This is a genomic window from Flavobacterium aquaticum, from assembly GCF_003259835.1.
In the GTDB taxonomy this organism is placed as follows: domain Bacteria; phylum Bacteroidota; class Bacteroidia; order Flavobacteriales; family Flavobacteriaceae; genus Flavobacterium; species Flavobacterium aquaticum.
Window position 1 is genome coordinate 173,015 of record NZ_QLMI01000002.1, and the last position, 57,671, is coordinate 230,685.

Here is a 57,671-nt window from a genome sequence, read left to right on the forward strand (position 1 = left end):
ATGGAAATTTGGGAAAAAGATGCCGAATTTGAAATTGAAGAAGATCACTTTCATTAATATAGAAACCGATGTATAACGCATCGGTTTTTTTATTCATTCAATTTTCGAATCACTTTAGCCGGATTTCCAACAGCTAATGAATTGGCCGGGATGTCTTTAGTCACGACTGAACCAGCGCCAATTGTACAACCATCACCAATTGTAACACCTGGACAAATAACGGTGTTTCCTCCAATCCAACAATCGTTACCTATAAAAACTGGTTTTGAAAATTCAACAGTTCTTCTTTCAATAGCGTCAAGTGGATGCGTTGCCGTATAAATATGAACATTCGGCCCAAAGAAAACATTGTTGCCAATTTCAATTTTCATTGTATCCAAAACCACACAATTCACATTGAAAAATACATTCTCACCTGAATAAATGTTATACCCATAATCACAATGAAATGGCGGCTCAATGTATAATTTTTTATGTGCGTTAGGTAAAAGTTCACGAAGAATATTCCTTGAATTTCCATTCACAACATATTCGGTTACATTCAATCTGTGAAGAAACTTTTTTGCTCGTAATCGCTCTGCCATTAAAACTTTGTCGTTAGCAAAATAAATTTCGCCATCGAGCATTTTTTCCTTTTCAGTTTTCATTTTTTAAATATAAATGATCAATACAAAAATATCTTTTTTGGAACACAGATTTGGAGAAATTATAGAAATTTTAATAATCCGTCAAATTTCTTAAATGTGTAATCCAAAATAACTAGTTAAAAATTGTAAATTTGAACTTATGCAATCCATTCTTCAAAATATAGCCAAGCACATTTCTTTAACTCCAGAAGAAGAAACCTTATTTTTATCTAAAACAGAAACCAAACAATTCAAAGCCAAAACTATTTTATTAAGCGCTGGCGAAGTGGCAACTTGCACTTATTTTGTGAATTCTGGTATTTTGAGAAGTTTCAATATTAATGACAATATTATTGAACACGTATTGCATTTTGCTTGCGAAGGTTGGTGGATTGGCGACATGTACAGTTATATTTCTGAAAAACCTGGCAATCTTTTTATAGAAGTTTTAGAAGATGCTGAAGTTGTAATCATCACTAAAGAAAACCAACAACAACTCTTTCAAGAAATCCCAAAATTAGAACGCTTTTTCAGAATTTTAGCCGAGAACTCCTTAGTTGCACATCAAGAACGATTAATGGACAATTTAAGTCTAACTGCCGAAGAACGTTTTGAAAAATTTTGTTCTAAATACCCAACATTAATTCAGAAAGTTCCTCAAAAACATATTGCTTCTTACATTGGCGTTACACCTGAATTTTTCAGTAAGATGAAAGCGAGATTGTTGAAAAAATAATTTCTTAATCTAGGTTAAGTGCTCTTCCTTGTTCATCAATGTAAATTTGTATCATAATAATTACTAAATTTATACATTATGAAAAATACAGTTTTACACAAAGCAGATTCAAGAGGACACGCAGATCATGGTTGGTTAAATGCTTACCACAGTTTTAGCTTTGCTAATTGGTACAATCCAGAAAGAGTTCAATTTGGTATGTTGCGCGTTTTAAATGACGATACTGTTGCAGCTGGAATGGGTTTTGGAACACATCCACATGATAATATGGAAATTATCACGATTCCATTAGAAGGCGATTTGGCTCACAAAGACAGTATGGGAAATGCCGCAACCATCAAAACAGGAGATGTACAAGTAATGAGCGCAGGAACCGGAATACAACACAGTGAGTTTAATCCAAATCATGACCAACACACAAAATTGTTTCAAATTTGGTTGTTTCCAAAATATAGAAATGTAGAACCTCGTTATCAACAAATTACTTTAGACCAATCCTTACAAAAAAATGATTTTGCGCAGATTTTATCTCCAAATCCAGATGATGCTGGTGTTTGGATTCATCAAGATGCTTGGTTTTATTTGAGTGATTTTGACAACGGTTTTTCAAAAAAATTAAATTTGAAAAAAGAAGGAAACGGATTTTACATCATGAACATTGAAGGTGAAATTGAAGTAAATGGAGAAAAATTAGAAAAAAGAGACGCAATCGGAATTTGGGCAACCAATGAAATTGAAATCAAAGCGAATTCAAATGCGAAGTTTTTAGTGATGGAAATTCCGATGGAGCAATAATTAGTGAGCAGTCACAGTAGTCAGTCGCAGTAAAAAATTAAATCATGAGTGAAGTACAATTAAGAATTAATGACAATAAAGGTGCTTTTTACATTGAAGTAAAAGGCAAACAAGAGGCCATGATGACATTTGTTTATGCTGGCGAAGATAAAATAATCATTGACCATACTGAAGTAAATCCTGGAAACGAAGGAAAAGGCTTTGGCAAAAAAATGGTAACAAAAGCGGTAGAATTTGCAAGAGAAAAAGGAATTAAAATCTTGCCTTTGTGTCCGTTTGCGAAAAGTGTTTTTGATAAAACTCCTGAATTTAGAGACGTATTATAAATTTAAAACGAAGTAATCATGGATCCAAAAAACCTAAAAAAAGAATATACAAATGGTGAAGTAACCATTGTATGGCAGTCTGGAAAGTGTACCCATTCTGCTAACTGTGTTAAAAATAATCCAGATGTTTTTAAACCAAAAGAACAACCTTGGATTACACCTGATAATTCAACCACAGAAAAAATTATTGAAACCGTTAACAAATGTCCTTCTGGAGCATTAACGTATTATTTAAACGAAAAATAAAATGACTGAATTTACCGTTACTGTTAATGCTTCACTCGAAAAAGTTTGGAGTCATTTACTCAATAAAATTGAACATCCTGAAAATTTTGTTCCAGGTGTTAGTGATGTAATCATTTCTGAAAAAAACACAGAATTTGTAATAAGACAAATGACTGTAACAACTCCTGAAACAACTACCATTCTAAAAGAAAAAATTACTTTCATTCCTTATAAAGTTAGATTTCTACTTTTAGAACATCCAACGATGGAAGGATATGTAGATAATGATGCAAAATTTGTTTCGGAGGAAGAAACCGAAATGACTTTTACTACAAATTGGAACGATAAAACATCAAAAGCAGCCATTGGAAATCTAGAATTATTAAAAAGTGCTGTTTTAAAAACAAAAAAGTATATAGAAGAAAATTAATGAATCAATCGCCTAAATGGAAATTTGCCATCATGGTTTGGTTGGCCATTTATCCAGCCATAACTCTTTTAACCTACTTAATTGGAGATTACATTAAAAACTTACCATTACCATTAAAAACATTAATCATGACTGGAATTTTGGTTCCACTAATGATTTTTGTTTTATTACCAATATTAAGAAAAGTAATGGGGAATTGGTTAAACAAATAAATACATGAAAAAAATCATCGCATTCGGAGCTTCATCAAGTAAGCAATCCATCAATAAACAATTGGCAACATATACCGCTAATCAATTTCAAAATACATCGGTAGAAATTTTAGATTTAAACGATTACGAAATGCCTATTTTCTCTGTTGATAAAGAAAAAGAAAACGGAATTCATCCTTTAGCACAAGATTTTTATGCTAAATTAGGAAGCGCCGATTTAATTATTATTTCGTTTGCTGAACATAACGGGAATTACTCCACAGCCTTTAAAAACATTTTAGATTGGACTTCTCGAATTAACGCCAAAACCTTTCAAGAAAAACCAATGTTGTTATTGGCTACTTCTCCTGGTGCTCGTGGTGGAAGTTCTGTTTTAGATATCGCTACAAAACGCTTCCCATTCCAAGGCGGCATTGTAAAAGGTAGTTTTTCTTTACCAAGTTTCTATGAAAATTTTGATGTAGTAAATGGAATCATTCATCCAGAATATAAAAATCAATTATTGGAAATTGTAAATTCAACTGAATTCTAATAAAAATGTTATTTTTGCCATTCAAGAAAAACTTGAAACATTAAACTTGAAACAAAATTTATGAAAGCATACGTATTTCCAGGTCAAGGCGCACAATTCTCAGGAATGGGAAAAGATTTATATGAAAACTCAGCTGTAGCAAAAGAATTATTCGAAAAAGCTAATGAAATATTAGGTTTTAGAATTACCGATATCATGTTTGAAGGAACAGCCGAAGAATTAAAAGAAACCAAAGTAACCCAACCAGCGGTTTTCTTGCACTCAGTAATTTTGGCAAAAACATTAGAAAACTTTAAACCAGAAATGGTTGCTGGACATTCATTAGGTGAATTTTCAGCTTTAGTTGCTAATGGCGCTTTATCATTTGAAGACGGATTAAAATTGGTTTCGCAAAGAGCAATTGCTATGCAAAAAGCCTGTGAAATTACACCTTCTACAATGGCGGCTGTTTTAAACTTAGACGACAAAATTGTAGAAGATATTTGTGCATCGATTGATGGTGTTGTGGTAGCTGCAAATTACAACTGTCCAGGACAATTAGTAATTTCTGGCGAATACAAAGCAGTAGAATTAGCTTGCGAAAAGATGAAAGAAGCTGGCGCAAAACGTGCATTAATTTTACCTGTTGGTGGTGCATTTCACTCACCCATGATGGAACCAGCACGAGAAGAATTAGCAGCAGCTATTGAAGCAACCACTTTTTCAACTCCAATTTGTCCAGTGTATCAAAATGTTACTGCAAGTGCGGTTTCTGATGCTGATGAAATTAAGAAAAACTTAATCATTCAATTAACTGCTCCTGTAAAATGGACGCAATCGGTACAACAAATGATTAAAGATGGTGCAACGAGTTTCACAGAAGTTGGTCCAGGAAAAGTTTTAGTAGGATTAGTAAATAAAATTGATAAAGAAGTCGAAACGATTTCGGCATAACCTATTTTGAAAGGAGTTAGAGAAGCGTACTACAAAGATTTATGGGATGTAATTCATTCCACGTTTTCCGAATTTGGAGAACACAAAATCATGAAAAAAAGTGCTTCATTAGCTTATACAACCGTATTTTCAATGGCTCCACTACTTATGGTTTTACTATATGTAGTGGGGCTTTTTTTTGGAACCGATGCAATTGAAGGTGAGATATTTCTTCAAATCAAAGATTTTTTAGGCGAAAAAGCCGCTATTCAATTGCAAGAAATGATTAAAAACATAGCTATTTCTAACAAAAGTGGATTTCCTGCACTCATTGGAATAGTAACTTTATTAATAGGTGCGACTTCGGTTTTTGCAGAAATTCAAGATTCTATTAATTCAATTTGGGGAATTCGACTTAAAAAACGTTCTAGTTTTTGGTTGTACTTCAAATCAAGATTACTTTCTTTTGGCGTAATTGGAAGTTTGGGATTTATTTTGTTGGCTTCTTTAGGATTATCGGCCATTTTAGATTCATTGAACCAAAAGTTATTTGCCCATTTTTCTGAAGCAGCGGTTTATTCGGTTTACATCGGACAAACATTGGTAACTTTAACGGTGATAACATTACTTTTTGCAGTAATTTTCAAAATCTTACCCGATGCCAACATCACTTGGAAACAAGTCAGAGTTTCTTCGTTTACAACCGCTATCCTTTTTATGTTTGGGAAATTTTTAATTTCATTTTACATTTCTCAATCGTCTTTAGGAACCATTTATGGAGCTGCGGGATCATTAGTAATTATTATGGTTTGGGTTTATTATTCTTCTGTCATTTTATATTTAGGAGCGCTATTTGCAAAGTGCTATGCAATTGAATTTGGAAGTTCTATTAAACCATCAAAATATGCCGAAATAATTCATGTGGTAGAACTAAAGTTAGAAGCTACTACATTACAAGATGCGAAGGAAGAAGTAGAAGAGTTTAAGAAAAACAACGATATTGAGTAATTACTTTTTGGCAAAAAATATTTCACTTTCGTTTGGCATTAATTTTGTAACTTTATTTTCATAAATAAATTCGACCATGAAAAAAATATTTTTAGGAATTGCAATCGCAACGACATTACTTTCTTGTCAAGAAGAAACTAAAGAAAAAGTAAAAGAAGCTTCTGAAGCAGTAGGAACCGATTTAAAACAAGCCGCAGATTCGGCTAAAGTAAAAGCTAAAAAAGTAATTGATTCTTCAAAAGTAGGTGAAAAAGCAAAACACATTATTGCTAAAGGAGCTGAAAAGGTAGAAGAAGGCGCAAAAAAATTAAAAGAGTCCGTTGAAGAATAATAAAAAATCCCAAGTAGTTTGTTCTACTTGGGATTTTATTTTTACTTCATTTCTATTTCATATTTTTTCTCAACCGATTTTTCCTGATTCAATTTTTTAGGACCAATTGGAAATCTTACATCTACATGTTTTGAAGCTATTGTACCATCTTTTTCTATTGTATCAGCTCTATTGGCTACCATATTCCAAGAAAAAGAAACATTAGATCTTCCGTTTTGTAATTCTTTTACTTTGAAACCATTTTTTGTTTTTTCAGTAACATAAACCCCTTTGCAATCGCCTTCTAATTGAATGAAAACTTTCATTGGATGGCTTTCATCAACAAAAATATGATCGCTCATTAATTCATCAATTTCAATATACGCTTCTCCGTTTACTAATTTTCCTGTTCCAAAATCTTCAAATAGAATTTCTGGAGTTTCTGTTGCGTGAAGAATTCGATTGTTTCCATTTCTATCTTCAACCATAGTAGATAAAGAACCTCCACCTAAAACTTTATACGAAGTATTATTATTTCTTGCTCCCACGAAAACATAATCAGTAGTTGAAGTGTTCGCGTCAAAATAACCTCCGTAAGTAACGTCTCTTCTTGCAGCGCCACCTCCAGTGAAATAATCAACATCTTTACCTGCAATTCTAGCAAATGGACCATTACTTGTACTTAAATTATCGTCTTGATCGTATTCAAAATAGGCAGAAAAATAATCTACTCCATTCCCTTTTCCTACACCTCTTACATGTAAACCTGTAGTTCCTTGTCCAGAAACTCCTACTGATTCACCTGGTAATTCTGTAAAGGTTGTTCTTCCTCCAACACCTAAAACTCCCATAACGGTTGAAGTTGCATTTGCTGCTAAATTTGCACTGATTCCAATTACACCTCTACCGCCATTGGCATCTAAATTTCCACCATCAATTACAAATTGTGTATTGGTTGCGTTTAAAGCTCGAATGGTTCTAGCAGAATTATTACTATTTACAAAAAGACCAATTTGTCCAGCGCCTGCATTAATTGTTGTTAACGTATTAGCACTTGGAGCCGTATTGTTTCCAAAAATAACTTGACCGTCATTTTCAACAGTAACTCTATTGGTATTGTTTGTCCTAATTTGGAAATTTTGATTATCAGTAGTTCCTAAAAAATTAGTACTTGGATTGGTACCTGTATTTCCTGTTAAAGACCAATCTTGACTTGCTGCTAATGGGCTAGATTTCAAAGCAACCCATTCTATTCCTGACCAATAATAGAATCCTGGAGAAACAGCCGTTATTCCTGCTCCAGCAGTTGCCGTATTAAAAATTAGAACTCCCGTTGCAATAGGTGCTGGTCCAACAGGTGCCACAACATTTGTAGCAGTTAGCGCAACTCTTGGAATTAATAATCCTTTTGAATTGCTTTCGATTTGGAATTCAACTCCATTTAGAATATCAGTTGTTCCAATTCCAACCTGTGAGAATACATTTAAAGTAAATAAGAAGCTAGTAACTAAAAGTAATGTCTTTTTCATAATCTGTAAGTTTTAATTACTTGCAGTTACGAAAAGAATAAAAGATTGGTTTTATTATCTGTAAAAAAAGAAGCTTTTTAACTTTTGTTTATTTGTTTCTGATTTTCTGTTCCCATTTCCAAGCACTTGCCAAAGCTTCTTCTAAAGTAGATTTTGCTTTCCAACCTAAAACAGTATTTGCTTTATCAGTATTTGCATAAGCTTCAATTACATCACCTTCTCTTCTACCCACAATTTGATAATTTAATTTTTGATTGGACACTTTTTCAAAAGCATTTATCACTTCTAAAACCGAACTTCCCGTTCCTGTTCCTAAATTAAAAGTTTCTACTTTTTCTACATTTTGCTTCTTTAACAAACGTTGCAAAGCAATTACGTGTGCTTTTGCTAAATCTACGACGTGAATATAATCACGAATAGCGGTTCCATCAGAAGTTGGATAATCATTTCCAAAAACAGATAACTTTTCTCTTAGCCCAAAAGCAGTTTGTGTAATAAACGGAACTAAATTTTGCGGAACTCCTAAAGGTAATTCGCCTATTTCAGCTGAAGGATGCGCTCCAATTGGATTAAAATAGCGCAATAAAATGGAATTGATGTTGGTTACTTTCGCAACATCAGTTATAATTTCTTCTCCTATTTGCTTCGTGTTTCCGTAAGGTGACATTGCAACTTGAATAGGAGCATTTTCAGTAATTGGCATTTTTTCGGCTTGACCGTAAACCGTGCAAGACGAACTGAAAATAAAATGAGCTTCTTGCTTTTTTTGCAATTCTTGAAGTAAATACACTAAAGAATTGATGTTGTTTTCGTAATACAACAATGGATTTTCAACACTTTCTCCCACCGCTTTTGAAGCAGCAAAATGAATCACTCCCGAAATATCTTGGTATTTAGAAAAGAAATTTTGAACCGCCGATTTATCTCGCAAATCGATATTTTCAAACAAAGGCTTTTTTCCTGTAATGCGCTCAATTCCGTCCAAAACATCAATAGATGAATTAGAAAGATTGTCAATAGCAATTACATCAAAACCTTCATTTTGTAATTCAACAACTGTGTGAGAACCTATAAATCCTAAACCTCCAGTAACTAATATCTTCATTTTTTAGTTTTCAGTCACAGTCGCAGTATACAGTAACTGAGACTGAATACTGCGACTGAACACTATTATACATATTCTAAAACAGCGTCTGTAATAAATTTAATTTGTTCGTCATCTAATTCCGTGTGCATTGGCAATGCGATTACTTCTTTTACCAGTTGATTCGTAACTGGAAAATCAGCTTCGTTATAACGAGCATCTGCATACGCTTTTTGACTATGTAATGGAATTGGATAATAAATCGCACAAGGAATTCCTTTTGCTTGTAAATGTTCTAATAAACCATCGCGTTTTCCGTTTAAAATACGGATTACATATTGATGAAATACGTGACAATCACAAGATTCACAAATAGTTGGCGCCCAAATATTAGGGTTCACACCCAAAGCCAAACTGTATTTTCTTGCAGCATCTTGACGTGCTTTATTGTAAGTATCTAAATGAGGTAATTTTGCTTTCAAAACTCCAGCTTGCATACTATCCAAACGAGAATTTACACCTACTACATCATGATGATATCTTTCATACATTCCGTGGTTTACGATTCCTCTTATTTTATGTGCTAAAGCGTCATCATTAGTAAAAATCGCTCCACCATCGCCATAACACCCTAAGTTTTTAGATGGGAAAAACGAAGTTGCCGCTACATGTCCAATCGTTCCAACTTTCTTTTTAGAACCATCTTTTGATGTGTAATCGGCGCCAATTGCTTGTGCATTATCTTCGATAACGTATAAATTATGTTCACGAGCAATTTCCATAATCGCATCCATATTGGCAGCGCGACCAAACAAATGTACTGGAACAATTGCTTTTGTTTTTGGTGTAATGGCTTTACGAATTCCGTCAAGCGAAATGTTCATATTGTTCATATCAACATCTACTAAAACTGGAGTTAATTGTAATAAAGCGATTACTTCTACTGTTGCAGCGAATGTAAAATCGGCAGTAATAACTTCATCACCTGGTTTCAAATCTAATCCCATCATGGCAATTTGCAACGCATCGGTTCCGTTAGCACATGGAATTACGTGTTTTACTCCCAAATATTTTTCTAAATCGGCCTGAAATTGGTGAACCAAAGGTCCGTTGATGTATGTATTCGTATCTAAAACCTCTTGAATAGAAGCATTTACTTCTTCTTTTATTTTTTCATATTGACTTTTTAAGTCAACCATTTGTAATTTTCTCATTTGGAATAAAAATTAAGTCTAGCAAAAATAAGAAATTCTATAGTACAAATTTTATCTAACTTAAAAAGAAACGTATTTTAGCACCATAAAATTCAATTATGCTATTTCTATACAACATAATTACGCTTTTAGCAGCCCAACTTTTGAAGATTGTAGCGCTTTTTAGTCCGAAAATGAAACTTTTTGTTGACGGGCGAAAATCGGTTTTTCAAACTTTAGCTGATAAAATTCAAACTTCTGATAAAACGATTTGGTTTCATGCAGCGTCTTTGGGCGAATACGAACAAGGTTTACCTGTTATTGAAGCAATCAAACAACAATTCCCAAATCATAAAATTGTGGTTACTTTTTTTTCGCCTTCAGGTTATGAAGTTCGAAAAAACAATACCGTTGCTGATGTTACGGTTTATTTGCCTTTGGATACAATTTCGAATGCGAAACAATTTATTGAATTAGTTCATCCCGAAATGGCGTTTTTTATTAAATATGAATATTGGCCAAATTATCTGAACGAACTTAAGAAACAACAAATAAAGACCTATCTAATTTCTGGAATTTTAAGAGAAAATCAAGCGTTTTTTAAATGGTATGGCGGATTTTACAGAAACGCTTTAAAAACATTTGAATTCTTTTTTGTTCAGAATGAAAGCTCAAGAAACCTTCTACAAAGTATCGGATTTAATAATGTAAAAGTTTCTGGTGATACGCGTTTTGATAGAGTAGTTTCAATTTTAGAACGAGATAATTCATTGGATTTCATCGAACAATTTAAAGACAATACAACCACAATCGTAATTGGAAGTTCTTGGCCAAAAGACGAAACTTTATTAGTGAATTACATCAATCAAAGTTCGGATGATGTGAAATTTATTATTGCACCGCATAATATTAAACAAGAGCAAATTTTAAATCTCAAAAATCAAATTCAAAAGAAAACGATTTTGTTTTCTGAAAACGTAGAGACGCGATTAATCGCGTCTCTACAAGAATACAACGTTTTTATCATTGATACCTTCGGAATTTTAACCAAAATCTATTCGTATGCAGATATTGCTTACGTTGGTGGAGGTTATGGAAATCCTGGCGTTCATAATATTTTAGAACCAGCAACTTTTGGTGTTCCAGTTGTGATTGGTCCAAATTACTCGCATTTTGCGGAAGCTACAGCTTTGGTTAATATGGAAGGTTGTATTTCGATTCAGAATCAAACTCAATTGAATGAAGCATTTGATTTATTACTTCACAACGAAGACGAGCGATTAGAAAAAGGTCACATTTGCAGCACTTTTGTACAAATGAATAAAGGAGCCACTCAAACGATTATGAATCATATTTTGGACAAATGACAACCTTCAAACCATTAGAAATTGCAGATATTGAAATCATCACTCAAATGATGCAAGATTTCTATGCGATTGACAATTATCCAATGGATGCTGAAGTGACTAAAACTTTGTTTCAAGAATTTATTTCCAATGAAAATCTAGGTAAATCTTGGTTGATTTATTCCGAAAATGAAATTGTAGGTTACATCATTCTTACATTTATTTTCAGTTTTGAATATGGCGGAAAAATTGCTTTTGTAGACGAATTATTCATCAAACAAACCGCTCGTGGAAAAGGTTTTGGTAAAGAAGCGATTCAGTTTATTCAGCGAGAAGTTCCTAAATTATCGTTAAAATTACTGTATTTAGAAGTCGAACCGCATAACGAAAACGCACAAAAATTGTATCTTGCACACGATTTTGAACTTCACAATCGAAAATTAATGAAGTACAAAGTCACTAAATAAATTAAATCTATGAAATTTTTAAAATTACTACTTGTTTTATTTGTTATCCAAGTTCAAGCGCAACAAGGAGGCATGTGGATTCCTTCGCTTTTAAAAGGAACAAACGAAAAAGAAATGAAAGCTTTGGGAATGAAAATTAGTGCCGATGATATTTATTCGGTAAATAATTCCAGCTTAAAAGATGCTGTTCCTCATTTTGATGGTGGTTGTACAGCGGAAATGATTTCACCAAAAGGACTTTTATTAACCAATCACCACTGTGGATATGACAATATTCAAAGTCATTCTACTGTTGAAAACGATTATTTAACGAATGGTTTTTGGGCTTACAAAATGGAAGAAGAATTACCAAACAAAGATTTAACCGTTACTTTCATAATCAAGATTGAAGATGTTACGACTAAAATTTTCGAAGGTGTTTTAAATCTTCCAACTGAAAGCGATAAACAAAAAAGAATCCAACAAAATATTGCAACAGTTAGCAAAAGTTTCCAAAAAGAAGCTTGGCAAGATGTAATGATTCGTGCTTTTTATGATGGAAACCAATATTTATTATTTGTAACTGAAAATTTTAAAGATGTTCGTTTGGTTGGTGCGCCGCCGAGTTCAATTGGAAAATTTGGTTCAGATACTGATAACTGGGTATGGCCTCGTCACACTGGAGATTTCTCTTTATTTAGAGTTTATGCAGATAAAAACAATCGTCCTGCTGAATATTCAAAAGACAACGTTCCATACACTCCAAAACACTTTTTCCCAGTTTCTGCAAAAGGAATTCAGGAAAACGATTTTACCATGGTAATGGGTTATCCAGGAAGAACTCAGGAATATTTACCATCATTTGCCGTAGAACAAATTGTAAATGATTTGAATCCTGCAAAAATTGAAATTCGTGATGCAGCTTTGAAAGTGCAAGATGGTTTCATGAGAAAAGATAATGCGATTAAAATTCAATACGCGTCTAAGTATGCTGGAGTTGCGAATTATTGGAAAAAATGGATTGGAGAAACTAAAGGTTTAAAAAAATCGAATGCGGTTGCTGTTAAAAAAGATTTCGAAAAGAAATTCCAAGAAAGAGTTAACAAAGCAGGAAAACAAGCAGAATACGGAACTATTTTAGCTGATTTCGAAAAGAACTACAAAGATATTAGAGAATACGCTATCGCAAGAGATTACTTTACGGAAGTTGTTTTACGTAATTCAGAAATTTTATCTTTTGGATACCGTTTGTACCAATTAGAACAAGTGTATAATACTAAAGGTGAGCAAGCTTTTAATGATAGAAAGAATAATTTAATTTCAGGATTTGAAGGTTTATACAAAGATTACAGCGCTCAAGTTGATGAGAAAGTTTTCGAACAATTGATTAATTTATATGCTACGAAATCACCAAAACAGTTTTTACCTGAAACATTGAACAATATTAATGCTTCAACTTTAACTACAAGTGTTTTTGGTTCTTCAAAATTGACTAGCTATAATGGTTTGAAAGAATTATTGAATGGTGATGCAAAATCAGTTTTAGAAAGATTAAATCAAGATAAAGGCTATCAATTGGTAAAATCGATTGCGGATAGTTACCAAAAAAATGTAGCTCCTAAATTTGATGAAATCAACTTAAAAAACATCGCCTTACAAAGAACCTACATGAAAGGAATTATGGAATTCTTCCCTAACGATAGAATTTTCCCTGATGCTAACAGTACATTACGTGTAACTTATGGAAAAGTAAAAGGATATAAACCAAGTGATGCAGTTATCTACGAACCAGTTAGTTATTTAGATGGAGTTATCGAAAAATATATTCCAGGAGATTACGAATTTGACGTTCCAAAAAAATTAATCGATTTATACAACGCAAAAGATTATGGAAGATACGCAGATAAAAACGGAAAAATGCCATTAGCGTTTATTGCTACAAATCATACTACCGGTGGAAACTCAGGAAGTCCTGCTTTAGACGCAAAAGGAAACCTTATCGGATTGAACTTTGATAGAGTTTGGGAAGGCACGATGAGCGACATTTATTATAGTCCAGAAATCTGTAGAAACATCATGGTTGATGCGCGTTATATTTTATTTGTGATTGATAAATTTGCAGGAGCTAAAAACCTTATCGAAGAAATGACGATTGTTTATCCTAAGTCTCAAAAAGCCAAATAATTACAAATATTTTTAAAAATAAAAAGTTTGGCACGCCATTTGAAATAAAGCATTTCGGAATCCAGAGAAAAAAAATTAAAAAAAATGTCTAAAAACATTTTGACATGTCAAAAAATTTATATCTTTGCTCCGAATTAATAATTAACCTTTATAATTTAGTAAGATGAAAAAAGTTGTTTTAAGTTTAGCAATTGTTGCTGCTATGTTCGTTTCTTGTAAAGAAAATGCTGCTGAGGAAACTCCAGCTGTTGACTCTACAGTTGTTGAAACTCCAGTTGAAGAGGCTGCTCCAGTAGCTGATACTACTGCTGTTGATTCTGCTGCTGCTGCTACTGAAGCTCCAGCTGCTGAAGCTGCTCCAGCAAAATAATTATTGCTAGAACAAAAAAATCAAGCTCCACCATGTGGGGCTTTTTTTGATATCTTAAAAAAATCAAAATTTAAAAACTATATTAAAATAAAATTCTAACCTTTTAAAATCAAACAAAATGAAAAAAGTTGTATTAAGTTTAGCAGTTGTTGCTACTATGTTCGTTTCATGTAAAGAAGCTGCTGAAAACACTGAAGCTACTGTAGATTCTACAGCTACTGCAATTGAAGAAACTGTTGAAACTGTAGTAGATTCTACAGCTGCTGTAGTTGACTCAACTGTAACTAAAGTTGAAGAAACTGCAAAAACAGAACTTAAAAATGCTGAAGAAGTTATTAAAAAATAATTTAAAATTATTTTTTAATAAAAAAGTCCCGCAATGCGGGACTTTTTTATTCTGAAGATCCAAATATATCTTCTGCAGAAGAAAAGTCCAAAAACTCAGCTTTATCTGCATATTTCACAATCTCATCTATCCCTTTTTGAAGCAATAGTTGAGTTGTATACCTCCTACTCACTGCAATTTCATGCCCATCCAATATCAAACGAAAGAAAAACTTTCCACTAGAAGATTTAAAACGCATAAAAACACAACGTTCTAAAGAACTTTTAAGCTTTTCTATCTCTTCTTCACATTCAAAACGCAATTCGAAATCGTTGCTCGTAAAAATAGTTTTTCCTTTTCTGGAAACAAACTCGTATTTATAAACTCCACTTAATCGTTGTGCGATTACAAATGTACCCATAGCAGTGATTGATAATTTTATAAAGAATTCTTTAAAGATAACAGAAAATTCTAAATGGAGAATTTTATAAACAAAAAAAGCTCCGAACAATGTTCGGAGCTTTTGTACTCAAGGCGGCTCCGAAGCTTCGGAGTTGAACCCGCTACTTATAATTTATTTTGACAGATATCATCTAAAATAGTTTTATCATCAATAATTTTGACAATAAATTTTCTCGACTTCATTCTCTTGATAAATCTTTCCAACTTATACGCTATCTCACTTTTTTCACACAGATAAGACAGCTTTAATTCCCATGGAATTCCTTTACAAGTAAAAGAATCTAAATACATTTTTGAATTATGCTCACCTAAACGTCTTTCAACATTATCAGTAGTTCCAACATAATAATTATCCAATTTTGTAGAATAAATAATATATACAAAATACATAGAAATAGTTTTAACAAAAAAAGCTCCGAACAATGTTCGGAGCTTTTGTACTCAAGGCGGGACTTGAACCCGCACGGGCATTACTACCCACTGGATTTTAAGTCCAGCGTGTCTACCAATTCCACCACTCGAGCAAATATTTTTAGGTAGTTTAGAGCGAAAAACGGGGTTCGAACCCGCGACCTCGACCTTGGCAAGGTCGCGCTCTACCAACTGAGCTATTTTCGCGTTTCGTTTCGTTATCTTTTAAAGAACGTCGCCATACTTGTTCCGTATTGCGAGTGCAAATATAGAACATATTTTTATTCTTGCAAGCACTTTTCAAATAAAAATTAAAACTTTTTTCGAACTTTTCTTTAACCTTTTGATAACGAATATTTTATTTTGAAATTATTTTTTAACCAACATTCGTTTTATTTCGTTTAGCTTCATTAAAGCTTCGACTGGCGTTAAAGTATTAATGTCGATATTCATGATTTCTTCTTTAATATCTTCTAAAAGTGGATCATCTAAATTGAAAAAACTCAATTGCAATTCATCGTTAGCCGATTTAATTCCAGACAATTCTTCGCTGGAATGTCTTTTTTCTAATTGCTTCAATAGTTTTTGCGCTTTTTGAATCACAATCTGAGGCATTCCTGCCATTTTTGCTACATGAATACCAAAACTATGTGCACTTCCGCCTTTAACCAATTTACGAATGAATAATACAGTATCCTTCAATTCCTTTACCGAAACATTGAAATTCTGAATTCTATCAAACGTAACTTCCATTTCGTTTAATTCATGATAATGGGTAGCGAAAAGCGTTTTAGGTTTATTCGGATGTTCGTGCAAATATTCTGAAATCGCCCAAGCAATTGAAATTCCGTCATAGGTTGAAGTTCCTCTTCCAATTTCATCTAACAACACCAAACTTCTTTCTGAAATATTATTCAAAATAGAAGCCGTTTCGTTCATTTCCACCATAAAAGTAGATTCACCCATCGAAATATTATCACTCGCTCCTACTCGGGTGAAAATTTTATCCACCACACCCATTCTAACGCTTTCTGCTGGAACAAAACTTCCCATTTGCGCCATCAACACAATCAAAGCCGTTTGACGCAAAATAGCCGATTTACCCGACATATTCGGACCGGTAATCATGATGATTTGTTGGGTTTCTCTATCTAAATAGACATCATTCGAAATGTAAGGCACACCAACAGGTAACTGCTTTTCAATAACAGGATGACGACCTTCTTTGATTTCCAAATCGAAACTTTCATCTAAATCAGGACAAACATATTTATTGTCAATCGCTAATTGCGTGAAAGAAGTCAAACAATCCAATTGTGCAATTAAATTCGCATTCAACTGAACGTGTTTGATATAAGTCGCAATCCAATTTACCAATTGCTCAAACAACTGCGTTTCCAATTGATGAATCTTTTCTTCGGCACCTAAAATCTTTGATTCGTATTCTTTCAATTCTTCCGTAATATAACGCTCAGCATTCACAAGAGTTTGCTTGCGAATCCATTCGGCTGGAACTTTATCTTTATGTGTATTACGAACTTCGATATAATAGCCAAAAACATTATTGAAAGACACTTTTAACGAAGGAATTCCTGTTTTAGCACTTTCTCTTTGTTCTAATTCCTCCAAATACCCTTTTCCAGTTGAAGAAATAGCTCTTAACTCATCTAATTCGGGATGAACTCCAACCGCAATTGCGTTTCCTTTATTCACACTTACAGGAGCGTCTTCTTGAATGGTGGTTTTGATTTTTTCGCGTAACAATTCACAAGCGTGCAAACTATCCCCAATTACTCGTAAAGCTTCATTTGAACTTTCTAAAGCCAAGGTTTTTATTGGAATAATTGCGTCTAACGAATCTTTCAAGAAATTAACTTCTCTTGGCGAAATTTTTCCTGTAGCCACTTTAGAAATCAAACGTTCCAAATCGGAAATTTGTTTGATTTGATATTGAATTTGTTGCAAAACTTCGGGATTGGTTTTTAAATATGAAATCACTTCATGACGACTTCTTATTTTTGAAATATCTTTCAACGGAAGAGCCAACCAACGTTTCAAAAGCCTTGCTCCCATTGGCGAAAGCGTTTTATCAATCACATCTAAAAGCGTTACTGCATTGGGATTATAACTGTGATACAATTCTAAATTCCGAATCGTAAATTTATCCATCCAAACGTAAGCATCTTCGGCAATACGTTGGATATTCGTAATATGTTGTATCTTGTTATGTTGCGTTTCCGACAAATAATACAAAATTGCACCTGAGGCAATCAAACCTTCGGTTAACTCTTCCACACCAAAACCTTTTAGTGAATTGGTTTGAAAATGTTTCGTCAAACTTTCTAAGGCATAATCTTCTTTATACACCCAATCTTCCAAAAAAAACGTATGAAAATCATCTCCAAAAACCGAATTAAACTGATTTTTAAACTGTTTCGGAATTAAAACTTCACTAGGACGAAAGTTTTGCAAAAGTTTATCAATGTATTCTTCATTGCCTTGCGAAACTAAGAATTCGCCTGTTGAAACATCTAAAAACGAAACTCCAACCGATTTTTTCCCAAAATGTACCGAAGCTAAAAAGTTGTTCGACTTCGATTGTAACACCTCATCATTCATCGAAACTCCAGGCGTAACCAATTCCGTAACTCCTCGTTTTACAATGGTTTTTGTCATTTTTGGATCTTCTAATTGATCGCAAATCGCCACTCGAAGTCCGGCTTTAACCAACTTGGGTAAATACGTATTTATGGAATGATGCGGAAATCCTGCCAAAGCCGTTTCAGTTTCAGAACCTGCACCGCGTTTAGTCAAGGTAATCCCTAAAATTCCGGCTGCTCGCACTGCATCTTCTCCAAAAGTTTCATAAAAATCGCCCACACGAAACAATAAACAGGCATCGGGATATTTGTTTTTTATCTCGTTGTATTGCTTCATTAAAGGTGTTTCCTTGGGTGCTTTATCAGGATTTGCTGCAGATTTCTTCGCCACAATTTCAAATTTTAAGTATGATTGCGAAGGTAATAATTTCAAAGACAATGACAATATCAATTTCAAAAATCAAGTTTTAAAGTTTTATAATTAATCTTTACTTTTGCCACATGAGAAAATTAGCCAACGCGGAATTAGAACGCAAAAATATTGACGAGTTTAAAGAAGCTCAAAAAACTCCAATAATTGTGATTTTAGACGATATTAGAAGTTTGCACAATATTGGTTCGGTTTTTAGAACTTCGGATGCTTTTTTGATTGAAAAGATTTATTTGTGTGGCATTACAGCTACTCCGCCCAACAAAGAAATTCACAAAACAGCTCTTGGTGCAACAGAAACCGTTGCTTGGGAATATGCTAAAGACGTTTTAGAAGTGGTAAATCAATTGAAACAAGAAAACATAAAAGTGTATTCTGTGGAGCAAACGGAAAATGCGATTATGTTAGATGATTTTCAACCTGAAACCAATACAAAATATGCTTTAATTTTTGGTAACGAAGTAAAAGGTGTTTCGCAAGAAGCTATTAATTTGAGCGATGGTGTGATTGAAATTCCACAATTAGGAAGCAAACATTCGTTGAATATATCGGTGAGTGCTGGAATTGTGATTTGGGATTTGTTTCAAAAGATGAAATAATTTTTCTAAACACATAGACACAATAGAATTACTTGGTGTTGATTTTAGACGTTACACTTTACATAGCAAGCATAGAAAATCCGTGAAAATCAGCGTTTTGCTAAAGCGAATCAGTTTTATCCGCGTACTGATACTATTTTTCTATTAATTTCATTCAACAAAAAAACATAATCCTCTTGTTTTTTTACAAAATCTAAATCGGAAACATCAATAATTAATACATTCAAATCGATTTGTGTTTTAATGTAATCGAGATAACCTTGATTGATTTTCTCTAAATAATCTGCTGGAATTTCTTGTTCGTAACTTCTGCCACGCTTTTTGATGTTTTCCAACAATCTTTCAGTATTTTGATACAAATATACATACAAATCAGGTTTTGGCATTTCTTTGTGAATGATGTCAAACATGGTTTTGTACAAGCGAAATTCATCTTCTTGAAGCGTAACTTTAGCAAAAATCAAGGATTTAAAAATGTGGTAATCAGCAACTACAAAATCTTTAAACAAATCAAATTGCGCTAAATCATCTGATAATTGTTGGTATCTATCGGCTAAAAATGACATTTCTAAAGGAAACGCGTAGCGACTTTGGTCTTTGTAAAATTTAGGTAAAAACGGATTATCTGCAAAACGTTCCAATACTAATTTTGCATTGCAATCTTCTGATAATTTAGTTGATAATGTCGTTTTTCCTGCTCCAATATTTCCTTCAATGGCGATGTAATTGAATTGTTGTAATTGGAGTTTTTCAATTGGAGAAATTACGGAATGAACGGCTTTAATTTCACTTTTATCTTCCGTTTGAAGTAGAAGTTGCGCAATAGATTTCTTTAACGTCGGATGTTCCCAATTCAATCCCAAGTCCATCATCGGTTGCAACACAAACCTACGATTTTGCATTAATGGATGCGGAACTTGCAATGTTTCGGTCGAAATAATTTCTTCATCAAAAGCAATGATATCCACATCAATGATTCGAGCTTGATAACCCGAATCTTTAGAACGAACTCTACCTAACTTCTTCTCTACTTTCAAAACCTGATTCAAAATTTTTTGAGCCGATTTTGACGTGTGGATTAGAATTGCCCCATTATAAAAAGGTTCGCTTTCAAAACCCCAAGCTGGCGTTTCATAAATTTTAGAAACCTTTATAACCGTCGCTACTTCATTATGAATCAAATCAATACAAGACTGAATCGTTTCTAATCGATTGCCTTGATTACTTCCTAATGATAAAACAACTTGATGCTGACTCATATTGGCAAAATAACAAACAATTTTAGACTTATAATTTACCTTTCTTGTTTTTTTATGAACATGTAACAATTTTATGATTACAACTACTAATTAGGTAATTAATAAACAAATTGAAATGAGATTTTTAGGAAATGTATTAGCTACAATTGTAGGGATATTTATTTTTTGCATGATTTTTTTCTTCGGGATTATAATCATTGGCGCTATTGCTGGTAGTGGAGAAGACACGGTTAGCGTAAAAAAGAACTCGGTAATTGAATTAGACTTATCGAAAGTTTCTTTAGATTATGCTGGAAAAACAAATTACAAAGACTTCAATTACTTTGAAGCGCATCATGATGGTGTTACCGATATTTTAAACGCTATTGAAGCGGCTAAAACCGATGACAAAATCAAAGGAATTTCTATTTTGAATAACCAATCGCAACTTGGTTTAGCGCAAAGCAAAGCCGTTCGTGACAAATTAGAAGAGTTTAAAAAATCGGGGAAATTCGTTTATGCTTATGCAAATTATTATACGCAAGGTGAATATTACTTAAATTCGGTTGCAGACCAAGTGTATTTGAATCCAATGGGAGAAGTTGATTTTAAAGGACTTTCTTCTGAAATTATTTACATGAAAGACTTGCAAGAGAAAACTGGTGTAAAAATGGAAGTGATACGTCATGGAAAATACAAAAGTGCTGTAGAACCTTTCCTAGCACAAGAAATGAGTCCGGAAAATCGCGAACAAATGACGGTTTTATTAAATTCGGTTTGGAATACAATTGTTGCCGATATTTCTAAAAGTAGAAAATTATCAGTTGCACAACTAGATGCAATTGCAAACTCTTTAGGCGCAAGAACTCCAGAATTAGCTTTAGCCAATAAATTAGTTGATAAAGTAGCTTATGAAGATGAGTATCATGACATGATTAGAGCTAAACTAAAAGTAGATAAAAAAGAAAAATACGATATTGTAAGTATTACCGATTATGCCAAAACAGCTGCATCAACTGTAGAAGATTACACTAAAAAAGATATTATTGCCGTAATTTATGCTCAAGGTGAAATTGCAGGTGGTGAAGGCGATGTAAACGTAATTGGTGAAGGCTCTATCAAACGTTCTTTACAAGAAGCACGTGAAAATGATGATGTAAAAGCTATTGTGTTACGAGTGAATAGTCCAGGAGGAAGCGCTTTAACTTCAGAATTAATTTGGAGAGAAATTGAAATCACTAAAAAAACAAAACCAGTTGTAGTTTCTATGGGGAATTATGCAGCTTCGGGTGGTTATTATATTGCAGCTAATGCAGATAGAATTTTCGCTGAACCAAATACAATTACAGGTTCGATTGGAGTTTTTGGCATGTTACCTAACATGAACCAATTAGGCAAAAACATCGGAATTAACGCCGAACAAGTAAAAACTCATGCAAATGCAAGTGGTTATAGTGTTTTTGAACCAATTGATGAAAACTTCAAAGGTTTTGTTTTAGAAAGCATCGAAAAAACATACGCAACTTTCTTAAAACGTGTAGCTGATGGTAGAAAAATGACAACTGATCAAGTAGACGCTATTGCACAAGGAAGAGTTTGGACCGGAGTTGACGCTCACAAACTTGGTTTAGTAGATGAAATTGGTGGTTTAGATGCGGCAATCCAATACGCTGCTAAACTTGGAAAAACAACTTCGTATAGAACAGAAAACTTCCCAGAATATGAGAAGAGTTTTGAAGATTTATTAGCTAATTTCACTGGAATGGCAATGTTTAAAACTAAAGAACAATTGCTAAAAGAGCAATTAGGCGAAGAAGGCTTCCAAATGTTAGAACAAATCAAACGTGTTAAAAGCAGAAAAGGAATCCAAGCCATTATGCCTTATGAAATAGTAATAAACTAATTCAAATTCAAACATATAAAAATCCCAAAAGCAAGTTGTTTTTGGGATTTTTTTTATAAGTTTAACGTAGCTTTAATCCTAAACTATATTTTTGGTACTACTTTTGTAGTAATTACAGGATAATTTGATTACAAATCGAAACAAAAAAATTTATTCGCACTCTTAAAAAGTAAAATTATGTTGAAAAAAATCTTAAAAGGAACTGGAATTTTCCTATTGGTAACCATCATTGCATTAGCTGCTGCTCCCTTTTTATTCAAAGATAAAATCAAAGAAATGATTGCTAAAACTTTGAACGAAAATGTAAATGCGAACATCGCGTTTGAAGATGTAGATTTGAGTTTATTCAAAAGTTTTCCGCAAGCTAATGTTACTATTGACAAATTGAGCATTATTACTAAAGCACCTTTTGAAAAAGACACCCTTTTATATGCTGGTGAAACCAATGTAACCATGAGTGTTAAAGAACTTTTTAAAGGCGAAAATGAAGCAATGAATTTAGAAAGCTTTAGTGTAGTTGACGGAATTGTAAACATCATTTTTAATAAAGATGGTGTAGGAAATTTTGACATTGCATTAAAAGATGAAACAGAAAAAAAACCTTCTGACAGCAAACCTTTTGCCTTGAACATTCAAGATTATGAAGTTGAAAATTTGAAATTTACTTATGAAGATCAAGGTTCTAAAATGAAAATGGTTTTAGACAGCATCAATCACGAAGGAAAAGGAAATTTTGCCGCTCAAAAATTAGATTTAGATACAAAAACTACCGCAAAACTATCTTTTGATATGGACAAAATGAACTACATGAAAAATGTAGCCATTTCATTAGATGCTATTTTAGGAATTGATTTAGAGAAAAGCAAATACGAATTCAAAGACAACAAAGCCTTAATTAATCAATTGCCACTAGAATTCAATGGATTTATTCAAATGGTAGAAGCTGGACAGACTTATGATTTAACTTTCAAAACGCCAACATCTGATTTTAAAAATTTCTTAGGATTAATTCCAGCTGCTTATTCAGGTGATATCAATAAAGTAAAAACTACTGGACAATTTTCAGTAGATGGAAAAGTAAAAGGAAATTTAACCGAAACTACGATTCCAGCTTTTGATGTGAAAATTGCTTCGAATAATGCGTCTTTCCAATATCCAGATTTACCAAAATCGGTTAAAAATATTGTGATTGACACACATATTATCAATGAAACAGGCGCAATGAACGACACGTATGTGAATTTGAATAAACTTGCATTTTCAATAGATCAAGACGTTTTTAATGCAAAAGCGAATATTAAAAATATCGCTACAAATGCTTTAGTTGATGCCGAATTAAAAGGAACTATCAATTTAGCAAACGTTACCAAAGCATATCCTGTAAAATTAGACAAACCGTTAACCGGAATTTTAAAAGCCGATGTAAAAACGAAGTTTGACATGAAATCAGTTGAAACTTCTCAATATCAAAACATTCAAAACTCTGGAATCGTTAGCTTAACTGGTTTCAATTATGAAGGTCCAGAAATGGCAAAACCGTTTAAAATCAATCAAGCAGCTGTTGCTTTCAATCCAAATCAAATTCGTTTGAATCAATTTGATGCAAAAACTGGAAGTTCCGATTTGAATGTAACAGGAACTTTAGATAACTTCTACGGATTTGTATTCAAAAACCAAATTCTGAAAGGAAATTTCAATATGAATTCGACAAAATTAGTCGTTTCCGATTTTATGGCACCAACTACAACTGTTAATGACGAAGGTAAAAAAACTACCGAAGCTGTTAAGATTCCTTCTTTCTTAGATTGTAGCATAACAGCAAAAGCAGGAACTGTTGTTTATGACAACTTAAATTTAAAAGACGTTTCCGGAAATATGGTTATTCGTGATGAAGCGGTTACCTTAAACAATTTAAAAATGGGCATTTTTGGAGGAAATATTGGTTTAACCGGAACCGTTTCTACCAAAGGAAAAACACCTACGTTTAATATGAATTTAGGTTTAGATAAAGTTAATATCGCCGAGTCGTTCACGCAATTAGACATGTTGAAATCGATTGCTCCAATTGCAGGTGTAATCAATGGTAAATTAAATTCAACTATCAAACTTTCAGGAAATTTACAAAACGATATGACGCCAAATTTAAAAACCATTTCTGGTGATTTATTTGGGCAGTTACTGTCAACTACCATCAATGAAAAGAACTCGGCTATGTTGACAGCATTGAGTTCCAACATGAAATTCATCGACATGAGCAAAGTAAATTTAAACGATGTTAAAGCTGCTTTATCTTTTAAAGATGGAAAAGTAAACGTAAAACCATTTGATATTAAATACCAAGACATTACGGTAAACGTTGGCGGAAGTCATGGTTTTGATCAAAGCATGAATTACAATTTAAAATTTGATGTTCCAGTAAAATATTTAGGTAAAGACGTAACCAATTTAATTGCTAAATTAACTCCTGCTGACCAAAAACAAATAACTAGCATTCCAGTAAATGGATTAATGACAGGCAACTTTTCGCAACCAAAATTTAATTCTGATTTAAAACAATCTACTACAAATTTGACTACACAATTAGTTAAAATGCAGAAAGAGAAATATGTAAATCAAGGCACAACTGCTTTAGGAAATTTATTAGGTGGAACTAAGAACAATGCCGCTGGAACAACTACTGCAGCAGACACCACAAAACCAAAAACCACTCCAAAAGAAGAAATTAAAACCAAAGCAACAGACGCTATAAAAGGTTTATTAGGAGGAAAAAAGAAAAAAGAATAAATTTTATAAAGAAACCCTTTCAAATTTGAAAGGGTTTCTTTTTATAAACTCATCTTCACCACATAACCTTCATAGGTTCTTACATTAAAAACGGTTCCGTCTTCAAAAAGTAAATATTGTCCTTTAATTCCAGTTAGCGTTCCTGAAAAGTTTGGCGTTTTATCTAAATTTAAACTCGTCACTTTTTTTGGATATTGCAAAACAGGAAAGTCGAGTTGAATGATTTTTTCTTCTTTCAGAAAATAGTCTTTTACTTCATTTGGTAGCCAATCCAATACTTTATTTCGTTCTGAAATCAAGTCCATGTTAGGTACTTCGTTTTTTAGCATTTTTTGCCAATTGGTTTTATCTGCAAAATGATTTTTCAAGGCTACTTCGGTAATTCCAGCTAAATATCTATTAGGAACTTCTACAATTGGAATAGCCTGCACGGCGCCTTGGTCAATCCAACGAGTGGGAACTTGAGTTTTTCTTGTTACTCCTACTTTCACTTCACTTGATAACGCTAAATACACTACATGAGGTTGTAATTGTACCCGTTTTTCATATTCTAAATCACGGTCTTCAATATCTAAATGCGCGGTACTTAATTCGGGTTTCATAATCCAATCACCTACTGCTGGGCTGCTCATAAAACAATCGTAACAAAATCCTTGACGAAAAATTTTCTTGGCTTTCCCGCAATTCAAACATTGGTAGCCTTGAAATTCAATTTCCATTGGTTTACCTAATAATTGGTTTAGATTTAAAAAACTATTTTCAAAAACCAAATAGTATTGAATTGGGTTTCCAAATTCGGTTTGCATTTTACTTAGCGTGCCTTGATAATTCATTTGTGTTAAGATTTACTTTTTCGTTCGATTATTTAAAAAAAATGCTATTTTTGGTAAAGTTATTATTCCGTTTTAATAATTCAAAATTAGAAATAGGTAAATGCCATTACAAATTATAAATTCTGTTGCCACTTGGATTTTGAAGAAACGAATTCATCAAATGGAATTGTTTTTAAAATATCCGCATGAAGTTCAAGAAGAATTGCTTTTCAACCTTATAAAGTCATCTGAAAATACGCAAATTGGAAGGAAATATGATTTTTCTTCTATGAAAAATTACACCACATTTTCAGAGCGAATTCCTGTTTCTACCTATGAAGATTTAGAACCTTTGATTGAAAAAACAAGACAGGGCGAACAAAATGTTTTTTGGCATTCAAACATCAAATGGTTTGCTAAATCAAGCGGAACAACTAATGCTAAAAGCAAATTTATTCCGGTAAGTTCGGAAGCTTTGGAAAATTGTCATTACAAAGCAAGTAAAGATTTATTGTGTTTGTATTTAAACAACAACGAAGAATCGCAAATGTTTACTGGAAAAAGTCTTCGCTTAGGTGGAAGCAAACAATTGTATGAAGACAACAATACTTTTTTTGGCGATTTATCAGCGATTTTAATTGATAATATGCCAATTTGGGCAGAATTTAGTTCTACACCAAGCAGTAAAATATCGTTAATGGGAGATTGGGAAACGAAACTTCCAGCCATTATTAACGAAACCATTAATGAAAATGTTACGAGTTTAGCTGGCGTTCCGAGTTGGATGATGGTTTTATTGCAAAAAACTCTAGAAACTACAGGAAAATCGAATTTATTAGAACTTTGGCCCAATGTAGAAGTCTATTTTCATGGTGGCGTAAATTTTGATCCGTATAGAGAGCAATACAAAAAATTATTTCCGAAAGATAATTTCAAATACTACGAAATTTATAATGCTTCGGAAGGCTTTTTTGCAATTCAAGACCAAAATGATTCGAATGAATTATTATTAATGTTAGATTACGGAATTTTCTACGAATTTATTCCAATGGATACTTTTGGAACGCTAAATCAACGTGTTATTCGTCTAAATCAAGTAGAATTGAATAAGAATTATGCTTTGGTAATTACGACGAACTCAGGTCTGTGGCGTTATTTAATTGGTGATACCATTCGTTTTACTTCATTAAGTCCATACCGAATTAAAGTTACTGGAAGAACAAAACATCACATCAACGTATTTGGTGAAGAATTGATGGTTGAAAACACCGATACGGCTTTAACAAAAACGTGCAAAGAATTTAACTGTGAAATTACCGATTATACTGTTGCTCCCATTTTTATGAATGAGAAACAGAAAGGAGCTCACGAATGGATAATTGAGTTTAAAACCAAGCCTGATAATATTGAAAATTTCAGAAAAGCTTTAGACGAAAATATTCAAAATGTAAATTCTGATTACGAAGCCAAACGCTACAACAATATGACCTTAAATCCGTTAGTACTTAATGTTGCGCGTGAAAATCTTTTTTACGATTGGCTAAAGCAACAAGATAAATTAGGCGGGCAACATAAGGTTCCAAGGCTTTCAAACGAGAGAAACTATTTAGAAAGTTTGCTGTCTTTACAATAGAAAAAATGAAAACAAAAAAAATATTTTGTTCCTTAATTGCAATAATCATATTAACGAGTTCTTGTGGACCTAGACGCTATAAGTGCGGACCATACAGAAAATGTGAGAATTCGATAGAAAAAAACGAAAACAATTCTTTTAATAAAGAATATCACAAAAGCAATCTCTGCTAAGAGCATTTTATTGTCATATTCTCAATAAAATCGATTTACTCCAAATGCAGTAAATCGATTTTTTTTGCATTATATCGGATTTTTATACAATAATTAATAAATAAATACACTATTAATTTTTTTTCCAAAAAATACCTCTAATTTTGCACCCGTTTTAACCCCTAGATTAACTAACTATTATTTAAGCATTTAAATTTATGAAACTAAACAAAATCCTTACGTTACTTTTACTTTTAGGAAGCTTTGTATCTTTTGGACAAGAGCCAAAACGTTCTGAAGGAGCAGAAGCTATTGTAAATGCCATTAATAAAAATACAAAAGGAATTAGCTTCATTACAAGTGATACTGGAATCAATTCTGAATTAAACGAAATTGGCACAACTTTCTTTAAAAACAAATACATCATTTTGTCAAACAAAAAAAGAAGACATGCAGATGTAACTGTTAATCCAATTACAAATACTCCAAATAATAACTTATATTGTGTAGATGTAAAAGAAGATGGAAATTTATCTTTTCCATTACTTTTCTCTCAAGCATTAGATTCTGAAAATGACGAAGGTTCAATTGGATTTTCATCTGATCAAAGAACTATTTTCTTTACTCAAGAAAACCCAAATAACAAACAGTTATTCACCTTACACAAAGCTACTCTTAACGAAAAAGACGCTAAAAAATGGACGAACATTACTAATTTAAATGTTGTTCCAGAGCAATATTCAGCTGAAACTCCAAGTGTTTCTCCTGACGGAAAGAAAATTTATATTGCATCAAATATTCCAGGTGGATTTGGTGGATTTGATATTTACGAAGCTACAATTGCTGAAGACGGAACAATTGGTAAATTAGTTAATTTGGGTCCAAATGTAAACACAGCTGATGATGAAAAATATCCATACATGTCTTCTGATAATAAATATTTATATTTTTCTTCAAAAGGTCATTTAAATTTAGGTGGTTATGATGTATTTAGATCAGCTTATGTTGATAATTCATTCTTAACAGCAATGAATTTAGGAACCGATTTAAATTCAAGAAGAGACGATGTTGCTTTTGTAATGACTTCTCCATCTAAAGGTTATATTTCTACAGATAAAAAACAATCGGGTAATTTTGATATTTTAAAATTCGAAATTAAAAAGCAAGAGAATTTACACTTTAGCTATACTGTAGTTGAAGAAGTAACAAAAACTCCTCTACCAAACGCTACCGTAATAGTTACAGATGAATTTGGAACAAAATTAGCAGAAACGCAATCAGACAATAATGGTAAAATCAAATTAGCTTTAGAACCATTAACTTTTTATAACGTTGAAGTTATGAAAGATGGCTACGAAACTAAGAAAACAAATATTGCAACTGGTGATACTGACAAAAACATTGCTTTAACTCAGAAGAAAGCAGTTGTTACTGAAGATGCTATTGTTATTGAAAACATTTATTTTGATTTCAACAAATCAACAATTAAGAAAGAATCAGAATTATCTTTAAATAAGATTGTTGAAGTTCTTAAGAACAACACTACTATGAGCATTACAATTAATGCGCACACAGACAACAAAGGTTCTGAAACTTACAACCAAACACTTTCAGAAAGTAGAGCAAAAGCTACTTACCAATATTTACTTAAAAAAGGTATTCCTGCAACGCAGTTAACTTACAAAGGTTTTGGTGAAAGCGAATTGTTAGAAAAATGCGATAAATGTTCAGCTAAACAAGATCAAACAAACAGAAGGGTTGAATTCAAAATCGTAAAATAAAAAAGTACACTCTCAATTAATCACAACTATAAAAAAATGAAAAAAATCTCTTTAGTATTAGCCTTATCAACAGTAGTATTATTAACATCATGTTCAAGCGGATGGAGTTGTCAAAAAAGATATTGCAACGCTAAACAAACAAAAACAATAGAGCAAAAGAAAAATGCTTAAACATAAAAAAGGTCGCCAATTGGCGACCTTTTTATTTGTATTACTTTCATTAAGAAACCGCTTTCAAACGTTGTAATAAGTTTTTACTTAAACTGTTTTCAGCATATTCTTTTGTGACTTGTAAGTGCTTATCATCAGAACTTGGTAATTCGTACATAGCATCAGTTAAAATAGCCTCGCATAACGAACGTAAACCTCTGGCTCCAAGTTTATATTCTAAAGCTTTTGACACAATATAATCCAAAGCTTCTTCTTCAATGTCTAAAGTCACCTCATCCATTTCAAACAATTTCTTATATTGTTTTACTAAGGCATTTTTAGGCTCCGTTAAAATAGCTCTTAAAGTTTCCGCATCTAAAGGATCCATGTGAGTTAGAACTGGTAAACGACCAATAATTTCTGGAATTAATCCAAAATCTTTTACGTCTTTCGGAATCAAATATTGCAACAAATTATCTTTATCGATTTGGTCTGTTCCAATAGATGAACTATAACCAACTGCTTGTCTATTCAAACGCTTTGAAATAATTCTTTCAATTCCGTCGAAAGCACCACCAGCGATGAATAAGATATTTTGTGTATTTACCTCAACAAATTTTTGGTCGGGATGTTTTCTTCCTCCTTTTGGTGGTACGTTAACCACCGTTCCTTCTAACAGTTTCAATAAAGCTTGTTGCACACCTTCACCCGAAACATCACGAGTTATTGATGGATTATCGCTTTTACGAGCAATTTTATCGATTTCATCAATAAATACAATTCCTCTTTCAGCTTTAGCTACATCGTAATCGGCAGCTTGTAACAAACGTGTTAGGATACTTTCTACATCTTCACCAACATAACCCGCTTCGGTTAAAACAGTTGCATCCACAATAGCCAATGGAACATTCAACATTTTTGCAATGGTTTTTGCAACTAATGTTTTACCAGTTCCGGTTTGTCCTACCATTAAGATATTACTCTTTTCAATCTCAACTTCGTCTTCTAATTGAACTTGCATCAAACGTTTGTAGTGATTGTAAACCGCTACACTCATTACTTTTTTTGTTTGGTCTTGCCCAATTACGTAATCATCTAAAAACGCACGAATTTCTTTTGGTTTTAAAAGAATTAAATCGGCAATCAAATTCGAATTACCTGATTGTTTTAATTCTTCTAATACAATTCCGTGTGCTTGTTCGATACATTTGTCGCAAATATGCGCATTAATCCCTGCAATTAATAAATTGGTTTCAGGCTTTTTCCTTCCGCAGAATGAACACTCTAATACTTCTTTAGCCATTTTTTAGTGATTAGTGAAAAGTGATTAGTAATTAGCTCATCACTATTTACTAATCACTAATTACTTTTTAAATTATCTTGTTAAAACCTCATCAATCATTCCGTATTCTTTTGCTTCAGCGGCAATCATCCAATAATCGCGCTCAGAATCTTTGTGCACTTTCTCGAACGATTGTCCAGAATGTTTAGAAATGATTTCATATAATTCATCTTTTAATTTCAACATTTCTTTCAAGTTGATTTCCATATCTGTTGCAACACCTTGTGCGCCCCCAGATGGTTGGTGAATCATAACTCTTGAATGTGGTAATGCCGAACGTTTTCCTTCTGCTCCAGCACATAATAAAACCGCTCCCATAGAAGCCGCCATTCCTGTACAAATTGTAGCTACATCAGGTTTTACGAATTGCATTGTGTCGTAAATTCCTAATCCAGCATAAACACTTCCACCTGGTGAATTGATATAAATACTGATATCTTTAGAAGCATCAACACTTTCTAAAAACAACAATTGTGCTTGTATAATATTCGCTACATAATCATCAACCCCTGTTCCTAAGAAAATGATTCTATCCATCATTAAACGAGAGAAAACGTCCATTGAAGCTACGTTTAATTGACGTTCTTCAATGATATATGGCGTCATACTTCCTACAATTTTATCGTAATATAAACTGTTTACTCCGTGATGCTTAGTAGCATATTTTTTAAATTCTTTTCCGTAGTTCATAATTTTTTGTTTAAATGTTTAAGCGTTTAAAAGTTTAAATGGGTTGAACTAAAAAACATTATATTTTAAATAGTTATCTTTTATTTTATGAAACAAAATGGCTTCAATAAAAAAGCGCCAAAACTAGTCTGACGCTCAAAGATAATTATTTTTTGTGAGATATTATTCTCCGTACATTTCTTTGATGAATTGCTCGTAATTTACTTCTTTAGTTTTAGCTTTTACTTTCTCTTTGTAAAGACCTAAGATTTTTTCGCTCATTACTTGTTCAGATAAACGTTTTACCTCATCTTGGTTCGACATTACACGAGCTACAATTCCGTTAATTTCATCTTCTGAAGGATTTAATTGACCAAATTGCGCCATTTGTTTCTTGATTAATTCAGCAGTATGTGCTTTTAAATCTTCGAAAGTGATTTGTAAATTATTTTCAGCCATTACTTTTCCTTCGATTAATTGGAAACGTAATCCTTTTTCAGATCTTGCGTATTCTTCTTCAGCTTGTTCAGCAGTTAAAGGAGTTTCTCCTACATTTTGAATCCATCTTTTTAAGAATGCTTCTGGTAAATCAAATTTTGTAGTTTCGATTAAAAATTCCGTAACATCGTTTAAGAATTTTTGATCTGCTTGTTGTGCAAATTGCGCTTCAGCATCTTCTTTGATTCTAGCTTTTAAATCTTCAACAGAAGAAAGAACTCCTGGTCCGAATAATTTATCTAATAATTCTTGATTTAATTCTGCTTTTTCAATTTCATTGATTTCTTCAATTGTAAAATCAACATTGATATCCAAACCGTGAACATCATCATGACCTACTTTTAAGTAATCCATTAATTTGTGATCGTCATCGAATAAACCTTTAGTTCCGATAGTTACAACATCACCAACTTTTTTACCGATGAAAGCTTTAGCCGCTTTTTTATCAGCAAAAATATCTAAACCAAAGTTAGCTGGAGCGTTGATTCCTTTTTCTTCGTTTGTAAAAGTTCCTCTAACTTCAAAATCAGCTTTTACTTCCGCTTGAGAAATTAATTTTCCGTATTGTTTTTGGATTCTTTCTACTTGCTCATTCAACATTTTATCATCAGCGATAACGTTGAATTTTGTAACGTTGTTTTTAGCTGTTAAATCAACTGAAAACTGAGGTGCTAATCCTAATTCGAAATCAAAAGAGAAATTTTCCGCATCCCAATCGATACTTTCAGTTACTTTTGGAAGTGGATTTCCAAGAATATCTAATTTTTCAGTAGTTAAATAGTTATTAAGAGACGTTTGTAATACTTTGTTTACTTCTTCTAACAAAACAGCTTTACCATATTGTTTTTGGATTAAACTCATTGGAACAGCTCCTTTTCTGAAACCAGAAATAGCAGCATTTTTTCTATAGTCAGCTAATACTTTTTCTACTTTATCTGAATAATCTTCTTTAGTAATTGCTACTGTTACAATAGCATTTAAATCATCAACTTGCGTTTTTGTAATGTTCATTATTTCTTTTGTTTAAGTACCATAAAATTTGGGTTGCAAAATTATAGAATTTTTGCAACCCAAACAAGTTTTTAATTTACTGAAATTCAATTGGCTAAAAATTAATCCTCGCTAACAAATATTTTATTTAAAATTGACTGAGTAATTGATAACAGAACACTAAAAATTAATGCTGTTAAAAAACCATCAACTCTAAACTCTACAATAAAATAATCACAAATTAAAATGATAATCGCATTGATAATCAGTAAGAACAAACCTAACGTAAGCAAAGTAACCGGAATTGTAAGTAGGACTAAAATTGGTTTTAAAAAAGTATTCAACAAACCTAACACAACCGCTACCATTAAAGCGCCTGTTAAATTAGTAACATGAACACCTGGTAAAAAATAAGAAAGTACAAAAACTACAATTGTACTGATAAGAAGTTTAATTATTAAATTCATATTTATTTCTTTAAAATTTAAAATTACAAAAAAAGGCATCAATAATGATGCCTTTTTTAAATATTTATTTGAAAGCTTAATTTGTTGGCACAATATTAATACCAGGGAAATTAGCCGCTGTATAAATTGGTAAATTAGCGTTGTAATGACTATTAATAACTTTTAGAATCTCATTAGCAATAACCGCATATCCACGAGGATTTGGATGAACTCCATCTAGAGAAAACAAAACAGTACTCGCTGTTGCAGCAGAGAAATAATTTGCGGTATAGATAGTTCCATCTTCAACTCTTAATCCACTAATTAATTGATTCATGATAGCATTCATATCAGCAACAGCTAAATCATTTGCATTTGCAATTGAAACAATTGCCGCATTATAAGAAGCAGTAGCGTTTGCTACTTTAGTCTTCTCATTAGCTGTTAACACCCACTTATTTGCTAAAGGCCATGTAACACCATTAATATTAAAAGGAGCTGTAGCTGAAGCATTTGGCTGACCAATTATTGAACTTGCTGGCAACACCACTAAATCATTTGATGTAGCATGTCTTGCTTGACCGTAAATTGCACCTAATGCAGCTGCATTAGCCATCAATAATGGATTTCCAGAACCCGCTGCATAAGCTTGAATTGTACTACTAATATCAGTTAAATCATTATCTTTAATTAAAACCGGATTTTTAGTACCCGCTGCAGTATTTAATGGAGAAATTCTTCCTCCTGTAGCAACTGCTAAAAATTGATATAACGCAATTGCAGTTGCGTTTGAAGATGTTGCTTCTGCAGGTAATGCATTATAAGGCACTGTTGTAAAATAAGGAATAGAAGTTACGCTTGGAACTGTAGCTACAACACCTTTAGCTCCACCCGAGATTAAAGTGTTAACTATAGTAGAATATACACTTGCAAAAACAGTTGAATTTGTAATATCATTTCCACCATAAGTAGCAGGATTCATATTTCCTGTTGTGTTGTGATCAGCTGCAGGAGTTACACCGTCTGACTGTGCACCACCATTTGTTGCATACGATAAAACATCATTTGCTCCAATCCAATTCGTGAAGAATGTTGGGTTTTTAGACATAGCATCTCCTAAAACCGTAGCTGATGGAGTAGTTGCGTGTCTAACAAAATAAGGATTTGATTGACCAAGAGCAACACCTGCTAAATTACCATAACCAGAAGCCACTAAATGGAATGATTTTGCTCCAGGAACTCCCATATTATTATAAGCCGTTGCTTGTAAATTTGAAACCTCAATAGTAGGTGTTCCAACTAAATTTTCTGGACGACTTTGAGAATAATCAATTACTAATCTTGTTGAACCAATTTGTATTCCTCCCAAAGTTAATCCACCTAAATTGTTTACATCATCTGCATAAGAAGGCTGAGTAAATTCTCCTCCACCTACTAATGCAAAACGTTGTGCTAATAAATTAGGAAAAGAATAAGCTTGTCCTCCTCTTGAAACCGTACCATCCATGTAACCTGCTGTTAATGAATTTCCAACAGCCACATAAGTTGTGAAATCTGCATCACCTGAAGTATAATTTGCACCTACTTCGTTTTCAAATTCTGGCTCACATGAAGCGAAACCAGCAGCTAAAATAGCTAAGTATATAAATTTATTTTTCATCTCTCTAATATTAAAAATTAAAACCCGTAAGTTATACCAATTCCAGGTGAAAATACAACTGACTTGTATGTACCTTCAAAACTACTTCCATCACTTACATAATCATAAGAATTATCAACTTCATCAAAATGTAAGTATAAGAACGAAACATCAATACCTAATTTACTGTTTACTTGATATGTTAAACCTCCTGTATATCCCATAGAATCATTTCTTGGGGTTTCTGGCGCAAAATAACCATCTTGAACTGGACTTTCGTCAAAATACCAACCTGCTCTGAATGTAAATTTATTATTTGCAGCATACTGCATACCTACTCTGTAAGTACTAGAATTTTTGTAATTTCTTGGATTATGAGAATCTACTAAATCTGGATTAGTAAAATCAACATCTAAGTTTTTATACACACTCCACATTGCTCTGTTGTAATCAAATGCCATTAAAAATTTATCTGTAAACTTATATGACAAACCTACTGTTAACTCAGCTGGTAAAGGTAAATCAGCATTAAATTTAGTTGTTGGAGCAGTTCCAAATTCTGGATAGTCATTAAAAGTTGCATCTCCATCTCTTGCCTCCATCATAATTTCAGAACGGTAGTTCATACCAATTCTTAATTTATCAGTTGGATTAAACATGAAACCAGCTGTATAACCCCAAGCTGTAATTCCTTTTGATTCAATTGTTAAATCTGTTCTTTCTCCTTGAGAATTAGTAGTCGATCTATCTACATTTCTATTAAAATTAACTGAACCAGTAGCAAGAATAGGTCCACCACCCACACTAAAATGTTCTCCCACTCTAATTGAAAGAGATGGCTGAACAAAGATAGCTTGCAAATCGATGTTGTTTACTAAATGAGAACCTTGCCAATCTTGATCCCATTCAACAGCACTTCCGTATGGAGTATAAACTGCCAAACCAGCAGTAAACCAATCATTTAATTTATAAGTTGCATAAATACTAAAAGGAGTTCCTACGTTTTTAGTTTCTGCCTCCCAACCATATTGAGAGTTTTGAAATTTTGTATTTGCAAATAATCCGTTTCCACCTACTGATAAGTTGAATTTTTTGTCCAAATAAACCATCCCTGCTGGATTGAAAAAAGCAACCTCTGCACTATTTACTACCGCAACACCCGTGTGTCCCATAGCCAATTGCTTTTGACCTTGAATACTTACTCTATATCCACCTGCAAAAGCAGTAGAGCCAGCCAAAGCCAATAATGTTAAAGAAAGTAATTTTCTCATAATGTAAAAATGTGTTAGTTTTTTTCTTTGTTTGTTATAATCAATACTTCAAAATTATAACAAAATATGAATTTTACAATTTTTTTAACAAAAAAATTATGCATGCATAATTTTTTGCCCTTTTATTTAATAAAATCTATTACATACAAATAAAAATCTTTTGGATTTTCTGCATGTAACCAATGCCCAGCATTATTTACCGTTTCAATTTTTGCTTTTGGAAAATGATGGTAAATGGTTTCAAAATCGCTATCCAAAATATAATCTGACTTATCACCTCTTAAAAACAATGTTTCTTTAGAAAAAACATTCTCAAATGGCAAAGCCGTTCCAATAGTTTCTATCTTATCATTAAAAACTTCTAAATTAAATCGAAAAGCTAATTGCTCAGGAGATTCCCAATACAAATTCTTTAATAAAAACTGTCTTGTTCCAAAGTCTTTAATATAAACTGAAACTACTTCTTCTACTTCTCCTCTACTCGGTTTTTTTGAAAAATCAACAGCGTTTAAAGCCGCTAAAATGGTTTGGTGATGTGGCGCATAATATTTCGGACCAATATCGGCTACAATTAATTTGGAAACCAATTCAGGATACGTTGTTGCCAAAAGCATTGCAACTTTTCCACCCATCGAATGTCCTATAATATTGATATCTGTTAGTTGATGATAATCACAATATTGCTTTACATCTTCAACCATAATATCGTATGAAAAATCTTCAGAATGAAAACTTTTACCGTGATTTCTCAAATCTAAAGCATGCACTTGAAAACCATCAGCAACAAATTGAGTTCCTAAAGTTTTCCAATTGTCTGACATTCCTAAAAAACCGTGGATAATTACCAAAGGTTTTCCTTCGCCTTCTATTCTTGAATGCAATAACATCTTATTTCAATTTTTGAAGATACATATTCACTACATTTTCCAATCCTAAATATAAAGATTCCGAAATTAAAGCATGACCAATCGAAACTTCAAGCAATCCCGGAATATTATCTTTGAAAAACTTAATATTATCCAAACTCAAATCATGCCCAGCATTAATACCTAATCCTAATTCATTCGCTTTGATTGCTGCTTTCACATAAGGCTCAATTCCGTTTTTGTTTCCTAAACCATATTCGTGCGCAAAAGATTCTGTGTACAACTCAATTCTTTCTGTTCCGGTTGCTTTTGCTCCTTCAATCATTTTTTCATCGGCATCCACAAAAATAGAAGTTCGGATTCCATTTCTTTGAAACTCTTGAATTACTTCTATTAAATACGATTGATGTTTTATTGTGTCCCAACCCGCATTGGATGTTAAAGCTCCAATAGCATCTGGAACCAACGTAACTTGTGTTGGTTTACATTCTAAAACCAAATCAATAAAATTATGTTGCGGATTTCCTTCAATATTATATTCGGTGTAGACTACCGATTTTAAATCGCGAGCGTCTTGATAACGAATGTGTCTTTCATCAGGTCTTGGATGAATGGTAATTCCATCGGCTCCAAATTGCTGAATATCTTTTGCAACTTTCAATAAATCAGGCACATTTCCTCCTCTTGAATTTCGAAGTGTCGCAATTTTATTAATGTTTACGGATAACTTTGTCATAATAATTTTTAATTTATACAAAAATACAAAGTATAAGTTAGCTAGCATGTGGGATTTTTTGATTATTTTGCGATATATTTTCATCACATCCACAATGAATAATTTAACAAGCTACATCAATAACGAAATAAAACCGCTAAAACACACCGATTCTATCGCGGAAGCACAGAATTTGTTTTTGGATTTTCCTTACACACATTTTCCAGTTACCGAAGATGGTATATATATAGGATGCGTTAGTAAAGAAAACGTAGAACTTATAAATAGCGATGCCATTATTAATGATAGCCGATTTCATTTTGAACGTTTTTTTGTTAGAACAACAACTATTTGGCTTGATGTTTTAGAAATTTTCGCTAAAAATGAAAGTAACCTAATTCCAGTTTTAGATGAAAAAAATGCTTATTTAGGATATTATGAACTTGAAGATGTAATTCGTTTTTTTCACGAAACACCATTTTTGAAAGAAGAAGGCGGAATTATAGTGGTAGAAAAAGAATCGGATAAATTTTCTATGAGTCAAGTAGCCCAAATTGTTGAAAGTAATAATGCTAAAATTTTAGGATTATTTATTTCGAATGTTGTAGGAAATAAAGTAGAAATTACTGTAAAAATTAGTCAAAGCGGATTAAACGATATTATTCAAACTTTTAGACGTTATGAATATGAAATTATTTCGGAACATCAGGAAGATTCCTATTTAAACAGCTTAAAAGAGCGTTCAGATTACTTAGACAAATACTTAAATATTTAAAATAGATCGTAATGAAAATAGCATTATTTGGTCAATATTATCAAAATAGTACAGCTGAAACAGTACAAAAAGTAGTTTCGTTTTTAGAATCAAAAGAGATTGAAATTGCATTTGAAGCTCATTTTTTAGCCACTTTAAAAGAAAAAAATATTGTTTCGAAAAACTACGAAACCTACTCGAGTTACAACACCCTAAACACTGATTACAAAGCATTAATTAGTATTGGTGGCGATGGAACTATTTTAAAAGCAGCCACTTTTGTTAGAGATAAAAACATTCCTATTATTGGAATTAATGCAGGAAGATTAGGTTTCTTAGCAACGATTCAGTTTGATAATATTGAGCCTCTTTTGCAAAAATTATTAGATAACGATTATGCCATTTCTAAAAGAACCTTGTTAAGCATTGAAACCTCTCCTGAATACGACAATTTTAGAGAATTAGATTTTGCACTAAACGAAGTTACGGTTGCAAGAAAAGACACCACTTCGATGATTACTATTATTACTTATTTAAATGGAGAATATCTTACATCCTATTGGGCTGATGGTTTAATTGTTTCAACCCCAACTGGTTCAACTGGATATTCATTAAGCTGTGGCGGACCCGTTTTAACTCCAAATGTAGAAAGCTTAGTTATAACTCCAATGGCACCACACAACTTAAACGCCAGACCTCTAGTTATAACAGATGATATGGAAATTGAACTTAGAATTTCTGGAAGAGAAGAGCAGTTTTTAATTTCATTAGATTCGAGAATTTCTGCTGTTTCAAAAGATACTATTGTTCGAATAAAAAAATCGCCTTTTACCATTTCAATAATTGAATTTAAAGAAGAATCGTTCCTAAATACGATTAGAAAAAAATTACTTTGGGGAGAAGACAAAAGAAATTAACACTCTTTTTATATCATTTTTCATTTTTTAACGTTTTTAGCCTATTAAACGACAACAAAAAAATCCCATAAAATAGGGATAAGAAGTCAATATTGTTATATTTGCAAACTATTTTAAAAAATGAAGCACTTTTTATTCTATATATTACTGATTTTCTGCGGTTTCAACGCTTATTCTCAAATCAATGAATTGGGAGTATTTGTTGGAGGAACAAACTATATTGGAGATATTGGACCAACAGATTATATTGCTCCAAACGAACCTTCAATTGGGATATTATATAAATGGAATAGAAGCCCAAGACATGCTTATAGATTTTCATACACGCAAGGAAAACTATCCTCTAAAGACATAGATAGTGATGTACCTAGTAGAAACTTAAGAGGAAATTCATTTGAAAATAGCGTAAAAGAGTTTTCAGCTGGTTTAGAATTCAATTTTATGGATTTTGATTTGCATGATGGTGATCCAAAAATATCTCCTTATGTTTATTCTGGTTTGAGCTATTTTATCTATGATGAAATTTACATTTTAGACAACAATAGTAAAGTGGACTATCAAGATAGTACTTTTGCAATTCCTATGGTTTTAGGAGTTAAAGCTCGATTATTTCGCAATTTTATTATAGGAGCAGAAGTTGGTTTTAGATACACCTTTACAGACAATTTAGATGGAAGTAATCCTGAAAATGACAATTTTGAGAGCTTACGTTTTGGAAATAAAAACAGTAATGACTGGTATGTATTTACTGGATTAACGTTAACTTACACATTTGGGCAAAACCCATGTTTTTGTGCAGAATAAGATGGAATTATTAGATAAAATAAATAAAGACCAACTTCCACAACATCTAGCAATTATCATGGATGGAAATGGCAGATGGGCAAAACAAAAAGGATTACTTAGAGCTCTTGGACACGAAAGTGGCACAAAATCAGTAAGAAAAACAGTTGAAAGCTGCGCAAAATTAGGAGTCCAAAACCTTACTTTATATGCTTTCTCTACTGAGAACTGGAATCGTCCAAAAATGGAAGTTGACACTTTAATGAAGCTATTAGTTTCTTCGTTAAAAAAGGAAATTAAGACTTTACAAACTAATAATATTAAATTAAATGCCATTGGAAATTTAACAAATTTACCCGATAGCGTTCAAAAAGAATTACAAGAAGTAATTAGTAAAACAGCCGAAAATACTAGGATGACACTAACATTAGCACTTAGTTATGGTGCTAGAGAAGAACTTATTCAAGCTGTTAAAAAAATATCGAACAAAGTTAAAAATAATATAATTTCTGAAGAGGCTATTGACGAATCAATTATTAATCAGCATCTTTACACACACAATTTACCCGATGTAGATTTGGTAATTAGAACAAGTGGCGAACATAGAATAAGCAATTTTCTTTTATGGCAAATAGCTTACGCCGAGTTCTATTTTACAGATGTACTTTGGCCAGATTTTTCAGAAACCCATTTGTATGAAGCAATTATTAGTTATCAAAAACGTGAACGCCGATTTGGAAAAACAAGCGAACAAATTATACCTTAAAAAAATGTTGAAAAAAGGATTACCATTATTTACATTATTTACATTACTATTCAGCTCTTCGCTTTTTGCTCAAGAAACAAAATTAGAAAGTGGAAAATCATATATATTAGCTAAAATTGATGTTACTGGAAAAATCAGTTATAACGAACAAACCGTTACTACTTTTACTGGATTAGAAAAAGGACAACAAATAATTGTACCTGGAGAAGACATTAGTGCTGCCATTAAAAAATTATGGAAATTAGGATTATTCTCTGATGTAAATTTTTATGTTAATAAAATTGAAGGAGATAGTATCTTTTTAGAACTTAATATTAATGAACTTCCTAAATTATCTGAAGTTAAAATTCAAGGTGTAAAAAAAGGAAAAATTGAAGAACTAATTAAAGATGCCGACTTAAAAAAAGGTAAAATCGTTAACGAAAATTTAATTACAACTACAAAAAATTACTTCGAAAACAAGTATAAAAAAGAAGGATATTATCAAGCAAAAGTTGCAATCAACACTATTCCAGACAGCTTAGGTAACGAAGTTAAAATGGTGGTAAATATTGATAAAGGCAACAAAGTAAAAGTAAAAAGTATAGATTTTGAAGGCAATGAACAGTTGAGCGATTCAAAACTTAAAAAAGCTTTTAAAAATACTAAGCAACGTAATTTTGTTCGATTCTATAAAAAATCGAAATTTATAAAAGAAAAATACAAAGAAGATTTAACTGCCGTAATTGATAAGTACAAAGAAAAAGGGAATAGAGATGCCCGAATTATTTATGATTCTGTTACCTATGATAAAAAATCTAATACCGTATCGATTAAAGTAAAATTAGAAGAAGGAAGAAAATACTACTTTGGAGATATTCGCTATCTTGGAAATACAATATATACAGAACGCCAACTTAATTCGCTTTTAGGTATTAAAAAAGGGGACGTTTATAATGGAACCTTACTTCAAAAAAGAATTGCAGACCAATCAAAACCAGATGGAGAAGATTTAACAAACTTATACCAAAACAATGGTTATTTATTTTCAAGTATCAACCCGGTTGAGGTAAGAACTGAAAATGACACAATTGATTTTGAAATTAGAATTACAGAAGGTCCAATTGCCTATTTCAACAAAATTACTGTTGTAGGAAATGATAAAACTAACGACCACGTAATTTATAGAGAATTAAGAACAAAACCTGGACAAAAGTACAGCAAAGAAGATTTAATACGCTCTATTCGTGAAATTGGACAATTAGGTTTCTTTGACCCTGAAGCTATTAAACCCGATTTTAAAAATGTTGACCCACAAGCTGGAACTGTTGACATTGAGTATAGTGTTGTAGAAAAAGGTTCAAGCCAAGTAGAATTACAAGGTGGTTATGGTGGTGGTGGATTTATTGGAACGTTAGGACTATCGTTCAATAACTTCTCTGCTCGAAAAATGTTTAAAAAAGATGCTTACAAACCACTTCCTATGGGTGATGGTCAAAAAATGGCATTGCGTTTACAAGGAAGCTCATACTTTCAAACATATAGTTTATCTTTCTCTGAACCATGGTTTGGAGGTAAAAAACCTGTGAGTTTCTCAACATCATTATCACACAGTAAACAATTCTTATACAATTACAGATCAAGAGATGTAAATAGAAGTCAAAGTTTTAACATTACATCACTTTCAGTTGGAATTGCTAAAAGACTTACTGTTCCAGATGACTATTTTGTATTATCTCAAGCTGTATCATTTCAGTATTATGATTTAAATAATTACAACACTGGATTATTTACTTTTGGAGATGGAGCATCAAGAAACTTAGCCTATACAATTGCTTTATCTAGAAACAGTAAAGGTGTAAATCCAATTTTCCCTACTACAGGTTCTGAATTTAGTATTTCTGGAAAATTTACTCTACCATATTCTTTATTTAATGGGGTTGATTATGATAATTTAGAAAATTTAAAAGAGTACAAAGATAGAGCAACGGAAGCTGGAGAAGCTCCAAATGGCGCAAATATTAATATTGGAGATTACTTAGATGAAGATGGTAATCCAGTAAATGATGGTGATTCGGATCCAGAAAACGACTATTTGAGTGCTGCAGTAGACCGAGGAAAAGTAGACCAAAAAAGATACAATTGGTTAGAATATTACAAAGTTAAATTCAAAGCAGACTGGTACACGAGAGTTTATGAAAAATTAGTCTTAAGAACGAATGCAGAATTTGGTTTCATGGGAGCTTATACAAACAGAGGTTTAGTACCTTTTGAAAGATTCTTCCTTGGAGGTGATGGTTTAGCTAACTTCTCATTAGACGGCAGAGAAGTAATTCAATTAAGAGGATATCCTAACAACTCATTATCATCTCAAGATGGAGGAACAATTTATAACAAATTTTCATTAGAGTTAAGATATCCAATCACCTTAAATCAGTCCGCTTCAATTTACGCTTTAAGTTTCTTAGAAGCAGGTTCTGCATTCGACAAGTTTAAACAATACAATCCTTTTAAACTTCAACGTTCAGCAGGAGTTGGTGTACGTGTATTTATGCCAGCATTTGGGTTATTAGGAATTGATTTTGCACACGGTTTTGATGCTATCCCAGGAGAAACAGTTAAAAGTGGTTGGCAAACACACTTTATTATTGGACAACAATTTTAAGGTTTGTTAGTACTTTTTTGTTAAATTCGTAAAAATATTTTATCATTTATTGCGTTTGACATTTATCAAAGTAGAATCGAAGACTGATTCAACCACTAAACAAAATTAAATTGAAATGAAAAAACTATTATTTATACTTGCTTTAATCTCTTTTTCTTCTAATGGACAAACAGCTAGAGGAGTTAAAATTGGTTATATAGATATGGAATATATCTTAGAAAAAGTGCCTGATTATGCTGATGCAAACAATCAATTAGAACAAAAAGCACAAAAATGGAAGCAAGAAATAGAAGTTAAAAAAACCGAAATAACAAAGTTAAAAGACGCTTTAAAAACAGAACGCGTTTTATTAACCAAAGAATTAATTGAAGAAAGAGAAGAAGAAATTGGACACTTAGAAAAAGAACTTCTTGAATATCAAGAAAAGCGTTTTGGACCTCAAGGTGATTTAATTATTCAAAAATCTGTTTTAGTTAAACCTATTCAAGATCAAATTTTTACTATTGTTCAAGATGTTGCCGAACAAAGAAAATATGATTTTATTTTTGACAAATCTTCAGATTTAACGATGTTATTTGCTGCTCAAAAATACGACATAAGTGATTATGTAGTAAAAAAACTAGCAGCTTCTCAAAAAAGAGAAGAAATGACAAAAAAACAGCTAAAAGCTCAAGAAGCTAAAGATGCTTTAGAAGAATCTCTTGAAGAAAATCCTGCTTATACAGAAAGACAAAGAATCTTAGATGAAAAAAAAGCAGCAAGAGAAAAACTAATTGAAGAACGCAAATTAGCTAATGAACAAAAGAAAGCTGATACCGCAGAAAAAAGAAAAAAATTACTTGAAGAACGTAATGCTAAAAAAAATGGCACAGTAATTGAAAATAAATCTTCTGAAGACATTAAAGAGGCAGACAACAAAGAAGAATCAAAAGATAGTGGTGAAGAAAAAGTTACCACCGAAGAAAAAAAACCTACGCCGGCTGAAATTAGACAAAAAGCAATTGACGATAGAAATAAAAAATTAGAAGAGCGCAAAAAAGCTATAGAAGATAAAAAGAAAAAAATAGCTGCAGACAAAGAAGCTGCAAAAAAAGCAAAAGAACAAAAAACAGAAACAGAGAATAAAGATTAAATAACTTAAATTTTACAATTAAAAATGAAACAATTAAAAACATTAGCAATCGCAATCGTACTTTTCATTGGAACACAGGTTTCAGCTCAAACAAAAGTTGCTCATATAGACGTACAAGCCTTAATGACTACAATGCCTGAAATGAAAACGGCACAAGATCAAATGAAAAAAATTCAGGAGACTTACGATAAAGATTACAAAAACATGGTAGCAGAATACCAAACTAAATTACAAAAATACGAGCAAGAAGCTCCAACTGCTGGTGACGCTTTAAACGAAACACGTTCTAAAGAAATGCAAGACATGGGTAGCCGTATTCAACAATTTGAACAAACAGCTAAAAAAGAATTAGGTCAAAAAGAAATGGACTTAATTAAACCTATTATGGAAAAAGCTCAAAAAGCAATTCAAAAAGTAGCAAAAGCAAAAGGTGTTAACTATGTTTTAGATGCTACAACTGGTTCAGGAGTTTTGTTTGCTGAAGGTGGAATTGACTTATTAGCTGACGTAAAAAAAGAATTAGGTTTCTAATTAATTCAACTTAGAATTTTAAAAACTGCTCAATCTAAATTTGGATTGAGCAGTTTTTTTTTATTTTTGTTCTTATGAAAAATGAAAATCCTATAGGTTTATTTGATTCGGGCATTGGCGGCACTTCTATTTGGAAAGAAGTACATGCTTTAATGCCTAATGAGAACACCATTTATTTGGCAGATAGTAAAAATGCTCCTTATGGCTTAAAATCTAAGGATGAAATTATAGCGCTTAGCTGTAAGAACACGGAATTTCTTTTAGAAAAAAATTGTAAAATTATTGTTGTTGCCTGCAATACCGCAACAACCAATGCTATAAAAGAATTAAGAGCTAAATACGATATTCCATTCATTGGTATCGAGCCTGCAATTAAACCTGCAGCATTACAATCGAAAACACAAACCATTGGAATCTTAGCCACAAAAGGAACGCTTAATAGCGAATTATTTCATAAAAGTGTAGAAAACCACCCAGAAGTCAAAATAATTGAGCAAATAGGTCACGGATTAGTTCAACTAATAGAAAACGGCGATATCAATTCACCAGAAATGGAAGAACTATTAAAAAGTTATCTAAAACCAATGATTGAAAAAAACATTGATTATTTAGTTTTAGGGTGTAGTCACTATCCTTATTTAATTCCTCAAATTCAAAAAATACTACCGCAACACATCAAAATTATTGATTCTGGAGAAGCGGTAGCAAAGCAAACGCATAAGATATTAGAGCAAAACCATTTACTAAATGTATCAAAAGAAAAAAGCTCGCAAATATTCTACACGAATAGCGAGCCTGAAGTTTTAGAAACTATCTTAAATCATAATGAAAAAGTGCTTTATAAGAATTTTTAGCTAATCTTTAAACCAACCTGAATACATAACGTAGTTATTTGAAATGCGTTCAATTTCTCCAGCAAAATCACTTTGATCAATATCCTTAACTTTCTTTGCTGGAACTCCTGCATAAATACAACCCGATTCTACAACTGTATTTTGTGTAATAACGGAACCCGCAGCTACAATTGAGTTACTTTCAATAACACAATTATCCATTACAATAGCTCCCATTCCGATTAAAACATTGTCTTTTATAGTGCAACCATGTACAATGGCGTTATGTCCTATTGAAACATTATTACCAATAACAGTAGGATGTTTTTGATAAGTACAATGAACAACTGCTCCATCCTGGATATTTACTTTGTTTCCTATTGTTATTGAATTAACATCACCTCTAATAACCGCATTAAACCAAACACTACAATTAGCCCCAAAAGTAACTTCTCCAACAATTGTAGCATTCTCGGCTACGTAACAATCTTCAGGGATTTGTGGGTATTTCCCGTTAACCTCTTTAATTAACATACTTTATACTTTTAAAAAAAATGTCCCGATAAATCGGGACAAATATAATTGAAATTTCTATTTTTAATTAACCGCAGGACAGTTACAATCCCAAGCTTTATCTTTACAGAAGATATTCATCCCTAAAGTAATTTGGTGAAAACCTCCATTGTCAAATTTCACATCACCCATTATATGAGAATAAGTGTATGAGAACATAAATTTATCATAATTTAAACCAACTATTGGAGTAATCCATTGTAACTTTTGATCTTCTAAAGAACCGTCAGATGCGTATTGAGCACCGTCAAAACTTCTTCTATAAGATAATCCACCCCATAATCTACCAAATTCTAATTGCTTGTAAACTTTCAAGTTTAAATCAATCGCTTTTTCTTTTGTTTCTGTAGTATATTGAAACATGAATGAAGGTTCAAATAATAAATCATTTTCGTTTCCAAAAACAGCACCTGCACTCCAAAGATATTTACTTAAATTATCTGACTCAACATCAGTATACAATTCTCTTTTATTTGCTAAAAAGTTCTTAATTGTAAAATGAGTAAAGAAATCCATATAGTGATATGAAACCCCTAAATCTACATTAAAATAGGCATCTTTAGTAATTACACCAGGAACAACCGCTGGATCAAACCCAGTAAATTCAGTTCCATCTAAAGTACTTTGTACAAAAGCTGTACTTAAACCAAATGAAAGTTGATTCAAATCTAAAGTACCTCTTGAAAATCTTAAGTGGTGCGCATAGGTTAATTTAGCTCCTTTTTGAGAATGATACCCGTTTTTGTCATTAAACAAAACCATACCAAATCCAGATCTACCATCTTCGTCTAGTGCAGTATTAAAACTAATTGTTTGTAACGCTGGTGCGTCTTCTTGACCAAACCATTGTTGACGACCTGTTAATCTGATTTTTCCACAATTAGCAGCTCCTGCCATTGAAGGGTGAATCAAATAATAATTATCTGATAAATAATCAGAATAAACAGCTACTCCTTCTTGGGCAAATGAGAATTGTGCCAATAAAAACGCTAAAATAAAATAACTCTTTTTAAAATTCATTGTAGTTATTGTTTAATGAAAACATATTTCTTACTATCCTAATAAAACATCTAGGTTTTAAAATTAGAACATTATTAGTAAAAAACAATAAAAATATGGCTTTTTACTACGAACTTGCCAAAGATATAAATTTTTGTGTTTCTTTTACAATTCGCTTAAAATATTCTTACCATTAATTTATCTTTTTTTTAATGTTTGGAAAAAGAATCAAAAAAATCAACTTAATAATTCATCAAAATCTAATAAAAAGTTAAATAAATTAAGTATGCTTTTAAAATAAACTAACATGTGTAATGAACTTTGTATCTTTGCAAAAAATTAATTACCATGCAAGTAATAGCAACTAAAATAACTCAAAATCCAGCCATTGTAAAATTTGAATTGGATGAAATTATCGTAAGAACAGAGAATTTTGAATTCAAAAATATTGATGAAACGCAAAATTCTCCATTAGCCAAACAATTATTTTTTCTTCCTTTTGTAAAAACAGTTTATATTTCTGGAAATTTCATTGCAATTGAAAAATTTTCTATTGTAGAATGGGAAGATGTTCAAGAAGATGTAGCCAATCAAATCAATGAATTCATTTCAAATGGTGGCGTAATCATTCAAGTAGAAGAAAATAAAACCAAAAAAAAACCTGTTACAATATACGCAGAAACAACTCCTAACCCATCGGTTCTAAAATTTGTTAGTAATAAATTACTAACTAAAACTGCTCTTGAATGTAAAAACATTGATGAAACATCGGCTTCTCCTTTAGCAAAGGAATTATTTAAATTTCCTTTCGTAAAAGAAGTGTTCATTGACGAAAATTACATTTCGGTTACCAAATTTGCCATAACAGAATGGGATGAAATTACACTTGAATTAAGAACTTTCATTAAAGAGTACATTGAAAACGGAAACATTGTAATTGATGAAACTGCGATTGTAAAAACAGAAATTCATCAAAAACAACAAGAGGCTTATTTTGATACTCTTGATGTTACATCACAACAAATTATCAACATTATTGAAGAATACGTTAAACCTGCTGTTCAAAGCGATGGTGGAAATATTATGTTTGAATCTTTTGACCCAACAGAAAAAAGAGTTAAGGTAGTTTTACAAGGTGCTTGTAGTGGTTGTCCTTCATCTACTTTTACATTGAAAAATGGAATTGAAAACATGTTAAAAGACATGCTGAAAGACGAAGCAATTAAAGTAGAAGCTATCAACGGATAATTTTTTAAAGTTTAGAAATAAAAAAAGAGCCTTTCGGCTCTTTTTTTATTTCTTATTTCTTGTTTTGCTGATTAAATTCTTTAAACAACTCTAACAAATTCATAATAGATTTTATCAAATCGTTTGTTTCAAGAAGTAATGCAAAATACAATTTACTGTTTTTAGGACTTGTTTCAGTAGTTCTAATTCTAGCAATCTGTTTCGTAATTAATTCAGAAACCGTGTCTAAAAACACCTTTTTATCTCTTAAAATTTCATCTAATTTAGAAAAATCTTCAGTGGTAAAACTTTCTTCTAAGCGACCGAATAATTCTTGTAATTGAGTATCTACAGTTTTAAGATCTCTAATTTGATTGAATTTTAATTTCTTATGATTATTATTTACATGCGAATGGCTACTAGAAGTAATAAAATCAATCGATTGAACCATGTCTTGCAAATAACCTAGAATTAAAATATAAAACTTACTCGCTTCTACTGAATTTTCATCTAAATTCTTAATAAAGTAAAAAACATTACTTTTTAATTCGTCGATTTCTTTTTCAAGCTTCTTTAATGATTTTTTATTTTCTTTTAGTTTAGCTAAATCTTGCAAACCTAAGTTATCAACAACATTAGAATATAATGCACTGGTTTTTCTTAATACTTTAGAAATTTGAGAAGAACTTTCTGTAATCATTTCTTTTAATGTTACGATGTCTTCTTTTCTTAAACTTTTAATCTCTTCTTCTTCTTTTACTTTCTTTTTATGAATTTGGTTACTTCTATAAAAGAAAATGGCAACTATAATCATGAAAGCAAAGAAAGCAAATACTTCTCCAATGAATAAGATGTAAGCAATAATAGCAGAAGATAAAAATGCAGCTAAAGCCGTCACAAACCAACCTCCAATTACATTAAAAACACCCGCAACACGATAAACAGCACTTTCTCTATCCCAAGCTCTATCTGCAAAAGACGAACCCATTGCCACCATAAAAGTCACATAAGTTGTAGATAATGGCAATTTCATTGAAGTTCCAATAGAAATCAAAATCGAAGCTACAATTAAGTTTACAGAAGCTCTAACCATGTCAAACATAGGTTGTTCATCTCTTTTTCCAGTATATTCTGGTTGAACAAACTGTGCGTCCAATTTTTTCTGTAACGATTTTGGCAAAATAAAACTAATAATATTTCCAAGATACATAAATGCTCTAACTATGTTTCTTGAAAGCGTATTAGCATTATATTTTTCGTTTCCTTCACCTTGTCTTGATAAATTTTGCTCAGTTTCAATTACTGATTTAGCTTTTTTAGACGTCCATAATGTATAAACCATTACTAATCCAGCCAATGCTAAAAAGATAAAAGGAGCTGGTAAATTTTCTTCTTCAAGACCTGACATCATGAATTCAGTTGCTCCAACTGTTTGTCCTGGTGCAGCCCAAATTTCAAAAGCTTGATAAGCAGCAATTGGCACACCAATAAAGTTTACTAAATCATTTCCTGCAAAAGCAAGTGCTAATCCAAAAGTACCAACGATAATAATGAATTTAAAAACACTGTATTTAAAAACACTAATTAATAATTGACAAACAATTGTCCATAAAATTAATGAATATGCAATAATTGTAAACGGACTTTCTTTGATAAAATCTTTTACTTCAGAAGGTACAAATGTGATTGATTTTAATCCTTTTACCAAAATGAAAAAGGTAATAGCTGTCATGGCAACTCCACCAAAAAGTGCTGCTACATACTTATATCTTTTTTCGATATGGAAAGTAAAAATTAATCTTGAAACATATTGCACTAACGAACCTAAAGCAAAAGATAATGCTACAGAAAGTAAGATACTATAAACAATTTCAGAAGCTTTTTCAGTATTGATATACTTTCCTAATGTACCAAAACTATCACCACTAACATACACTTTGTAAACAGCTAAAACAACAGAAGCACCTAACAAAGAAAAGATAACTGAAACCGTTGTTGATGTAGGAAGTCCTAAGGTGTTAAACACATCAAGCAATAACACATCGGTAATCATAACCGCTAAAAAGATGATAATTACATCGTTGAAACTGAACATACTTGGTGTAAAAATTCCGTTTCGTGCAATTTCCATCATACCGTTAGAATAAAGGGCTCCAACAGCAACACCTAAACTCGCTACAATCATAATAGTTTTAAACGAAACCGCTTTAGAACCAATTGCTGAGTTTAAGAAATTAACCGCATCATTACTTACTCCTACCATCAAATCGGTAATTGCAAGAATCGCTAATGCGATTAACATTATAATATAAATTTGTTCCATTTTTCTATGAATTAATTTCGATGCAAAATTCCTTTAAGAAATTTAGATTTACGTTAATTTAATGTTATCAATTGATCCAAAAACAATTATTTAAAATAATTTTCTTAACTTTAATTTAATATTAAAATCTATTTTTTATGGCCGTATTAAAAGTAATTGAAGTATTGTCTAGTTCAACTTCAAGTTGGGAAGACGCCACAAGAAAAGCTGTAACTCAAGCAGCAAAGTCTTTAAAAAACATTAGATCAGTTTATGTTCAAGATCAAAGTGCTTCGGTCAAAGATAACGAAATAACTGAATTCAGGGTAAATTTAAAAATCACATTTGAAATTGAATAACTTAACAAGCGTCTAATAATATAGGCGCTTTTTTATTTTTCTAAGATTTCTGGGTTCAATATCTTTGCAAAAAAAAGAATATGACGCCAATTGAAATTCAAAATTATCTAGAAACCATTAAAAAATTAATCCTAGAATATTCTCCAAAACTCGTCGTTGCTATTGTTATTCTTCTAGGTGGACTTTGGGCAACAAGTTTTATTACAAAAGCGGCAAAAAAAATAATGCTAAAACGAAATATTGAATTAACACTTTCAACTTTCATTGGAAATGTTATCTTTTGGACATTACGCGTATTGTTGTTTGTAACCGTAATTTCAAAACTTGGAATAGAAACTTCTGCATTTGTTACAATTTTAGGAGCAGCTGGTTTGGCTATCGGTCTATCTTTACAAGGTTCACTTTCTAATTTTGCTGGAGGAATTTTAATTATTTTATTTAAGCCTTTTAAACTTGGAGATATTATTGAAGCTCATGGCGAAACTGGAAAAGTAGACGAAATTCTTATTTTTTCTACCAAATTAATTACCGCAACTAATCAAATAATTTATATTCCAAATGGAATTTTATCAAATGGAAAAATCAAAAACTATTCGCAATTAGGAATTAGAAGAGCGGATTTAGTTTTAAAAACAGCTTACGACTCCAATTTTTCAGATATTAAAAATACTATTTTGGACTTTGTAAAAAAGCATCAACATGTTATCCAAAATCCGAATCCAGAAATTATTATTAGCGAATTAACCGATACTCACGTTATATTTACCGTAAAAGTTTGGACAAATAATTCAGATTACACTAAAGTCTGCTCTGAAATTCTAGAATTTAGTAAATCTGTAGTTAGACTTTAACTTACTTAGATAAAACGAAATCTTTCAAATAATAAGGTTCAAAATAAGCGACATCAACAAAGTCGCTTATTTTGTATTTGTCAAATGATAATTCACTCATTTCTTTGGCCGATGGAAATATAACATCAGAATGAAATACAAATTTATCATCGGTTAAAGTGTTTTTGAATTTTTCGGTGCCATCGCCAACCAAATGAATTTTTTCTAAAATCTCATTATACGAAGTTTCATCAATAATTTCAGCTTGCGTATTTCTAATTTGATTATGATTCTTATCGTAAAAAGCGGTAAAAACTTCCATTCTGCGAGCATCAATCATTGGAATTATGATTCCGTCTTCGATTTCAATTTGTCTTGCTAAAAGTTGTAATGTATCAACAGCAATCATTGGAATATTCATTGCATAACAAAATCCTTTTGCAGAAGAAACGCCAATTCGTAATCCAGTATAAGAACCTGGCCCTTGACTTACCGCAACAGCATTCAAGTCAGAAAATTGCAAATTATTTTCAATAAGTAATTCTTCGATAAAAACGTGTAATTTTTCGGCATGAGAAAAATTTTGCTCTGCAATTTCTTTACATGCTATCGTTTTTCCTTCTTTTGCTAAAGCTACAGAACAATTTTTTGTTGCGGTTTCTATATTTAGAATAATTGACATAATCAGATTTTTGAAAGGCAAAGTTAAGAAGATAAACCCGTAAAAAAAATAAGGCATAGTTTCCTATGCCTTATCTACCCAAATTAACTAATAAGAAATCTATTTCTTACTTTCTTTTTTATCTTTTTCGGTTTCAACTCTAACTTTATCATTTGAAACTAAATCTTTAGAAACCGTTGTGTAAGGTCCAATAATAATTTCTTCCCCTGGTTTTAATCCTGAAATAATTTCAATATTGGTATCGTCTTGAATTCCCGTTTTAACAACTCTCAACTTAGCTTTATCGCCAACTTTCACAAAAACACATTCGTATTTTTTATCACTTTTTGGTGCCGTTCCTCTCTTTTCCTTCTCCTCTTTTTCTAATTCCTCAACAATATCTTTTTTAACCGAAGTAGTATCATCTTTTACTACAACTGCACTAATTGGAACTGCCGTAATATTTTCTTTACGTTTTGTAATAATATCAACCGTTGCCGTCATTCCTGGTCTAAATGGCGAGAAATTTTCAGGTTTTCCTTCTAATAAATCTTGATACGATTCTTTTAAGATTCTAACTTTTACTTTAAAATTCGTAACTTGATCAGCCGTTAATGCAGTACTTGCCGAATTTGAAATACTTGTAACAATTCCTTTAAATTCTCTTTTTAAATAGGCATCAACTTCAATATTTGCAGAATCACCAATATTTACTTTTACAATATCATTTTCATTAACATCAACTTCTACTTCCATATTGTTTAGGTTAGCAATTCTAAGAATTTCTGTTCCTGCCATTTGTTGTGTTCCTAAAACTCTTTCTCCTAATTCTACATTCAATAATGAAACTGTTCCATCTGCTGGAGCATAAATCGTAGTTCTACCTAAGTTATCTTTTGCTTCAGTTACCGTTGCAGAAGCACTTTGCACTTGGTAATACGCCGATTGCTTATTTGCTACCGCAACTTCATAAGCCGATACAATTCTATCCCACTCTGACTTTGAGATAATTCCTTTTTCAAATAATTTTTTATTTCTATCGTAATTGGCTTTTGATTCTTTTACTTGAGCATCGGCTTGACTTAACCCTGCTTTTGTAGTTGACATAGAAGCCACAGAACGATTAACTCCAGATTCATATAAATCAGGATTGATTCTTACTAATAAATCGCCTTTTTTTACTTGTTGCCCTTCTTTGATAGGCAAAGCAATAATTTCTCCAGAAACTTCTGATGATATTTTAACTTCAATTTCTGGTTGGATTTTTCCTGTTGCCGAAACCGTTTCAACGATTGTTGTTTGCGCTACTTTTGATAATTCAACAACTTTAGATTCATCGTTATTTCCGATAACACCACCTTTTTTAAGTCCGACTACTAATAAAATTATTGCTACTAGACTTCCTAATAAAATGAATATGGTTTTCTTTGACATGATAAAGTATTTATATTTTAACTATTGCTTTTTGATTAATGGAATTCCGAAATAGAATTCTAATATTTTGATTCTAAAAATGTAATCGTATTTGGTTCTTAACACTTCTGATTGTGCGTTAACTAACAAGGTTTGTGCTTGATTGAAATCGAAAACGTTAATTAATCCAACTTCATATCTTGCTTTTGCGTATTCAAAAGATAATTTTCGCGCTTCTAAAGTCTTTTCAGCTGCTTCATAACTTTCTTTTGCAGCATTTGCATCTGTATAAGCCGTGAAAACGGTTCTTTCGATATCTAATTCTTGTTGTCCTAAATTTAGCTTAGCTCTTTCTAATGCCACTTTGCTTCTTTGTACATTATTTCTTACTGAAAGTCCATTAAAAATAGGAACCGTTAATTGTAGCCCAAAGTTTTGACCTTTATTCTTATCAAACTGATCAAAAACGGCTTCAGGTTTACCTAAAATAGGCGAAAAATTAGGTTGAAGTACCGATTGACCTGTTCCATCCACATAACCAATAACTGATGTTGGATTATCCGTATTTGGTTGAACACCAACAATTCTATCACTGTAAGCAGCTCTAGTACTAAAACTATAAAATCCTGAGATTGTTGGTTGATAAGCTCCTCTTGCAATTGCAACATCTTTTTCTGCCAACTCTACGTTTGATTGTGCAATTTTTAACTCAGTTCTTGTTTCTTTAGCTTTTTGCATAATATCTTGAGACGATTGCAATAAAATCTCAGAATTTAAAGCAGGAATTTGATTTTCATCGATATCAAAATTTTCAAAATCATCTAATCGTAATAATTGCGCTAAACTTAATTTAGAAATTAACAATGCATTTTGCGCTGCAATTACTCGTTGTGCATCAGATGCAACCGTTGCTTTAATATCTAACAAATCTCCATTTGGAACCACACCTGCATCAACTAATTCTTGAGTTCTTTCTAATTGAGTTAAGTTATACTCTTTTTGCTGTAATTGAACTTTTAAATTTTCTTTGTTAAACAAAATTTGCAAGTAAGCATTAGCTACATTCAAAGCAATATCTTCTTGCATTTTCGTTAATTGATACTGCGTAGCAATAATTTGTAAGTTTGATTTTCTAAGTTGTAATTGATTTCTCAAACCATTATATATGTCGATACCAACATTTAATCCTGCAGAAGTAAACTGTGTCGTTTGATTTTCTAATAAACCCGTTGTAATATTTTGATTTAAACCAATATTCCAAGAGTGAGATGCACTACCATTTACGCTAGGTAAAAAGGCACCAACCGCATCTTTTTTGTTAATTGTAGCATTTTTTAAATCTAATTCGGACTGTTTCACCGAAATATTATTTTTTATAGCATAATCTACACATTCTTCCAAAGTCCATTTTTTACTTTGTGCCGAAAGTTGAAAACCTATCAACAATAGAAAAAAAACTATTTTTTTTGTTATCATTTTATGTGCTTTAATTCTCATTTCTAATAAGACCTCTTTTTTTATATTTTGTTACAGTATATCAATTAAAATTTTACTTTTACATCGAAAATTAGATTTACTATGAAAACCTTTCTTGTAGTTTTTACTTTACTTTTTACTATACTCCTAACCGTTTCATGTGGTACAGCAAAAAAAGTTGAAGCCATAAAACCAGCACCTTCAAACGACAACCCTGTAGTTTTTAAGAATAAAGTTTCTTTTATTTCAATGCCTGTTGAAATAACATTAAAGGAACTCGAACAACAACTAAATAAAAATGTAACCGGATTAATTTTTAACGATTCTATCTTAAATGATGATAAAACAGAAATGAAAATCTGGAAAACAGCTCCTATTAAACTAAGCGAAAAAAACGGAAACATTATTTCTGAAATCCCACTTAAGATTTGGGCAAAATTTAAATATGGAACTGATTTTATGGGATTAAATGACACTCGTGAAATCAATCTAAATGGAATCATAACTTTAGACAGCAAAACCCATTTAACGAATTGGAAGCTCACTACTACTTCTAAAATAGAAGATTTTGAATGGAGCGAAAGTCCTACGATTTTGGTAGCTGGAAAAAACGTTCCAATTACTTATATCATTAATCCCACATTGACCCTATTTAAATCGAAAATTTCGAAAAAAATTGATGAAGCTATTGACAAAACCTGTGACTTTAAACCTCATGTTTTAGATGCTTTAGACAAATTAAGCAATCCTATTTTAACAAGCGAACAATACGAAACCTGGTTTAAAATGGTTCCTTTAGAACTATATGTAACCGAAGCCAAACTTAGCAAAACTAAAATCATGTTAAACATGGGATTAAAATGCAACATGCAAACTATGGTGGGACAAAAGCCTAAAAACGGATTTGATGCTGCAAAAATTGTATTGAAACCTGTAGAGAAAATTCCAGACAACACAACTGTTTCGGTAGTTGCGGTTTCTACATTTGAAAGCGCTAGTAAAATTGTGACTAAGAATTTCCAAGGTCAAGAATTTGCATCGGGAAGTAGAAAAATTACGGTACAAAAAGTAGATCTATGGCAAAAAGATGGCAAAATGATTATTGCTTTAGATGTTTTAGGAAGTATTAATGGCACAATCTATTTATCTGGAATTCCAAATTACAATCCCATCACTAAAGAAATTTATTTTGACCAAATGGAATATGTTTTAAATACAAAAAGTGTCTTAATGAAATCGGCCAATTGGTTGTTACATGGCACCATTTTAAAAAGTATTCAAGAAAATTGTCGCTATTCGATAAAAGGAAACTTAGAAGAAGGCAAACAAAACATGAAACCTTATTTAAACAACTATTCACCTATGAAAGGTGTTTTTGTAAATGGAACTATCAATGATTTCGAATTCGAAAAAGTTGAATTAACTGATAAAGCCATTATTGCATTCATCACTACTAGTGGAAAAATGGACATTAAAGTAGATGGATTAGAA

Annotated in this window: 57 protein-coding genes and 2 tRNA genes (2 of these 59 running past the window's edge); 34 read left to right on the top strand and 25 right to left on the bottom strand. The window is 32.0% G+C overall.

The window, feature by feature from the left end; translation table 11 throughout:
- On the top strand, nt 1-57 hold the 3' end of the coding sequence (locus B0I03_RS03585; RefSeq protein ID WP_111566102.1) for a peptidase U32 family protein. 1,815 nt of this gene lie to the left of the window's left edge; the window shows 57 of its 1,872 coding nt (coding positions 1,816-1,872); its start codon lies off the left edge, out of view; the stop codon is at nt 55-57.
- Nucleotides 58-89: 32 nt separating this feature from the next.
- Here the strand turns inward: B0I03_RS03585 and B0I03_RS03590 are convergent, their stop codons facing one another.
- Nucleotides 90-647, bottom strand: coding sequence for a sugar O-acetyltransferase (locus B0I03_RS03590; protein WP_111566103.1), 558 nt, complete (start codon nt 645-647; stop codon nt 90-92).
- A gap of 139 nt (nt 648-786) precedes the next feature.
- On the opposite strand from B0I03_RS03590, the gene B0I03_RS03595 reads away from it, so the two are divergent.
- From B0I03_RS03595 to B0I03_RS03640, 10 genes are all read left to right on the top strand, one after another.
- The gene (locus B0I03_RS03595; protein ID WP_111566104.1) at nt 787-1,362 is read left to right on the top strand and encodes a Crp/Fnr family transcriptional regulator; all 576 of its coding nucleotides are present in this window, start codon (nt 787-789) and stop codon (nt 1,360-1,362) included.
- Nucleotides 1,363-1,440: 78 nt separating this feature from the next.
- The gene (locus B0I03_RS03600) at nt 1,441-2,157 is read left to right on the top strand and encodes a pirin family protein (protein WP_111566105.1); all 717 of its coding nucleotides are present in this window, start codon (nt 1,441-1,443) and stop codon (nt 2,155-2,157) included.
- A gap of 44 nt (nt 2,158-2,201) precedes the next feature.
- Nucleotides 2,202-2,483, top strand: a complete 282-nt coding sequence (locus tag B0I03_RS03605) for a GNAT family N-acetyltransferase (protein ID WP_111566106.1) — start codon at nt 2,202-2,204, stop codon at nt 2,481-2,483.
- Nucleotides 2,484-2,501: 18 nt separating this feature from the next.
- Nucleotides 2,502-2,729: a (4Fe-4S)-binding protein gene (locus B0I03_RS03610; RefSeq protein ID WP_111566107.1), complete on the top strand. Its 228-nt coding sequence runs from the start codon at nt 2,502-2,504 to the stop codon at nt 2,727-2,729.
- A gap of 1 nt (nt 2,730) precedes the next feature.
- The gene (locus B0I03_RS03615; RefSeq protein WP_111566108.1) at nt 2,731-3,138 is read left to right on the top strand and encodes an AtaL-like protein; all 408 of its coding nucleotides are present in this window, start codon (nt 2,731-2,733) and stop codon (nt 3,136-3,138) included.
- Nucleotides 3,138-3,350 carry a hypothetical protein gene (locus B0I03_RS03620; protein WP_111566109.1) on the top strand — a complete coding sequence of 71 codons (213 nt, stop codon included), beginning with the start codon at nt 3,138-3,140 and terminating at the stop codon, nt 3,348-3,350. Before B0I03_RS03615 ends, B0I03_RS03620 begins: the two co-directional genes overlap by 1 nt.
- A gap of 4 nt (nt 3,351-3,354) precedes the next feature.
- Nucleotides 3,355-3,882 carry an NADPH-dependent FMN reductase gene (locus B0I03_RS03625; RefSeq protein WP_111566110.1) on the top strand — a complete coding sequence of 176 codons (528 nt, stop codon included), beginning with the start codon at nt 3,355-3,357 and terminating at the stop codon, nt 3,880-3,882.
- 60 nt (nt 3,883-3,942) lie between these two features.
- On the top strand, nt 3,943-4,815 hold the full coding sequence (gene fabD, locus B0I03_RS03630) for an ACP S-malonyltransferase (protein ID WP_111566111.1): 873 nt from the start codon (nt 3,943-3,945) through the stop codon (nt 4,813-4,815).
- A gap of 6 nt (nt 4,816-4,821) precedes the next feature.
- Nucleotides 4,822-5,802 (top strand): YihY/virulence factor BrkB family protein, encoded by a 981-nt coding sequence (locus tag B0I03_RS03635; RefSeq protein WP_220084599.1) that lies wholly within the window; start codon nt 4,822-4,824, stop codon nt 5,800-5,802.
- Between the two features lie 76 nt (nt 5,803-5,878).
- The gene (locus tag B0I03_RS03640; RefSeq protein ID WP_111566112.1) at nt 5,879-6,133 is read left to right on the top strand and encodes a hypothetical protein; all 255 of its coding nucleotides are present in this window, start codon (nt 5,879-5,881) and stop codon (nt 6,131-6,133) included.
- A 41-nt stretch (nt 6,134-6,174) separates the two neighbouring features.
- Here B0I03_RS03640 and B0I03_RS03645 read toward each other — a convergent pair whose 3' ends face one another.
- The 3 genes from B0I03_RS03645 to B0I03_RS03655 all read right to left on the bottom strand — a co-directional run bounded on the left by B0I03_RS03645 (nt 6,175) and on the right by B0I03_RS03655 (nt 9,939).
- Nucleotides 6,175-7,641, bottom strand: coding sequence for a hypothetical protein (locus B0I03_RS03645; protein ID WP_111566113.1), 1,467 nt, complete (start codon nt 7,639-7,641; stop codon nt 6,175-6,177).
- 88 nt (nt 7,642-7,729) lie between these two features.
- The gene (galE, locus tag B0I03_RS03650) at nt 7,730-8,746 is read right to left on the bottom strand and encodes a UDP-glucose 4-epimerase GalE (protein WP_111566114.1); all 1,017 of its coding nucleotides are present in this window, start codon (nt 8,744-8,746) and stop codon (nt 7,730-7,732) included.
- 65 nt (nt 8,747-8,811) lie between these two features.
- Entirely contained in the window at nt 8,812-9,939 is a 1,128-nt protein-coding gene (locus tag B0I03_RS03655) for a DegT/DnrJ/EryC1/StrS family aminotransferase (RefSeq protein WP_111566115.1), read from the bottom strand.
- Nucleotides 9,940-10,037: 98 nt separating this feature from the next.
- On the opposite strand from B0I03_RS03655, the gene B0I03_RS03660 reads away from it, so the two are divergent.
- The 5 genes from B0I03_RS03660 (at nt 10,038) to B0I03_RS03680 (ending at nt 14,610) form a co-directional block, all read left to right on the top strand.
- A complete protein-coding gene (locus tag B0I03_RS03660) occupies nt 10,038-11,285 on the top strand; it encodes a 3-deoxy-D-manno-octulosonic acid transferase (RefSeq protein WP_111566116.1) in 1,248 nt (415 codons plus the stop codon).
- On the top strand, nt 11,282-11,731 hold the full coding sequence (locus B0I03_RS03665) for a GNAT family N-acetyltransferase (RefSeq protein WP_111566117.1): 450 nt from the start codon (nt 11,282-11,284) through the stop codon (nt 11,729-11,731). Before B0I03_RS03660 ends, B0I03_RS03665 begins: the two co-directional genes overlap by 4 nt.
- 9 nt (nt 11,732-11,740) lie before the next feature.
- Nucleotides 11,741-13,894, top strand: a complete 2,154-nt coding sequence (locus B0I03_RS03670) for a S46 family peptidase (protein WP_111566118.1) — start codon at nt 11,741-11,743, stop codon at nt 13,892-13,894.
- A 163-nt stretch (nt 13,895-14,057) separates the two neighbouring features.
- Entirely contained in the window at nt 14,058-14,264 is a 207-nt protein-coding gene (locus B0I03_RS03675) for a hypothetical protein (RefSeq protein WP_111566119.1), read from the top strand.
- 118 nt (nt 14,265-14,382) lie between these two features.
- Nucleotides 14,383-14,610: a hypothetical protein gene (locus B0I03_RS03680; protein WP_111566120.1), complete on the top strand. Its 228-nt coding sequence runs from the start codon at nt 14,383-14,385 to the stop codon at nt 14,608-14,610.
- Nucleotides 14,611-14,656: 46 nt separating this feature from the next.
- On the opposite strand, the gene B0I03_RS03685 is transcribed toward B0I03_RS03680, so the two are convergent.
- The 5 genes from B0I03_RS03685 to mutS form a co-directional block, all read right to left on the bottom strand.
- Entirely contained in the window at nt 14,657-15,100 is a 444-nt protein-coding gene (locus B0I03_RS03685; protein WP_317048039.1) for a DUF1508 domain-containing protein, read from the bottom strand.
- A gap of 56 nt (nt 15,101-15,156) precedes the next feature.
- Nucleotides 15,157-15,441: a GIY-YIG nuclease family protein gene (locus B0I03_RS13330; RefSeq protein WP_111566121.1), complete on the bottom strand. Its 285-nt coding sequence runs from the start codon at nt 15,439-15,441 to the stop codon at nt 15,157-15,159.
- Nucleotides 15,442-15,489: 48 nt separating this feature from the next.
- Nucleotides 15,490-15,575, bottom strand: a tRNA-Leu gene (locus B0I03_RS03695).
- Nucleotides 15,576-15,596: 21 nt separating this feature from the next.
- Nucleotides 15,597-15,669: transfer RNA gene (locus B0I03_RS03700), tRNA-Gly, on the bottom strand.
- Nucleotides 15,670-15,831: 162 nt separating this feature from the next.
- On the bottom strand, nt 15,832-18,399 hold the full coding sequence (mutS, locus tag B0I03_RS03705; RefSeq protein ID WP_111566367.1) for a DNA mismatch repair protein MutS: 2,568 nt from the start codon (nt 18,397-18,399) through the stop codon (nt 15,832-15,834).
- Nucleotides 18,400-18,563: 164 nt separating this feature from the next.
- On the opposite strand from mutS, the gene B0I03_RS03710 reads away from it, so the two are divergent.
- Nucleotides 18,564-19,091 carry an RNA methyltransferase gene (locus B0I03_RS03710; protein WP_111566122.1) on the top strand — a complete coding sequence of 176 codons (528 nt, stop codon included), beginning with the start codon at nt 18,564-18,566 and terminating at the stop codon, nt 19,089-19,091.
- 116 nt (nt 19,092-19,207) lie between these two features.
- On the opposite strand, the gene folK is transcribed toward B0I03_RS03710, so the two are convergent.
- The gene (gene folK / locus B0I03_RS03715; protein ID WP_111566123.1) at nt 19,208-20,350 is read right to left on the bottom strand and encodes a 2-amino-4-hydroxy-6-hydroxymethyldihydropteridine diphosphokinase; all 1,143 of its coding nucleotides are present in this window, start codon (nt 20,348-20,350) and stop codon (nt 19,208-19,210) included.
- 115 nt (nt 20,351-20,465) lie between these two features.
- Between folK and sppA the strand changes: the two genes are divergently transcribed.
- Together sppA and B0I03_RS03725 are read left to right on the top strand one after the other, a co-directional pair.
- Nucleotides 20,466-22,232, top strand: coding sequence for a signal peptide peptidase SppA (gene sppA, locus B0I03_RS03720; RefSeq protein WP_111566124.1), 1,767 nt, complete (start codon nt 20,466-20,468; stop codon nt 22,230-22,232).
- A gap of 177 nt (nt 22,233-22,409) precedes the next feature.
- Entirely contained in the window at nt 22,410-25,016 is a 2,607-nt protein-coding gene (locus B0I03_RS03725; protein ID WP_111566125.1) for an AsmA-like C-terminal region-containing protein, read from the top strand.
- 41 nt (nt 25,017-25,057) lie between these two features.
- Here the strand turns inward: B0I03_RS03725 and B0I03_RS03730 are convergent, their stop codons facing one another.
- Nucleotides 25,058-25,849, bottom strand: a complete 792-nt coding sequence (locus B0I03_RS03730) for a DUF2797 domain-containing protein (protein ID WP_111566126.1) — start codon at nt 25,847-25,849, stop codon at nt 25,058-25,060.
- A gap of 100 nt (nt 25,850-25,949) precedes the next feature.
- Between B0I03_RS03730 and B0I03_RS03735 the strand changes: the two genes are divergently transcribed.
- The 3 genes from B0I03_RS03735 to B0I03_RS13295 all read left to right on the top strand — a co-directional run bounded on the left by B0I03_RS03735 (nt 25,950) and on the right by B0I03_RS13295 (nt 29,565).
- Nucleotides 25,950-27,461, top strand: a complete 1,512-nt coding sequence (locus B0I03_RS03735; protein ID WP_111566127.1) for a GH3 auxin-responsive promoter family protein — start codon at nt 25,950-25,952, stop codon at nt 27,459-27,461.
- A 370-nt stretch (nt 27,462-27,831) separates the two neighbouring features.
- On the top strand, nt 27,832-29,394 hold the full coding sequence (locus tag B0I03_RS03740; RefSeq protein ID WP_111566128.1) for an OmpA family protein: 1,563 nt from the start codon (nt 27,832-27,834) through the stop codon (nt 29,392-29,394).
- A 36-nt stretch (nt 29,395-29,430) separates the two neighbouring features.
- The gene (locus tag B0I03_RS13295) at nt 29,431-29,565 is read left to right on the top strand and encodes a hypothetical protein (RefSeq protein ID WP_262510482.1); all 135 of its coding nucleotides are present in this window, start codon (nt 29,431-29,433) and stop codon (nt 29,563-29,565) included.
- 49 nt (nt 29,566-29,614) lie between these two features.
- Here the strand turns inward: B0I03_RS13295 and clpX are convergent, their stop codons facing one another.
- The 8 genes from clpX to B0I03_RS03780 all read right to left on the bottom strand — a co-directional run bounded on the left by clpX (nt 29,615) and on the right by B0I03_RS03780 (nt 38,001).
- Nucleotides 29,615-30,847, bottom strand: a complete 1,233-nt coding sequence (clpX, locus tag B0I03_RS03745; protein WP_111566129.1) for an ATP-dependent Clp protease ATP-binding subunit ClpX — start codon at nt 30,845-30,847, stop codon at nt 29,615-29,617.
- Between the two features lie 72 nt (nt 30,848-30,919).
- Nucleotides 30,920-31,576 carry an ATP-dependent Clp endopeptidase proteolytic subunit ClpP gene (gene clpP, locus B0I03_RS03750; protein WP_111566130.1) on the bottom strand — a complete coding sequence of 219 codons (657 nt, stop codon included), beginning with the start codon at nt 31,574-31,576 and terminating at the stop codon, nt 30,920-30,922.
- A gap of 162 nt (nt 31,577-31,738) precedes the next feature.
- A complete protein-coding gene (gene tig, locus B0I03_RS03755) occupies nt 31,739-33,064 on the bottom strand; it encodes a trigger factor (RefSeq protein WP_111566131.1) in 1,326 nt (441 codons plus the stop codon).
- A gap of 101 nt (nt 33,065-33,165) precedes the next feature.
- Nucleotides 33,166-33,510, bottom strand: a complete 345-nt coding sequence (locus B0I03_RS03760) for a phage holin family protein (RefSeq protein ID WP_111566368.1) — start codon at nt 33,508-33,510, stop codon at nt 33,166-33,168.
- A gap of 76 nt (nt 33,511-33,586) precedes the next feature.
- Nucleotides 33,587-35,149 carry an SGNH/GDSL hydrolase family protein gene (locus B0I03_RS03765; protein ID WP_111566132.1) on the bottom strand — a complete coding sequence of 521 codons (1,563 nt, stop codon included), beginning with the start codon at nt 35,147-35,149 and terminating at the stop codon, nt 33,587-33,589.
- Between the two features lie 17 nt (nt 35,150-35,166).
- Complete coding sequence (locus B0I03_RS03770; protein WP_181452338.1) at nt 35,167-36,399, bottom strand: OmpP1/FadL family transporter; 1,233 nt, start codon at nt 36,397-36,399, stop codon at nt 35,167-35,169.
- A gap of 122 nt (nt 36,400-36,521) precedes the next feature.
- Nucleotides 36,522-37,286: an alpha/beta fold hydrolase gene (locus tag B0I03_RS03775; RefSeq protein WP_111566134.1), complete on the bottom strand. Its 765-nt coding sequence runs from the start codon at nt 37,284-37,286 to the stop codon at nt 36,522-36,524.
- Nucleotide 37,287: 1 nt separating this feature from the next.
- Nucleotides 37,288-38,001 carry a pyridoxine 5'-phosphate synthase gene (locus tag B0I03_RS03780; protein ID WP_111566135.1) on the bottom strand — a complete coding sequence of 238 codons (714 nt, stop codon included), beginning with the start codon at nt 37,999-38,001 and terminating at the stop codon, nt 37,288-37,290.
- Nucleotides 38,002-38,095: 94 nt separating this feature from the next.
- Here B0I03_RS03780 and B0I03_RS03785 point away from each other — a divergent pair, with 94 nt between their 5' ends.
- The 8 genes from B0I03_RS03785 to murI all read left to right on the top strand — a co-directional run bounded on the left by B0I03_RS03785 (nt 38,096) and on the right by murI (nt 46,361).
- Nucleotides 38,096-38,755 carry a CBS domain-containing protein gene (locus tag B0I03_RS03785; RefSeq protein ID WP_111566136.1) on the top strand — a complete coding sequence of 220 codons (660 nt, stop codon included), beginning with the start codon at nt 38,096-38,098 and terminating at the stop codon, nt 38,753-38,755.
- An 11-nt stretch (nt 38,756-38,766) separates the two neighbouring features.
- A complete protein-coding gene (locus B0I03_RS03790; protein WP_111566137.1) occupies nt 38,767-39,651 on the top strand; it encodes an NAD kinase in 885 nt (294 codons plus the stop codon).
- Nucleotides 39,652-39,771: 120 nt separating this feature from the next.
- The gene (gene porG, locus B0I03_RS03795; protein WP_111566138.1) at nt 39,772-40,455 is read left to right on the top strand and encodes a type IX secretion system protein PorG; all 684 of its coding nucleotides are present in this window, start codon (nt 39,772-39,774) and stop codon (nt 40,453-40,455) included.
- Nucleotide 40,456: 1 nt separating this feature from the next.
- Nucleotides 40,457-41,200: an isoprenyl transferase gene (locus B0I03_RS03800; RefSeq protein ID WP_111566139.1), complete on the top strand. Its 744-nt coding sequence runs from the start codon at nt 40,457-40,459 to the stop codon at nt 41,198-41,200.
- Nucleotides 41,130-43,844 carry an outer membrane protein assembly factor BamA gene (gene bamA / locus B0I03_RS03805; protein ID WP_111566140.1) on the top strand — a complete coding sequence of 905 codons (2,715 nt, stop codon included), beginning with the start codon at nt 41,130-41,132 and terminating at the stop codon, nt 43,842-43,844. Before B0I03_RS03800 ends, bamA begins: the two co-directional genes overlap by 71 nt.
- A 115-nt stretch (nt 43,845-43,959) precedes the next feature.
- Entirely contained in the window at nt 43,960-44,976 is a 1,017-nt protein-coding gene (locus B0I03_RS03810) for an OmpH family outer membrane protein (RefSeq protein ID WP_181452339.1), read from the top strand.
- A 24-nt stretch (nt 44,977-45,000) separates the two neighbouring features.
- Nucleotides 45,001-45,507, top strand: a complete 507-nt coding sequence (locus B0I03_RS03815; RefSeq protein WP_111566142.1) for an OmpH family outer membrane protein — start codon at nt 45,001-45,003, stop codon at nt 45,505-45,507.
- 74 nt (nt 45,508-45,581) lie between these two features.
- Nucleotides 45,582-46,361 carry a glutamate racemase gene (gene murI, locus B0I03_RS03820; RefSeq protein ID WP_111566143.1) on the top strand — a complete coding sequence of 260 codons (780 nt, stop codon included), beginning with the start codon at nt 45,582-45,584 and terminating at the stop codon, nt 46,359-46,361.
- Here the strand turns inward: murI and B0I03_RS03825 are convergent, their stop codons facing one another.
- Entirely contained in the window at nt 46,362-46,874 is a 513-nt protein-coding gene (locus B0I03_RS03825; RefSeq protein WP_111566144.1) for a gamma carbonic anhydrase family protein, read from the bottom strand. It abuts the gene before it with no gap.
- Between the two features lie 63 nt (nt 46,875-46,937).
- Nucleotides 46,938-47,933 (bottom strand): PorP/SprF family type IX secretion system membrane protein, encoded by a 996-nt coding sequence (locus B0I03_RS03830; protein ID WP_111566145.1) that lies wholly within the window; start codon nt 47,931-47,933, stop codon nt 46,938-46,940.
- A gap of 327 nt (nt 47,934-48,260) precedes the next feature.
- Between B0I03_RS03830 and B0I03_RS03835 the strand changes: the two genes are divergently transcribed.
- A complete protein-coding gene (locus B0I03_RS03835) occupies nt 48,261-49,160 on the top strand; it encodes a NifU family protein (protein ID WP_111566146.1) in 900 nt (299 codons plus the stop codon).
- A 52-nt stretch (nt 49,161-49,212) separates the two neighbouring features.
- Here the strand turns inward: B0I03_RS03835 and B0I03_RS03840 are convergent, their stop codons facing one another.
- Nucleotides 49,213-51,462 carry an inorganic phosphate transporter gene (locus B0I03_RS03840; RefSeq protein ID WP_111566147.1) on the bottom strand — a complete coding sequence of 750 codons (2,250 nt, stop codon included), beginning with the start codon at nt 51,460-51,462 and terminating at the stop codon, nt 49,213-49,215.
- 137 nt (nt 51,463-51,599) lie between these two features.
- Here B0I03_RS03840 and B0I03_RS03845 point away from each other — a divergent pair, with 137 nt between their 5' ends.
- Nucleotides 51,600-51,800, top strand: coding sequence for a dodecin family protein (locus tag B0I03_RS03845; protein ID WP_026724334.1), 201 nt, complete (start codon nt 51,600-51,602; stop codon nt 51,798-51,800).
- An 80-nt stretch (nt 51,801-51,880) separates the two neighbouring features.
- Nucleotides 51,881-52,651, top strand: coding sequence for a mechanosensitive ion channel family protein (locus tag B0I03_RS03850; RefSeq protein WP_111566148.1), 771 nt, complete (start codon nt 51,881-51,883; stop codon nt 52,649-52,651).
- A gap of 1 nt (nt 52,652) precedes the next feature.
- Here B0I03_RS03850 and tsaB read toward each other — a convergent pair whose 3' ends face one another.
- The 3 genes from tsaB to B0I03_RS03865 form a co-directional block, all read right to left on the bottom strand.
- Nucleotides 52,653-53,312, bottom strand: a complete 660-nt coding sequence (gene tsaB / locus B0I03_RS03855) for a tRNA (adenosine(37)-N6)-threonylcarbamoyltransferase complex dimerization subunit type 1 TsaB (RefSeq protein ID WP_111566149.1) — start codon at nt 53,310-53,312, stop codon at nt 52,653-52,655.
- Nucleotides 53,313-53,411: 99 nt separating this feature from the next.
- Nucleotides 53,412-54,725 carry an efflux RND transporter periplasmic adaptor subunit gene (locus B0I03_RS03860; RefSeq protein ID WP_111566150.1) on the bottom strand — a complete coding sequence of 438 codons (1,314 nt, stop codon included), beginning with the start codon at nt 54,723-54,725 and terminating at the stop codon, nt 53,412-53,414.
- A 21-nt stretch (nt 54,726-54,746) separates the two neighbouring features.
- Nucleotides 54,747-56,180: a TolC family protein gene (locus tag B0I03_RS03865; RefSeq protein WP_111566369.1), complete on the bottom strand. Its 1,434-nt coding sequence runs from the start codon at nt 56,178-56,180 to the stop codon at nt 54,747-54,749.
- A 102-nt stretch (nt 56,181-56,282) separates the two neighbouring features.
- On the opposite strand from B0I03_RS03865, the gene B0I03_RS03870 reads away from it, so the two are divergent.
- Nucleotides 56,283-57,671, top strand: the 5' portion of a protein-coding gene (locus B0I03_RS03870) for a DUF4403 family protein (RefSeq protein WP_111566151.1). It continues 3 nt past the right edge of the window; the window shows 1,389 of its 1,392 coding nt (coding positions 1-1,389); its start codon is at nt 56,283-56,285; its stop codon lies beyond the right edge, outside the window.

What these genes read in the sequence shown, in the direction of transcription:
- galE (WP_111566114.1), bottom strand. Translation starts at nt 8,746, where the DNA reads ATGAAGATATTAGTTACTGGAGGTTTAGGATTTATAGGTTCTCACACA.
- tsaB (WP_111566149.1), bottom strand. Translation starts at nt 53,312, where the DNA reads ATGTCAATTATTCTAAATATAGAAACCGCAACAAAAAATTGTTCTGTA.
- B0I03_RS03590 (WP_111566103.1), bottom strand. Translation starts at nt 647, where the DNA reads ATGAAAACTGAAAAGGAAAAAATGCTCGATGGCGAAATTTATTTTGCT.
- B0I03_RS03740 (WP_111566128.1), top strand. Translation starts at nt 27,832, where the DNA reads ATGAAACTAAACAAAATCCTTACGTTACTTTTACTTTTAGGAAGCTTT.
- B0I03_RS03830 (WP_111566145.1), bottom strand. Translation starts at nt 47,933, where the DNA reads ATGAATTTTAAAAAGAGTTATTTTATTTTAGCGTTTTTATTGGCACAA.
- B0I03_RS03710 (WP_111566122.1), top strand. Translation starts at nt 18,564, where the DNA reads ATGAGAAAATTAGCCAACGCGGAATTAGAACGCAAAAATATTGACGAG.
- folK (WP_111566123.1), bottom strand. Translation starts at nt 20,350, where the DNA reads ATGAGTCAGCATCAAGTTGTTTTATCATTAGGAAGTAATCAAGGCAAT.
- sppA (WP_111566124.1), top strand. Translation starts at nt 20,466, where the DNA reads ATGAGATTTTTAGGAAATGTATTAGCTACAATTGTAGGGATATTTATT.
- B0I03_RS03785 (WP_111566136.1), top strand. Translation starts at nt 38,096, where the DNA reads ATGAATAATTTAACAAGCTACATCAATAACGAAATAAAACCGCTAAAA.
- B0I03_RS03760 (WP_111566368.1), bottom strand. Translation starts at nt 33,510, where the DNA reads ATGAATTTAATAATTAAACTTCTTATCAGTACAATTGTAGTTTTTGTA.
- B0I03_RS03605 (WP_111566106.1), top strand. Translation starts at nt 2,202, where the DNA reads ATGAGTGAAGTACAATTAAGAATTAATGACAATAAAGGTGCTTTTTAC.
- B0I03_RS03675 (WP_111566119.1), top strand. Translation starts at nt 14,058, where the DNA reads ATGAAAAAAGTTGTTTTAAGTTTAGCAATTGTTGCTGCTATGTTCGTT.
- B0I03_RS13330 (WP_111566121.1), bottom strand. Translation starts at nt 15,441, where the DNA reads ATGTATTTTGTATATATTATTTATTCTACAAAATTGGATAATTATTAT.
- B0I03_RS13295 (WP_262510482.1), top strand. Translation starts at nt 29,431, where the DNA reads ATGAAAAAAATCTCTTTAGTATTAGCCTTATCAACAGTAGTATTATTA.
- B0I03_RS03725 (WP_111566125.1), top strand. Translation starts at nt 22,410, where the DNA reads ATGTTGAAAAAAATCTTAAAAGGAACTGGAATTTTCCTATTGGTAACC.
- B0I03_RS03845 (WP_026724334.1), top strand. Translation starts at nt 51,600, where the DNA reads ATGGCCGTATTAAAAGTAATTGAAGTATTGTCTAGTTCAACTTCAAGT.
- B0I03_RS03655 (WP_111566115.1), bottom strand. Translation starts at nt 9,939, where the DNA reads ATGAGAAAATTACAAATGGTTGACTTAAAAAGTCAATATGAAAAAATA.
- B0I03_RS03860 (WP_111566150.1), bottom strand. Translation starts at nt 54,725, where the DNA reads ATGTCAAAGAAAACCATATTCATTTTATTAGGAAGTCTAGTAGCAATA.
- bamA (WP_111566140.1), top strand. Translation starts at nt 41,130, where the DNA reads ATGAAGCAATTATTAGTTATCAAAAACGTGAACGCCGATTTGGAAAAA.
- mutS (WP_111566367.1), bottom strand. Translation starts at nt 18,399, where the DNA reads ATGAAGCAATACAACGAGATAAAAAACAAATATCCCGATGCCTGTTTA.
- B0I03_RS03850 (WP_111566148.1), top strand. Translation starts at nt 51,881, where the DNA reads ATGACGCCAATTGAAATTCAAAATTATCTAGAAACCATTAAAAAATTA.
- B0I03_RS03660 (WP_111566116.1), top strand. Translation starts at nt 10,038, where the DNA reads ATGCTATTTCTATACAACATAATTACGCTTTTAGCAGCCCAACTTTTG.
- B0I03_RS03790 (WP_111566137.1), top strand. Translation starts at nt 38,767, where the DNA reads ATGAAAATAGCATTATTTGGTCAATATTATCAAAATAGTACAGCTGAA.
- clpP (WP_111566130.1), bottom strand. Translation starts at nt 31,576, where the DNA reads ATGAACTACGGAAAAGAATTTAAAAAATATGCTACTAAGCATCACGGA.
- B0I03_RS03620 (WP_111566109.1), top strand. Translation starts at nt 3,138, where the DNA reads ATGAATCAATCGCCTAAATGGAAATTTGCCATCATGGTTTGGTTGGCC.
- B0I03_RS03825 (WP_111566144.1), bottom strand. Translation starts at nt 46,874, where the DNA reads ATGTTAATTAAAGAGGTTAACGGGAAATACCCACAAATCCCTGAAGAT.
- B0I03_RS03800 (WP_111566139.1), top strand. Translation starts at nt 40,457, where the DNA reads ATGGAATTATTAGATAAAATAAATAAAGACCAACTTCCACAACATCTA.
- B0I03_RS03765 (WP_111566132.1), bottom strand. Translation starts at nt 35,149, where the DNA reads ATGAAAAATAAATTTATATACTTAGCTATTTTAGCTGCTGGTTTCGCT.
- B0I03_RS03610 (WP_111566107.1), top strand. Translation starts at nt 2,502, where the DNA reads ATGGATCCAAAAAACCTAAAAAAAGAATATACAAATGGTGAAGTAACC.
- B0I03_RS03645 (WP_111566113.1), bottom strand. Translation starts at nt 7,641, where the DNA reads ATGAAAAAGACATTACTTTTAGTTACTAGCTTCTTATTTACTTTAAAT.
- B0I03_RS03815 (WP_111566142.1), top strand. Translation starts at nt 45,001, where the DNA reads ATGAAACAATTAAAAACATTAGCAATCGCAATCGTACTTTTCATTGGA.
- tig (WP_111566131.1), bottom strand. Translation starts at nt 33,064, where the DNA reads ATGAACATTACAAAAACGCAAGTTGATGATTTAAATGCTATTGTAACA.
- B0I03_RS03670 (WP_111566118.1), top strand. Translation starts at nt 11,741, where the DNA reads ATGAAATTTTTAAAATTACTACTTGTTTTATTTGTTATCCAAGTTCAA.
- B0I03_RS03625 (WP_111566110.1), top strand. Translation starts at nt 3,355, where the DNA reads ATGAAAAAAATCATCGCATTCGGAGCTTCATCAAGTAAGCAATCCATC.
- B0I03_RS03770 (WP_181452338.1), bottom strand. Translation starts at nt 36,399, where the DNA reads ATGAGAAAATTACTTTCTTTAACATTATTGGCTTTGGCTGGCTCTACT.
- B0I03_RS03835 (WP_111566146.1), top strand. Translation starts at nt 48,261, where the DNA reads ATGCAAGTAATAGCAACTAAAATAACTCAAAATCCAGCCATTGTAAAA.
- B0I03_RS03865 (WP_111566369.1), bottom strand. Translation starts at nt 56,180, where the DNA reads ATGATAACAAAAAAAATAGTTTTTTTTCTATTGTTGATAGGTTTTCAA.
- B0I03_RS03775 (WP_111566134.1), bottom strand. Translation starts at nt 37,286, where the DNA reads ATGTTATTGCATTCAAGAATAGAAGGCGAAGGAAAACCTTTGGTAATT.
- B0I03_RS03680 (WP_111566120.1), top strand. Translation starts at nt 14,383, where the DNA reads ATGAAAAAAGTTGTATTAAGTTTAGCAGTTGTTGCTACTATGTTCGTT.
- B0I03_RS03640 (WP_111566112.1), top strand. Translation starts at nt 5,879, where the DNA reads ATGAAAAAAATATTTTTAGGAATTGCAATCGCAACGACATTACTTTCT.
- murI (WP_111566143.1), top strand. Translation starts at nt 45,582, where the DNA reads ATGAAAAATGAAAATCCTATAGGTTTATTTGATTCGGGCATTGGCGGC.
- clpX (WP_111566129.1), bottom strand. Translation starts at nt 30,847, where the DNA reads ATGGCTAAAGAAGTATTAGAGTGTTCATTCTGCGGAAGGAAAAAGCCT.
- B0I03_RS03780 (WP_111566135.1), bottom strand. Translation starts at nt 38,001, where the DNA reads ATGACAAAGTTATCCGTAAACATTAATAAAATTGCGACACTTCGAAAT.
- B0I03_RS03735 (WP_111566127.1), top strand. Translation starts at nt 25,950, where the DNA reads ATGCCATTACAAATTATAAATTCTGTTGCCACTTGGATTTTGAAGAAA.
- B0I03_RS03730 (WP_111566126.1), bottom strand. Translation starts at nt 25,849, where the DNA reads ATGAATTATCAAGGCACGCTAAGTAAAATGCAAACCGAATTTGGAAAC.
- porG (WP_111566138.1), top strand. Translation starts at nt 39,772, where the DNA reads ATGAAGCACTTTTTATTCTATATATTACTGATTTTCTGCGGTTTCAAC.
- B0I03_RS03840 (WP_111566147.1), bottom strand. Translation starts at nt 51,462, where the DNA reads ATGGAACAAATTTATATTATAATGTTAATCGCATTAGCGATTCTTGCA.
- B0I03_RS03615 (WP_111566108.1), top strand. Translation starts at nt 2,731, where the DNA reads ATGACTGAATTTACCGTTACTGTTAATGCTTCACTCGAAAAAGTTTGG.
- B0I03_RS03600 (WP_111566105.1), top strand. Translation starts at nt 1,441, where the DNA reads ATGAAAAATACAGTTTTACACAAAGCAGATTCAAGAGGACACGCAGAT.
- B0I03_RS03665 (WP_111566117.1), top strand. Translation starts at nt 11,282, where the DNA reads ATGACAACCTTCAAACCATTAGAAATTGCAGATATTGAAATCATCACT.
- fabD (WP_111566111.1), top strand. Translation starts at nt 3,943, where the DNA reads ATGAAAGCATACGTATTTCCAGGTCAAGGCGCACAATTCTCAGGAATG.
- B0I03_RS03810 (WP_181452339.1), top strand. Translation starts at nt 43,960, where the DNA reads ATGAAAAAACTATTATTTATACTTGCTTTAATCTCTTTTTCTTCTAAT.
- B0I03_RS03595 (WP_111566104.1), top strand. Translation starts at nt 787, where the DNA reads ATGCAATCCATTCTTCAAAATATAGCCAAGCACATTTCTTTAACTCCA.